Below are 57,671 nucleotides of genomic sequence, written 5' to 3' on the forward strand. Positions count from 1 at the left end.
TTGTTCAGCCTGGCTTATTAATTTTATAATAAAGCACTCATTGCATTTAAAAGGACCATTCATCATTTTGATGAATGGTCCTCTTTTGTAATTAAAGGGCTATATAAAGAGATTAAACCTTAACTTGGTTGATGCTGAATCGAAGGAAAAATCCCTCTGGTAACTTTGTATTGGTCAATACCCGGGTTTCTTTTAAGCGTTTATCATTATAAGAAGAGACTTCCATCAATTCTTCATCCATATAAGCAGGATGTGTCATTATCTCCACGCTCGCCCCATCCATTACCCTCCCTTTCAAGTTTTGAAAGTAAGTTTCAACCACCATTTCTCCATAAAAATCATCCAGGAATACATCTGTAACGGTCTGAATCCCAGCAAGGTGCCTTCCGGCATTACGCACTGGCAATCCATATTTATCAGATAGCTTTTTAATAACAGGTAGAAATGCCGCGATCCCGTGTACATGATGATGGCTGTCGAAATGAGTAGGAAATAGACCAAATTCCAAGAACCTTTCGATTTGTGCCGACCACTCCCTCTCCAATTCGCTCAAGGAAATACCGGTAGGATCCCGATATACCTCCCCTTGCTTCTTAAAGAATCCATTTTCGTCTACTAAACTCGGTACATCACTCAATAAAGGTTTACCACTTGTCAGCACTAAGTGTATACCTACCTTCAACGAAGGGGTCTTCTTTGCGATTTCAATCGCATGCTCCGTTGCTATCGCATTCATCATGATTGTTGCCGAATTGACAATTCCATATTTGTGGCTATCCAAAATCCCATAATTCACCGCTTTAGTTAACCCGAAATCATCTGCATTTACAAGGACTTCAATCATGATAAATTATCCTGCAACTCCTTTTTTTCAAAAAACTGCGGCAGATAATCTTTATGTGCCTCAAGCATTTCGTCTAATATAAGTTTGGCAATCCGGTCACTTGGAACGAGTGGATTGATCGTCATGGCAAGCAACGCCGTATCATAGTCCCCTGAAATTGCAGCTTCGATGGCCACCCTTTCAAAGGATTTAATTTGCTGAATTAATCCGCGGACAGCGACAGGAAGCTCACCTACATTGATCGGCTTAGGACCATCCTTAGTTATCACGCAACTGGTTTCAATCGCCGAGCCGTATGGGATGCCTTCAATCGCACCATGGTTTACGGTATTTACCGCTTGAATATCCCGCTTATCCCTATGCATCGAACAGATCAGCCGCACAGCCGCATCACTGTAGTATGCACCTCCGCGCTCTTCAAGCTGCGGCGGTTTGATAGCCAGATCCTGGTCTTTGTATAGCTCGAATAACCCTGCTTCAAGTCTTTGAACGACCTCTGCACGTGTTTCCCCTTTTTCTGCATCCTTCAATTCTTGGGCCAGTACATCTCCCGTTTTATAATAGTAGTTGTGGTATGGACACGGGAACAGGTCTAACGCCCTAAGGAATTCCGGTTCCCATCCCATCGCATGGATATTCTTCATCGTCACAGCTTTAGCTGGATCTGTAATCAAATGGATGATTTGATCTTTGACACTCTCGCCATCAACGAATACATTTAAGCCGTAAACCATATGGTTCAGGCCAGCAAAGTCGATCCGGACTCTTGATGGTTCTACATCCATCAAATCCGCAACACCTCGTTCCATACCAATCGGTACATTGCAAAGGCCAATGATTTTGGAAATATTACTGTGACGCAGAACTGCTTCCGTTACCATTCCTGCAGGATTCGTGAAGTTAATCAGCCATGCTTCCGGACATAATTCCTCCATTTCATGAGCAATATCCAGAATGACGGGAATCGTTCTAAAAGCCTTGAAAAGCCCGCCTGGTCCATTCGTCTCCTGTCCGATCACTCCGTGTTTCAATGGAATCTTTTCATCGAGCGCCCTTGCTGCGAGCTGGCCAACGCGCAGCTGGGTTGTTACATAATCAGCGTCTTTAAGCGCTTTCTTTCTGTCTAACGTGAGATGGACTTCAATATTCACACCGGCCTTTTCAATCATCCTTCTTGCCAAATTCCCGACAATTTCAAGCTTTTCCTTTCCCGCTTCGATGTCCACTAGCCATATTTCACTCACAGGGAGTTCTTCATGATATTTGATGAAACCTTCGATCAGTTCAGGTGTATAGCTCGAACCTCCGCCAATCGTGACAATCTTCAGCCCCTTGCTCATTCAGCAGTCCTCTCCTTCACAGCATCTGTATATAAAAATTCTTCGCGTACATCAATCATTTCAATTGCAAGATCCTTTATAGTCATCGCTGTCATTAAATGATCTTGTGCATGCACGAGGATAATGGGAAGATCAAAATGATCCCCTCCTGCCTCCGCATGGATTAATTGAGTTTGGTATTTATGGGCTAGCAGTAATTCCGTTTCCGCCTCGGCTATTTTCACGCGAGCAGATTCAAAATTCCTTTTCTTTGCTTCCTGCATCGCTTCCATTGCAAAGCTTCTCGCATTCCCGCTATATAAAATCAATTGAAAAGATAGTTGGTATAATTCATCCTTTTCCATTTTCATCACTACTTTCTTAGACGCTTAGCGTTTCTGAATCTTTTGTAAGCTCTGTTTTATTTTTGGTGTCTATCTTCACTTGAGCATAAACGAATGGTAAATAAATCGCTGTTGAAATGACTAAGTTGATTGCAGCCAAGACCGCTCCAGACACATGCCCGCCTGTGGCCAGGAAACCACCCACAATCGGAGGGGTAACCCATGGAATCTTGGCAACGATCGGGAAAACCATTCCGCTGCTTACCGCGATATAAGAGATCACCGTTGTAATTACCGGACCCAGAACAAATGGGATGAACCACATTGGATTCAGAACGATAGGCAATCCGAAAAGAATCGGTTCGTTAATCTGGAACACTCCTGGTGCCCCTCCGAGTGCAATCATCTGTTTATACCGTTTCCGACCGGCAATGATCATTGCAATGATAAGGCCCAGTGTTGCACCAGATCCTCCTAAATAAACAAATGCATCCAGGAAAGAACCCGCCAAGACCCCGTATTGGTCCATGTCTTTGACGCCTTTTGCATATAAATCGATATTTTTCACTCCCGAACTTTCAAAAAGCGGTGTCGTTATCCCCCCAAGGATATTGGGTCCATGCAAACCGATCATCCATAATAAATGAACAAGAAATACTAGTAAAATAGCGAATGGCAATGAATCTACTGCACTTTGTAATGGAGATACAATCACTTTACTCAGCCAGTCATTCAGTATCTGCCCATCCGTAACTTTACGGAATAGCAGTCCAAATACACCAGCGATAAAGATCGTTGCCATACCCGGCACTAACTTTGCAAATGAACGGGCTACCGCTGGAGGCACTCCATCAGGAAGCTTGATGACTAAATATTTCACTCGGGAAAGTCTCACAAAGATTTCAGTGGCTATTAAGGCAACGACAATTCCTGTAAATAGGGCTGTAGCATTAAAATAGTTCACGCTTACAAAACCCCATGCCCCACCTGTAACATCCTTATCATCGATAGTTAAAGTGACATTTCCGATTTGAGGTAATAATAAAAAGAAACAGGCTGCGGAAACCAGCATCGCTTCAAAACCATCGTCACCGTATGATCGTGCCAATTTATAAGAAATGCCGAATACAGCGAATACCGTCATGAATGCAAAGGTTCCAAACCAAATATCACCGCCCAGCGTATTCCATGAAGGCCCGAAGATGGCTTCCATCATTCTTCCGTAAGGCTTGATGACTTGCCCAAGATTATTAAACAGGACGGCGAATGACCCAATCATTGTAATCGCTATCATTCCAATCAATGCGTCACGAATCGCAAGCAAATGCCGGTTATTCCCTACCTTTACCGCCCCAGGCATAATATACTTATCAATAAAAGTCATCATATCCTTATTCTCCTTTTATTAAAGTAGTGGCTTGTTTCAGTACTTCTTCACCATTACATAGTCCATAGAACATTGGATTGATGGTAGCGACTGGAATTCCCTTTTCTTTCCCTGCTTCCTGTAACTTAGAAAGAAGATATCTAACCTGCGGACCTAATAAAATCACATCAGCCTTATCTATTTCATTATTCACTTCTGTAGAACCCACAGCCCATATATGGCATTCTATCCCTTGATTTTTAGCACTTTCCTCCATCTTGGTAACTAATAAACTAGTAGACATCCCTGCAGAACAACATAATAAGATATTCATTGAAATTACCCCCCTTTTAATGATTGATTATTCAGTATTTTAAAGTGAGACAAAACTGCATTTTTATACGAATCGATGTTACTTTATTTTATCACTTCCCTTGAAAGGATATATGAAATGGGTATTATTACCTCCACAAATATATTGTAGTTACAAATCTTTAAAATATCAACACAAATTTTAATTTGTTACTACAAATTTTCGAATTAAGGTTGATTATTAAACTTATCCGAGATAATCTATATGTATATATTGGGAATGAGCATAGGAGGAATCTCTGTGGAGACCATCAATAAAGAAGCAGCATTGCATTCCATAGTTAAGGAATCGATAATCGATCTCATAAAAAGTGGCGAATACCAGACAAATACAAAATTACCGACTGAGGCAGAATTTTGTAAAATATACGGAGTAAGTAGGACAACAGTTCGCACGGCCTTACAGCAATTGAACGTCGAAGGTTATATCTACCGTGTTCAAGGCAAAGGGACTTTCGTTTCGGAAAATAAAGTGAAGCAATTTCTTACAAGCACGGTTGAAAAGTTCTCTGAGCAAGTCACGATGCAAGGAAAAAACCCTTCCACAAAGGTCATTAGCTTAAAAGTGATTGAAGCAAATGCTACCCTTGCCAAGCTTTTTAAACAAAATATTGGAGACCCCGTAAACAAACTGGAACGGATACGTTACGTAAACGACATCCCCCTTCAATATGAAACTGCCTTTCTCCCTTGGTATAAAACACCCGGGCTTAATATTGAAGCCTGTGAAAAATCACTCTTTAAAGTACTTGAAACACAATTCAATTTAAAAGTAAAAAAAACGGTTGAACACTTGGAGTTTTCACTAGCCGACGATTCCATTTCTGACAAATTGGATGTACCTAACGGTTCACCTTGTTTTTCCTTAGAAACTTACACATATGAAAATGATGGCTCGGTCATTGAATTCTCAAAAACACTCTTTAGGGGCGATCGTGCACACTTTGTCATTGAACGAAACTATTAAATATTTAAACACTAAAAAGGACGGATACTTGCTTCTATAAGGCAATTCGTTTTTTTATATGTAATTCCCTTAATCTAAGGAATATAATGTTCCCTAGATTGTGCCTTATGAATTTTTCTCATTTTTAATTCATTTAAAAAGGTTAATTCAATATTTAATTAATCATGGTTTTTCAAATACAAAAACACAGCAATCATTAAAAAGATTGCTGTGGCTAATAATATAGACTTTACCAAGATTATTCTATAAGGCTTTAATATATAAAGGTGTTTATTGCTGAACTCCAATTTGTTCATACTTATTTACGATTACTCAATCCTTCGGAGATGTTTACATTCAATTAATAGACTTGTCAGGATATGATCAAACACCGATTTGTTTAATTTCTTTAGTCCTGTTATTTTTCAAGCGCTTTATATCCAGGCGAATCAATATAGAGATGATCAAAGCAACCACGAAAAAACCTGTGAAAACGATTAAGCTTTGGGAATAGCTACCTGTTTTTTCTCTAATCCATGAAGCGAACATGGGTCCAACAAGACCTGCTGCTGCCCATGCCGTTAAAATATACCCATGAATAGCACCTAACTGCTTTGTTCCGAACAAATCACCGATATACGCCGGAATCGAAGCAAACCCTCCTCCATAGCAGGTATAAATAATCGCTAATAAAATTTGGAAAACTACTGGATTATCCGTAAATGTCAAGAGTGGGAATGCGATGACTTGTATGGAGAAAAATACGGTATAGGTATTCGGGCGACCAATGAAATCTGACACGGATGCCCAACCTATACGTCCAAGGCCATTAAAAGCACCAAGAACCCCAACTAGGGCAGCTGCTGCAACGGCACTCAAACCAATACTTTCCTGAGCAAGTGGAGATGCTGCTGAAATGATAGCAATCCCACAGGTAATATTAATAAACAGCATGAGCCAGAGATAATAAAAACGTTTTGTCTTTACTGCCTCGTTTGCCGTTAGTTGCGAAAGATCCTGCAATGGCTTCACTTTTCCCATTTTAATTTTTTCTTTATACCCAGCAGGTAGCCAATCTTTCTCCGGGGGCTCCAAGTAAAGAGATGAAGCTATCATTATAATAAAGTAAGCGGTTCCAAGAGTGAAAAAGGTATTAGCAATTCCAATAGAACCAATCAAACTTTGAATGATTGGTGAGTTAATCAGTGCCGCAAACCCAAAGCCCATAATGGCTAGACCAGTCGCTAGCCCCCTACGATCTGGAAACCACTTCACTAAGGTCGATACAGGGGCGATATACCCTACGCCAAGTCCGATTCCACCGAAAACTCCATATGCAATATAAAGTAAAGGCAATGATTCCATGTTGATCGCTACACCAGCACCCGAAATACCTAAGCCAAAAAAAACAGCTGAGAGTATACCAGCTTTTCTAGGACCATACTTTTCAACAAAATGTCCAAGAAATGCCGCTGATAAACCAAGAAACAAAATTGCAATACTAAATGTTAAGCTAATATCAGTCAAATCCCATCCGAATTCACTTGCAAGTGGCTTCGTAAATACGCTCCAAGCATACACAGAACCAATCGACAGGTGAATCCCAACTGCCGAAGCAGCAATCAGCCATCGATTCTTTGTTTTTCCCATTTCTCCATCATCCCCTTTACAAAATAAACCGCACATGATTATCTACCAGTGACAGAATCTGCGGTTAGCTACCAGCAGGATCACCGCTGTTTACATCCTCATATCAATGAAATGCACTTTTACTGGTAAAATAACAGATTTCTGTCCTAGATATAAAATATCACAATTAAGTGAACTTTCTACAAAAATAGTAATAAATTGATAAATTTCACAAGTTATTGGAGTTTGGATAAGGAGAAACTACCTTTCCTTCCATGCAAAATATCCGTTTCGATTTGAAACTTTTTTATGAATAGTTTACCTTCCAAAAAGAGTTTTATTTACTATAACAATTGATATATGACAAATTTCTCATAAGGATTATGCTCAGATAAATCTGGTAACATTACTTCTTCTTTCATTTCAAAAGCGGTTTGATTTTCTAAGAAAAAGATATAATCTTTTGATCCATAAAATAAAACCAATTCGATTTCCCGTGGTTCCTTTTCGAATGAAAGCAATATATTATTAATGATTTTCATGAAAATTTGCACGGAAAACGGATTAAAGAAATAAAAACGATTGTCTCGCAAATCAATCTCGTAATTTTCTGCCAAACAACAATGAAATTCTATATTATCTTTGTTTTTATTCGTTTTTTTCATATACCTACTTCGGTTTTCAATAGCTTCTATATAGAAAGTTCTATTCATTTCTACTCCAACAACAGAAGCTTGAAATAAGTAATGAATAAAGAAATTCAATCGCCCTTTACCACAACCAAAATCCACAATGCGATCACTACTTTTTAATTGATACTTCTTGAATAATTGTTCTAGTGCGCCATATGGCGTTGGCTCATAACGATGATAATGCAAAGACTTATTAAATTCCTTTTGTTCTCCTGCTGTTTTGATGTTTAGCAATTCATCATAATATGTTTCTTTCATTAATACACACCTGCTTAAAAGTAATAGTGATTTTTCATGGATTATTAGATAAAAGAATTAATTTAATCGTTAGCCCTGGTTTATGTCGAGGATTGTATTTTTTCATTATCATTTTCATGAGATGCCTTCTAGCTAATGTTAAAAACCATCCGCTTCACCGGGGTATGGCAATGCATTATATTTGGACAAAATATCGAGTACGGCCGGAGGCATATTTTTTTGCAGGAGTTACAATAAGTCCTGGTGCCACTCCATTACAACGAATACGATCTTTACATGCTGTGCAGTGATATACCGGATCAAATACACTCCCCCCAGCTTTGGAGGCACCATATACTGAACGTACGGAGTCACCTGTCGCTCCAGCCATGGAGGGCCGTATTGATTATCGATCCTCCTCCCGCTTTAATCATGTGAGGAATTACAAACCTGCTTCCCAATAGGACACTTATTACACATTCACACCATAAACCGGTCCCATTCTTCCAAATCTAAATTCATGACATCCAGTTCTTTATGTAGGCTAGTTAAACCCACATTATGAACAAGTGCCATACTCGTTCCAGATTGTTCGGTTGTATAGTCGACTGTTGCCTGGATGGAATCTGATTGTCCAGCATCCAAGAATACTCCTGCGCTTCCCCACTTTTTTTATTGTTTTCGGCTGCCCCTGCTTCGATAAAATCAGCAATCACGCCTTTTGCGCCTCTTTAGCACTTAGCGTGGATATGGAAAACCCCATACCTGAAGCTCCAACTGTCACTAATTCTACTTATACTCTTCCATAATAACACGCCTGCTCTTCAAAATTGAATATCACTGCTTTATTAAGCATGACTAACAGTACAAGAACAACATATATAAATTTATTATAAATAATTATACCTTTAGTCCACTTTCATAAAACGAAGATTATTAGAATGTCGTAAACCTAATGAAAAATTTTCACATCCAAAACAGAAAAAAGCTGAAGCATCAAAAAGAGCTTCAGCTTTTTCTCATTTTTTTTCTTCATCATCCCAAATGATCCAATCATGAACCTCGAGTATTTCCAGAAATTTCATCAACCGCGGTAAGACTGGTTCTGCTTCCTCACCAAAATGTTCACTCATCGCTTCTGAAATCTGATTTACACTGCTTTGGAACTCCATCTGTTTAATGGCATATGCCCCAAACTTATCAAGCTTGATTTTACGGACTGATGGTTGTTTAAAGAAACGAATTGTAATTCGTTCCACAAAATTGATCCTTTGAATGACTAAAAAAGTTGCTTCCGAAGATTCTTGTACCATAGTGACGCGTCTTTCCAAAAGGGGAACCATAGTCAACAAGTTCCTCTTTTTTGATTGGCGTTTACGAAGCATCTTCTTTTTTCCCTTTGCTGGATACGAACCATAGCAATCCAGCTAGTGCAAGGAATAGTAGGAAAGGTAGCATATCGCTGGCTAATTTAGCCGAAGCCGGAACTTGGACACCTGCTGCGATCAATATGGCAATAAGCACACCAATCAACGATTCACCCGCTATTAAACCAGAGGCAAATAATACGCCTCTATCAACCCGTGCTTTAAGCGCTTCTTTTGTTTTCGAGAAGAACTCAACGAAGAATCGAATAAATCCACCGATCATGATTGGGGCACTGGTATGAACCGGCAAGTAAATGCCGACTGCAACAACAAGTGAATTCAGACCGAAAAACTCTAATGTGATGGAAATAGCCGCACCGATAAAGATGAGAGTCCAAGGCAAATCTCCCCCAAGGACACCTTCAGCAAGTATTTTCATTAGTGCCGCTTTAGGTGCAGGTAGTTCTGCAGATCCCATCGTATATGCGTTATCCATTAGAACCAGGATAAAACCAATGACAGAAGCGGACGCAACAACACCGATCATCATGGCAACTTGTTGTTTCCAAGGTGTTCCGCCGACGATATACCCTGTTTTTAAATCTTGAGAAACATCTCCTGAAACCGCAAGTGCTGTACAAATGATCGCAGCGACAGTTAAAGCGGCTACCATTCCAGCCGTACCAGTGAAACCAGTAGCTTTATAGACAATCGCTACAATTAATAGTGTAGCGATCGTCATTCCAGAAACAGGGGATGACGAACTTCCGACGATCCCAACAACCCTCGAAGCCACTGTCACGAATAAAAATCCAAAAATCGCAATGGCAATCGCACCGATGATTCCCACATCTGTTATTGGTGTGAAAGCAATAATTAAAATAACGATGGTCGTTCCCAACCAAACGTATTTAGCGGGTATGTCTTGTTCTGTACGGATCGAACCTGATTTTAGTTGTCCTTTATTGGCTTTTACGCCTTTAAGAGTATCAAAAACTGAACTGAAAAGTATTGGTAATGTTTTGATCAATGTGATCAATCCGCCAGTTGCAACGGCACCAGCTCCAATATAGCGTATATAATTATCCCAAATTCCCCATGCATCCAATTCACCGATCGGTACATCAGAAGGGAAAATGGCTGTTCCATTGCTTCCGCCAAAAAAGCTAATGGCCGGTATTAGAACGACCCAGGCTAATAATCCTCCACCTAGCATTTGTCCTGCAACACGCGGTCCAATAATATAACCTACACCCAAAAGGGAAGGAAAGGCATCAAGACCAACCACTGCATTTTTAAAATTCGTAATTCCAGTTTCAACCTCTGTCTTGAAAAGCTTAAACCCATCACCAAGCCCTTTTACCACTCCGCCGATAACCAAACCGGCTCCGATTAGCTTGGCGCTTGTACCACCCTTTTCTCCTGACTTCAGGACCTCAGCACATGCCGTACCTTCTGGATAAGGTAATGTTTCATGTTCCCTTACAATCAAAAGCTGGCGAAGGGGCACCATCATGAAGACCCCTAAAAATCCACCAGTTAATACAACGAAAATGATGAATGCTTGACTCACGTCCATGTCCCACATGAATAATGCTGGAATGGTAAATACAGCACCGGCACCAATAGCCTCACCTGCCGTGGTCATCGTTTGCACAATATTGTTTTCTAATATGGAATCCCTGCGAAAAACCCCTCTTAAAATAGCCATTGAAATTACCGCTGCGGGTATTGAAGCAGAGACAGTTAAACCAATAAGTAGGCCTAAGTATGCGTTTGCCGCCCCGAATACGATTGCAAGAATGATCCCTAGAATGATTGCAGTTGCAGTTAATTCCGGTAGAGATTTAGATGCAGAGACGTACGGAACGAATTTACTCTCTTTTGAATTGTTCGACAATTTAGCCACTTCCTATGTTAAACTTTAAAATCATAGAGAACATTATATCACTGTAATTTAAAGTCACGCAATGGGAAAAATCTGCTTATTAAAAGTTTAATTACATCGAATGTTCAGATTAGTAGGTTAGTTTTAAAATATATAAAAATAATATTCACCTAATAACATGGCTTATACTTACACGAAATCCATGCATCTCATTCCATTCATTAGCTCCATAAGCAAATAACCCACTGGGTTATTGCACATTAAAATGAAATCTGACATATCCTGAAAAATCAAGTCTCACAAAAAAGGAATGATAAACTCATGGTCTCCTATATGGACTATACTTCACCATCAACACAATACTTTTTTGATGTTAATAAAAGCAATTTAATGAAAAAAGATAACCATAACTATATAAATGTATTAGGTATCAAACAATTGAACACACTCGAAAATGTTTCTTTATTAGATATTTACCTTAGTGTAAACAATGTCATAGAACCGCATTATCACCAAAATGCTGCAGAGCTAGTGTATTGCATTTCTGGGGCGGCAACCGTTTCATTACTGAATCCTTTTACTAAGCAAATACAAAATTATCCCATTACACCTGGCCAAGTAGCCAACGTTCCACAAGGTTGGTGGCATTATGAAGTGGCTACTACTGATAATACTCATCTGCTAGCCATTTTTAATGCACCAACACCTGAGGTGATCCTGGGTTCGGATATCTTGAAATTGACACCTGCAAATATTATGGCACATACGTATTGCATGGATGAAAACCAATGGAAAGAAGCAATTGCACCGGTTCAACCCTCAACATTCATCGGTCCTCCAGCCAACTGCCATCGAGCGCCCGAAGAAGACATTCAGCAATATCAACAATATAATAATCACTATGATAACCCGATGTATACTGCCCCGGCATACAACTATCACTTCCAGCCCAATCCCCCCTATTATTATTATTGAAGATAAGTATTGGGAACCCGTTTACCTCTTTTAAAGGCCTATACTCATAGTTGAAGCCTAAAATATCGGAAGCGAAAATGGAGAACACTATTACATAAGGGTTCTCCATTTCTTTTAATTAGATGATCGGTTAAAAAGTCGAATTCATTACTTCGCTGCATCTTACATTATGGCGGTCACCTTACGGGGTTTATGGGAATTATAAAATCCATAACACGCTTGTAAACAATTATTATACAATATATATTCTATCGATCTTCTTCTTATAATATGAGAGATTCTCATAATGCCCCCACTATAGAAACAGATCATCCACTTCAACTTTGCGGTCGGCTCAGAATATCTCTTATCTTTAAAGGAACCCAGCCATATCAAAGTGCTCAAAAACACTTTATCATAGGTAAAATGAAAAATTGTCCGTCTTCCCCATTAAAACCATACAATAAGAGAAGAAATAAAAATACATAAATACCTACACCTAAAATCAAATTTCATTTCATAAAATAACACTGGAGATCCCTTGTAAATTAAGGGTTCTCCAGTGTTTATAATTACATGATCCGCTTGAACATTTTCTCCATTTCATAAATGGAATAAGAGATGATGATAGGTCTTCCATGAGGGCATGTGAAGGGATCCGTTGTCCGCCTTAGTTCATCCAATAGTGCTTGGATTTCATCATTGCGCAAATGACGGTTTGCCTTTATGGAGGCTTTACAGCTCATCATGATGGCTGCTTCTTCGCGCAATTTTTTGATGTCTACCTTTTTCATCGATAGCAATTGTTCTATCATTTCTTCAAGGATTTCCTGTTCAATTCCTTTAGGGAACCATTGTGGATGCGATCGGACAATATAGGCATTATAGCCAAACTCCTCTAAATAGACGCCGACTTTTTCCAACTCATGCCGATATTCATTTATCCGGATACATTGGTCCGTTGAAAATTCAAGGGTGATGGGAACCAGCATATCCTGTAGCTCTTTTTCAACACGACCGACCTTTTCTTTAAAATATTCGTATTTGATCCGTTCCTGGGCAGCATGCTGGTCAATGATATACAAGCCTTTTTCGTTTTGGGCAAAAATATATGTTCCATGCATTTGCCCAATCGGATACATTGGAGGAATGCGGCTATCCGGTTCATTCGCCTCGATTTCTTCCTCTTTTTCAACAGTGTAGGTTGTATACTTTTCAGCTGAATCGAAATATGCTTTGCTTTCATCATTTTGTAATACCGGTATATAGACATCTTCCATTTGCTGCTTTTCATTGCTATAGATTATTTCCTTTATTGGTTCAAGTTTGAAATCTTCACTTTGATTCACATTACTCTTTTGTTCCTGCTTTTCCCGAATCAAGGTATCCTTCAAGAGTGAAGCTTCTTTCTTGGCTTCTTCAAGGACCCGCTTGCCGCTTTCCACAACATGGTCCAATTCCAGCGTAGTTTGTTCACTTTTCACCTGTTCCGGCTTTGCTGTCGGTGTATATCCACTTGGTATTAGTGACATCTGTTTAAACGCAGACTTAATCGTTTCCGATACAAGACTGTACAATTCCTGTTCCTTGCTGAGCCTTACTTCCATTTTGGATGGATGTACATTGACATCGACAAGAATCGGATCCATTTCAATATTCAACAAAGCAATTGGGAAACGCCCAATTGGAAGAAGTGTATGATACCCATCCAGGATGGCTTTCACGAGTGCATAGTTTTTTATGAAGCGGCCGTTTATCATGGTTGAAATATAATTCCTTGAAGCCCGGGTGACCTCAGGCATAACGATATATCCGGATAATTTGAAGTCCAAGGAGCTTGCCTGAACCGGAATCATCTTTTTAGCAATATTCGTTCCATAAATTGCCGCTAGCACCTGCCTGACATCACCGTTACCATTCGTATGCAGAATACGCTTCTCGTTGTGAGATAGCCGGATAGAAACATCCGGATGCGAAAGTGCGAGCCTGTTAGCGACATCTGTAATATTTCCTAGTTCTGTATGAATGGTTTTCATATATTTCAACCTTGCAGGAGTATTGTAAAACAAGTCGGAAACGAGGATATCCGTTCCTTTACGGCTGGATGAAGCCTCGAGTTCCTTAACCATGCCGCCTTCAAGAAGGATACGCGTTCCTACACCTTCGCCAGTGCTGCTTTTCATTTCAAAACGGGAAACTGAAGCAATACTGGGCATTGCTTCACCCCGGAAGCCAAGTGTTCGAATTCGGAAAAGATCATTTTCATCTTTTATTTTACTTGTGGCGTGGCGTTTAAATGCCGCTTCTATGTCATCAGCCAAAATCCCATCGCCATTATCCACGATCCGAATGGAACCAAGTCCAGCCTCCACCAATTCAATCTCTATAATGGTACTGTTTGCATCTATTGCATTTTCCACAAGTTCCTTAACGACTGAGGCTGGGCGTTCAACAACTTCGCCAGCTGCGATTTTATTAGATAAAGCCTCATCAAGCTGTATGATTTTCCCCATTTTTATCGCCTCACTTTATTACTCATTTAAGTTTCTTTTGTAATTTATAAAGGGTATTCATTGCCTCGAGCGGCGTCATTTCAAGGATATCCAGTGTTTTTATGTCATCCAGCACCTTTTTTTCCTTAGGCGAGGAATTTACTCTTCCTTTAGGGGACTCATCCCCAAAGAAGGAAAGCTGTGCCTCATTGACGGATGTTAACGGTGCGGCTTCGACAATAGGTGCTTTTACAGCAGCAGCCTGCTGTTCAGACATCGGCTTTGCCTGTCCATTTTCATTCTCTAGCTGCGCTAAAATAGCGGCCGCCCGATCTATTAACTGCTCCGGTAAATCTGCTAGCTTAGCCACATGAATTCCATAGCTTTTATCTGCTGGCCCTTCTTTAATTTTATGAAGGAAAACGACATTTCCATTTTGCTCAATGGCACTGACATGTATATTATTCAATTTTGGCAGTTCCGCTGCCAATACAGTCAATTCGTGATAATGAGTCGAAAAGAGAGTCTTTGCCCCAATTTCCTCATGAATATATTCAATGATGGCCTGAGCAAGCGCCATCCCATCATAAGTGGATGTTCCCCGCCCTATTTCATCAAATAAAATCAAACTGTTTTCTGTCGCATTCATGATGGCATTTCTTGCTTCTAGCATCTCGACCATGAATGTACTTTGACCGGAAATCAAATCATCTGCTGCGCCAATCCTGGTAAATACCTTATCAAAAATTGGCAATTCAGCTTTACTTGCAGATACGAAGCATCCAATTTGCGCTAGGATCGATGTTAGCGCAATTTGACGCATATACGTACTTTTACCCGACATATTTGGCCCTGTGATCAAGAGTAACTCCCGGTCTCCATCCATAAAGCAGTCATTGGGAACATATTCCTGTGATTGAAGGACTTTCTCGACAACTGGATGCCGGCCTTCCTTCAGTACGATTCTTCGATCATCGGAAAAGACTGGCTTCACATAATGGCGTTCTTCGCTAATCGTGGCAAAGCATTGCAGGACATCCAGTTCACTGACGCCTTTCGCTAAATCCTGTAAGCGCGGAATATAGCTTTTGACCTCTTCACGAAGATTGAGGAATAAATCATACTCCAAACTGATGCTTTTTTCTTCTGCTTGTAAAATCAACGCTTCCTTCTCTTTCAATTCAGGTGTGATGTAACGTTCGGCATTCGTTAAAGTTTGCTTCCGTTCATAACGCCCTTCTTCAAGCAGATGCAAATTGGCTCGTGTGACTTCAATGTAATAGCCAAATACACGATTATATCCGATTTTCAATGATTTGATCCCGGTGCGTTCCCTCTCTTCTCGTTCAAGCTGTGCAATCCAAGTTTTCCCGTTTCTGCTGGCATCCCTGTATGTATCCAGCTCCTTATGGAAACCGTCCTGAATGATATTCCCTTCCTTCACGGACAATGGCGGGTTTTCTACAAGCGCCGTTTCAAGCAAATCCGTCACTTCTTCGCAAGGATCCAATTTATCGGCCAGAATTGAAATATCCTGATTGGAAGCCATTGACTTCACGATTTCACGAATGATCGGCACCTGTTGTAATGAACGTTTTAGTTGAATCAAGTCCCGAGCGTTTACATTCCCGAAGGCAACCCTTCCGGCAAGCCTCTCCAAGTCGTACACTTCCTTCAGGCGTTCGCGTAAGTCCTGCCGTTCGAAGTATTGATTTTTCAGGGTTTCAACAAGGATTTGTCTCCGTTCGATCTGTTTTTTATTAATGAGCGGTCTATCAATCCATTGTTTCAGCAACCTTCCGCCCATGGCTGTTTTTGTTTCATCAAGCAGCCATAATAATGAACCTTTTTTACCTTTGGAACGAATGGTTTCAGTTAATTCCAAATTGCGTTTGCTATAATAATCAATTTTCATATATTGTGATGTTTCATATGCAAGCACAGGTTGTAAATGATCCAGGCTGCGTTTTTGGGTACGATATAGATAATTCAATAAACGCGAAGTGGTTGTTGCCAGTTTTTGGTCTTTTATCAGATGAAGCAATGCAGCGAATGACTCGCTTTGAACCAAATTACTCTCTAGTGATAGAGCGGCAGCTCCCCGTTCTTGCAGCTTTTTCTTCCATTCTTCATTGAAATCCTCGGCAATGACCACTTCGCTCGCACCAAGGATGGCAAATTCATTCAGGACTTCCTCAAAACTCTCAATCAAAGTGACCTTATTTTCCCCTGTCGATAAATCATTATATCCAAAGCCAAACTGACCATCCGTGAAATAAGTGACGGTGGCAATATAATTATTTTCCTTTTCACGAAGGCCCTTACTATCCATCTTCGTTCCTGGAGTAATCAGCTGGACAACTTCCCTGCGTACCACTCCTTTGGCTTGCTTCGGATCTTCGGTTTGCTCACAAATAGCTACTTTAAAACCTTTTTCTATCAATATATCAATATAATTAGCTGCCGAGTGATACGGAATGCCGCACATCGGAATTCGCTCTTCACTACCGCCTTCTCGGCTCGTTAATGTAATTTCGAGCTCTTGTGATGCATTCAGTGCATCGTCAAAAAACATTTCATAAAAATCGCCTAAACGAAAAAATAAAAAGGCATCCTGATACTCTGCCTTAATTTTTAAATATTGCTGTATCATCGGAGTATATCCAGCCATTCCTTCAAAACCTTTCCAAACTAAAATCTATTACACATTTATGTCTTTCATTATAACATACGGGAAAGCAACATGGCCTGTATTCGAAATTGCATGGTAAATCAATCATTCTTTAAATTGTGAGCAATCTGTATCTGAAAAGCCATACGCACGGAGATAGTAACAGTACATTCCTATTTTTTTCCATTGCCATCTGTAAGGGACTTGTCCCGCTTCAAATTAAATAAAACCGGATGAAGGGAATGTCATCCGGTATTAATTTCTATATCCTATTCGTCTTCGAATTCATCAAGGAAATCCGGATCTAAATCTTCGAAATCCTCATCATCGAAATCAGAGCCCCAGTCATCCTCACAGCGGCCATCTGGACTTACAGCGACACAAATTTTCGTTTCGCCGACGACTTCCACAAAGAATTCCCTTTCCACATGGACAATGATTTTTTGTCCACATGGGGAGATGCAAGCTTCTAAACAATTCGGCTGTTGGACAGCTTTTGCAACGATTTCATGGTCATCAAGACAATCGGGATCACGGTATTTCAGCGAAATAACGTCGGTATATTGCACCTTTTCAGTTACAACTTCCGTCTTCGAATTATGGTTATAAGAATACCAGACGTTGATTTCGTAGCTGCCGTGAATTTCTACCTTTTTGCCGACTTTCTTTGCATCGTATTTATGGTTGATGATCCAACAACCTAGAATGCTAGAAGGATGATGAGCCGGGCAAATGGTGTGAGAGGACTTTGTGAATTTACGTCCTTTTGCCACCACCGCTTTAGTAATTATCTCTCTATATTGTGACATGCTAGCGAACCCTCCTCATACAGTTTCCATTCATCCTATGCGTGGTAAAAGTCTATTGTGCGTAGAATTTTAATTGTTTGAAAACTGCTGTAATGTTTTAAACCTAGGTTATTTTATGCGCATGTTTTGGGATATGTGTCACGAATGGGCACTGTATAAGGATTTCCGCATATTAAAAAGCCCTTCTGAAATCAGAAGGGCTTTTTAATATTCATGAACAGCTTCCGCCGCCTGCTTGTACCTGTGAACCTGTTTCACCGCGAAGGACGTCTCCCTCGGTCGATTCAATAATCAGGTCCGTCACCTTATTCGATACCTGTGATGAGACCATTTGTAAAAGATCATTTACATCCACTTGGGATTGTTTGAATTCTTGCACGATCGGAAGTTCATCCAATTGTTTTTCCAGTGAATCAATTTTGGCCTGAACTTGGCTGTATGCTTTCTCTTTGCCGTAATGCTGGAAGTTTACAGCCTGTTTTTGCAAGCTCTTGATGCTGGCGATCATTTCACGGATCTTTTGGTTTTCATTGATGTGAGCTTCTGCCCGCTTAAAGAAATCTACTTCTTCCGTGCTGGCGATCATTTCAGCAAGCTCAGCCGCTTTGTTCAGAATGTCATCTTTAGTATATTTAGTCATATTATTCCACCTCAATCGCCGTTGCTTCTTCAACCATATCCCCATTTAATGACCATGTTTTCGTTCCGGTGATTTTCACTTTTACGATTTGGCCAATAGCGGATTTTGGGCCTATGAAGTTCACGAGCTTATTTTTCGTTGTATAACCTGCTAATACTTCCGCATTCTTCTTGCTTTCGCCTTCAACGAGCACTTCAACGATCTGTCCATCATACTCCTTCATTTTCAATGCGCACGTTTCATTGACAAGGGCATTCAAGCGTTGCAGACGTTCCTTTTTCACTTCCATCGGTACATTATCCTGCATTTTCGCAGCAGGTGTTCCCTCACGTGGGGAATAGATGTAAGTATATGCTGCATCGAAACCAACTTCGCGGTATAAAGACATCGTTTCTTCAAAGTGCTCTTCCGTTTCATTCGGATAACCTACAATGATGTCAGTGGTTAGCGATGCACTTGGGATAGCTTCCTTGATCTTTTTTACCAGCTCTAAATATTGTTCGCGTGTATATTTACGGGCCATGATTTTAAGTGTGTCCGTACTTCCCGATTGAACTGGAAGATGGATATGGTCAACGAGATTTCCGCCTTTAGCCAGTACTTCAATCAAGTGATCATCAAAATCACGGGGATGGCTTGTCGTAAATCGAATACGCGGAATGTCGATTTTGCGGATTTCATCCATCAAATCGCCGAAACGATATTCTATATCCGTAAAATCTTTGCCGTAAGCATTCACATTCTGTCCAAGCAAGGTAATTTCCTTGTAACCCTGTGCCGCTAAATGACGGACTTCTTGGATGATATCTTCAGGCCTGCGGCTTCTTTCTTTCCCTCTTGTGTAAGGTACGATGCAGTATGTACAAAACTTATCGCATCCATACATGATATTGACCCATGCCTTCGTTTTTCCTTTACGCACTTTCGGAAGGTTCTCGATTACATCACCTTCTTTAGACCAAACCTCAATGACCATTTCCTTGGAAAGATAAGCTTCATTAAGAATTTGAGGCAACCGGTGGATATTATGCGTTCCAAAAATCATATCTACAAAATGGTGCTTCTCTAGAATCCGCTTTACAACTGATTCCTCTTGTGACATACAACCGCAAACCCCAAGCAATAGATCCGGCTTTTCCAATTTCAATGATTTTAAATGTCCCAATTCACCGAACACTTTATTCTCTGCGTTTTCCCGAATCGCACAAGTGTTAAGTAAAATGACGTTAGCATCATCCACCGTGTCTGTCGGCCGATAACCAAGTGCCATAAAGATGCCCGCCATGACTTCCGTATCATGTTCATTCATTTGACAGCCGTAAGTACGAATGTAAAACTTTTTACCTTCTCCCATTCCACGGAAACCTTCAGGAATTGCAAAGTCATCATGATATTCTACTTCTTCTTTCCCTCGCTTTTTCGCATCTTTTAAGGAAGGCGGAATATAAACGGCTTGAAAATACTTACTGAAGTCCTTCTCGGATTTTTTGTCCGCTGGATTCTCAGCCTGTACTTGTTGTGATTCTAATCGTTGTTTCTCGTTCATAGTTATTCTCCTTTCAAAATAGTTAGTTTATTTCTTTCACCAACTATTTCAAGACCTATCTTCAAATGGATTTATACGGATTCCTTTTTAAGAATTACCAGTAAATATTTGCTATTAAGTGTGATATATCCACATTATCATAGTATAAAGCTTTTAACAGCAAGAAACAATCATTCTGTCGTGGCTTCCTCAATTGTAAGAAATTTTTCACAAATACAGAAAATAAGTACATGATAAGCAGAGGCTACGACGAAATTAGCCTCTCCTTATCATATTTGGATGATGCCTTCCCCTTTCCAGGTTTTTCGAAATGCAGACAAAGCAATTCCACCTTTTCAGATGTTACGGTATAAGGAGAACCTTACCACACTGACCTTTAATCATCAGTTCAAATCCCTTTTCAAAATCGCTAAGTGAAAACCGGTGGGTAATCATTGGTTTTACATCAACCTTGCCACTGTCAAGCAGACTTGAAACCTGTTGCCAGGTCGAAAACATCTTCCTACCAGTTATCCCTTGGACAGTAAGGCCCTTGAATACAATATCCTCTGTTATATTAAGCGTGACGGGCTTAGAAGGCAGGCTTAGAATTGATATTCTTCCACCATTCGTCGCCATCTTAAACCCTTGTTGGATAGCTGCAGGATTACCGCTCATTTCGCAAACAACATCCATTCCATCCGCATTTGTGAGGCTCTTCGTGATTTCCAATGGATTCTGTTTAATTGAATGAATGAGGTCTGTAGCACCCATCTTTTTGGCAAGCTGAAGTCGGTAATCATTAATATCAAGAGCGATTACTTTATCAGCACCCGCGGCCTTTGCTACAGCAATCGCCATAAGCCCAATTGGACCACAACCGATTATCGCCACCTTTTTCCCCACTACCTCCCCAGCTAATACTGAATGGACTGCATTACCCATCGGTTCTTGAATGGTAGCTATATCGAGTGGCATATCACTTGGATTTTTCCATAAATTTTTGGCTGGCAGAGCTATATACTCTGCAAAGCACCCTTGTTTATCCACACCGATAATGTTTGTTTTTTTACAAATATGGAATTGCCCGTTTAAGCACTGCCTGCATGTACCGCAAACTATATGTGTTTCTGCAGATACGCAATCACCCACCGAAACATTGCTTACACTTGCTCCTATCTCGATTACTTCCCCAGCAAATTCATGACCAAATACGTATGGTGGATTCACTCTTACCTGTGACCATTCATCCCAGGTGAAAATATGAATATCCGTTCCGCAGATCGAGGTCATTTTCACTCGAATCAAGACCTCGTCATCACGAATTTCAGGTATATCGACAACTTGTAATTGTGCCCCATAACCTCGGTGGTGTTTGACGACTGCTTTCATTTTACCTTTCAACATGTACATTCCCCCTGAAATAGGGCTGTTCTTTTTTGTCTACCTTAATATGTAAAGATATGAAAAATGAATCACAAAAATACCATAATCGCTTTTGTACGGCCTTTTCACATGATGATTTTTAGGGAATTCGTACATTTTTGTTAAATAGGGCATGTTTCTATAACATCTTGTCCGCTCTCGAATAAGATATCTTGTAAAACAAAATTATGAAGGAGTGACTTATATGTCATGTGGATGCAATAATCATGATCGGGATCGGGATCGGGACCGCGATCGGAACAGAGATAACGACAGAATCGCAGACGATTTTTGTCGTGCTGTGAAAGGCTGTAATAGGCGCGACCGCGATCGGGATCGGGACCGCGACCGGGATCGGGACCACGACCGCGATCGGGACCGCCATCACAATTGTGGTTGCAGAAGAAGGAATCGTTGCAATTTCTTCTCATTCGGCTGTGGATGCAATAACGGTTTTTGGTAAGCTAATTTAGAGAGTATAGTAATTCTCTCTACTTGAGCTTTCCTATTAATTACAAAAAAGGTTCACCCCGTCTTAAGGGGTGAACCTTTTAATTTTTTACATAAATTCAGCAACAAGCTTATCAAAGTGCGCTTGATCCAGTGTCAAATCTGATTTATTTAACGCTTTTTCAGCATACCCTGGCACTAATTCCTGGTATGAAGGGCGTGAAGAGTCTTGATAAATAATTCCTGTCACAAGGCTGTCATGTTGCATCAAAGTCTGCATGGCCTGTTCTTTATTTGATGAATCATAGCCTTCAATCGTGTTCAATTTAGTTAAGTTTTGTTTAAACCAATCATACGTATTGATCTTATTGTATGTTACGCAAGGAGAGAAAACATTGATAAAGGAGAACCCTTTATGGTTTATCCCTGCTTCAATGATCGCCGTCAGGTCTTTCAAGTCAGTGGAAAAGCTTTGGGCAACAAACGTAGCGCCAGCTGACAATGCTAATTCCATAGGTGATACAGCCTGTTCTATTGAACCCTCTGGAGTGGATTTCGTTTTAAATCCAGCAGCAGATCTAGGAGAAGTCTGGCCTTTTGTCAATCCATAAATTTGGTTATCCATTACAATGTACGTAATGTCGATATTACGGCGGATTGCATGGATAGTGTGTCCCATCCCGATTGCAAAACCATCTCCGTCACCGCCTGAAGCTATAACGGTCAATTCACGGTTGGCCATTTTAACTCCTTGGGCAATCGGCAGTGAGCGGCCATGGATGCCGTGGAAACCATATGACTTGATGTAACCGGATATACGCCCTGAACAGCCAATACCGGAAACAACAGCCAAATTCTCCGGCTCCAATCCTACATTGGCTGCCGCACGCTGCATCGCAGCCTGAACGGAGAAATCTCCGCAGCCAGGACACCAGTTAGGTTTTACATCATTCCGAAACTCTTTAAACGTTGCCATATTCGAACATCTCCTTGCATTGTGTGTGAATTTCATGCGGGAGGAATGGGTTGCCATCATATTTTAGGATGCTTTTAATTTTATTAACATGTCCGACATTCATCTTGATAATATTAGCCAATTGTCCAGTCGCATTATTTTCAATAACTACTACTTTCTTAGCACTTTGCACCAATGATAGGACTTCATCAGCTGGGAAAGGATGAATCAAACGGATTTGCGCATGATTCACTTTCATTCCATCCGTTTCTAACCGGCCGATTGCCTCATCAATCGTCCCGCGTGTTGAGTTAAAGCCAAGAATTAATAAATCCGCTTCTTCATGCGGAGTGTTTTTGTATACTGGTGTTTGGAATGTATTAGTTAAATTATTCAGCTTACGCATCCGTTTATCCATCTGCAATTTACGATTCAAAGCCGTCTCAGAAGGTCTGCCCGTTTCATCATGTTCTACACCTGTAACATGGTGAATTCCATTTTTCATACCAGGCACTACTCGTGGTGAGACTCCGTCTTCCGTTACTTCATAACGCTTGAAGTAAGATTTGTTTTCAGCCTCTTCAATTTCAAAGTCAACCAATTTCCCGCGTCTTATCTCCACTTTGCCGTAATCAAGCGGCTGAACCGTTTGTTTACCTAATGATAGCTGTAAGTCGGATAAAACGATAACAGGACATTGATATTCCTCTGCAAGGTTGAATGCTTCTGCTGTATCATAAAAAGCTTCCTCAACAGTACTCGGAGCCATGACGATTTTAGGTATTTCACCATGTGTACCATAAATCATGGCCATTAAATCGGATTGCTCCTGTTTGGTAGGAAGTCCCGTAGATGGACCGCCACGTTGAGTATCGACGATGACAATAGGCGTTTCGGTAATGCCCGCTAAACCAATCGCTTCCATTTTCAAGGAAAGTCCAGGTCCAGCTGAAGCTGTTATGGCACGTACACCGCCATAGTTTGCACCGATTGCCATTGTAGCCGCCGCGATTTCATCTTCAGTCTGTATGACCGTCCCACCAAATTGAGGAAGTTTTTTAATTAGGTATTCCATAATTTCCGAGGCCGGAGTAATCGGGTAAGCTGCCATGAAGCGGCAACCGCCTGCAACTGCTCCCAAAGCGATGGCATCGTTACCGATCATGAACATTCGTTTTTGGCCGTCTGCCTTTTCCAGCTCCATTGCACCCAGTTTTTCTCCAAGCATCACTTCCATTGCCTTATAGCCAGCAGTAATGGCATCCATATTTTTCTTAACGATTTCTTCACCTTTACGGCCAAATATTTCATCAACCACATCATTGAATACGGAAATTTCCATTCCTAGAACAGCACATGTCGCACCGATGGCGACCATATTTTTCATTAATGATGTTCCTAATTCGGCTGCTATTTCCGTAAATGGAACAATATATAATTCCGCCTTTGTATCTTCCGGGCAGACAGGTTTGAATTTTGCATCTGCGATTATGATGCCGCCTTCATGTAATTCTTTATAATTGACGTCAATTGTTTCTTGGTCAAAAGCAACTAAGATGTCTAAATCATCAGAGATAGCACGAGTTTCTGTAGTACTTACACGAATTTTGTTATTCGTGTGTCCACCCTTGATTCGGGATGAGAAATGACGGTAGCCATACAAGTAATAACCTAAGCGATTGAGGGCAATACAGAATATCTCTCCTGTACTTTCAATACCTTCACCTTGTTGTCCGCCAACTTTCCATGAAAGTTGATTGATCATGTCTTACACTCCTTTAGGACGTTCGTATATAAATGCATTTAACCGCACCTCTCTTGAGAACATTAAACTATGTATAATTAATGGTTCTAATTTAGGAAAGGTGTACTAAACGCTTTCAATTCTATCGGTTAAATCATTAAATTGCAACCTTTTTGCTTTTATTTTTTATATTTTCAGAATATTTATTCATATCTATATAGTAAGAATTAAAAATCACTTAAGATATTTCCTTTTCAATCGGAAAATTACGAGTGAAATTATCAAAAAGGAGACCTTTTACAAACTCATTTGAATACAGCTTGTTCAGTTCATTGATTAAATTATGATAATCCTTAAATGACATTAAATTTTTTACCATATGATCGATTCCATCGAAGTCAGACCCTAATCCAATTTGTCTTTCCCCACCCAAACTGCATATATGCTCTATATGTTTCAAGATATCCTTTATCGTAGCCGAATCACCATTTGCTAGAAATTGAGGGACAAAGGTTACGCCGATTACCCCATTCTTCTGCAAAAGGGCTTTTATCTGGGTGTCTTTTAAATTTCGCGGATTCGGACAAAGATGATAAGCATTCGAATGAGAGGCAATTGGGAATTTCGCCAACTTTATGGTGTCCCAAAATCCAGCTTCGGACAAATGGGATAAATCACACCAAATCGACTTCTCATTCAATAACGTAACCACCTCGGCTCCAAATTCTGTCAATCCACCCCCTCTTGTTTCTAATGCCCCATCCGCTACAAAGTTAGCGTAATTCCAAGTTAGACCTACGGAGGACACTCCAAGCTGAATAAGGGTTTTCAATTTCAACAAATCATTGCCAATGCAATCGCACCCCTCTAAAGTTAGCATTGCACCGATTTCCTTTTCTTTTAAAGATTCGATGTCTGCCTTGGTCTTTATAAATTTCATTTCCGGCTCTGATAAAATCTTTTCATGAAAAATATCCACCATCGCCAAAGCAGCTTGAAATCTCATATCAGGGTGGACTTTTTCAGGAATATATATTGCAAAACATTGGACTTTTCCCCCTTCTCCCAATAACCCCCGCTTTGTTATATGTAATTTGTCACTATTCGTAAAAGAAATATCCGGATCGATGAACATCTTCATCAGCACATCACAATGTGCATCAAAAATCTTCAAAGTAATCCCCCTTCCTGTACCTTTTTTGTGATTATATTCCTTAATATCGGGACTCGGGTCTTTCGTCATTTGGATTTCACGACAAAAAAGAGCCTGCTCGCCATCCGACAAACAGGACACCCAAACATGGAATTATCTTGGTTCAATGATTAGTTTTATTGCCGTTCTCTCTTCGCCATCAATAAGTATATCTGTAAAGGCAGGAATACAAATCAAGTCAACTCCACTAGGTGCGACAAACCCTCTTGCGATTGCTACTGCCTTGACGGCTTGATTTAACGCACCTGCACCGATTGCTTGAATTTCGGCTGCCCCTCTTTCCCTGAGCACTCCCGCTAGTGCGCCTGCTACAGAATTAGGATTAGATTTTGCTGAAACTTTTAATATTTCCATTCCTAGTCCTCCTTGTTTTCCCTGCCGATTCTAACTTGGCTCAATAGTTATAACACTTTCCACTGCTACTATATTCATCAAGTAAAACTTGTATGACAAAGAAAACCGGGATTGTACACCATTTATTCATGAAAGGGAAAACGAATGGCCAGTTTGACTGTCCATCCGTTCGACTCAATGATAAAAGGGATGATCTTCGTTAATCAGTATTCTTTCAATTTTTTTTGCCTTGCCCGTTTTATCATCAATTTCAAGGAGAACCCCACTTAATAGGGTTCGTCCCTCTTTTGGCACTTCGAAACGAACAGGAAGGCTTGTTAGGAACCGATGGATAACTGCCTCTCTCTCCATACCAAGAATGCCATCATACGGTCCTGTCATGCCTACATCTGATATGTAAGCGGTGCCTGCAGGTAATATACGGTTATCGGCTGTCTGGACGTGTGTGTGTGTACCGACAACAGCTGTAACCTTCCCATCCAGGAACCACCCCATGGCTTGCTTTTCACTTGTAGCTTCTCCATGAAAATCGACAAAGATGATTGGTGTCTTTTTTTGAGCCTCCGCTACGAGTTCTTCCGCCTTTTTGAACGGACAATCCAAATCCGGCATGAACGTTCTCGCTTGCAAATTGATGACCGCTATTTCATACTGGTTAAATTTCAAAAATTTCATTCCTTCTCCAGGTGCCCCGTCTGGAAAGTTTGCCGGACGGACGAGATATTTCGCTTCTTCAATAAAATTGAAAATATCACGATTATCCCATGTATGGTTTCCCATTGTCACCGCCTGCGCTCCCCACTCTAAAAAACTGCGGTAAATCTTTTCTGTGATTCCCCGGCCACTTGCTGCATTCTCGCCGTTGATGACCGTGATATGCGGATGATACTTTTCTTTTAGCTTAGGAAGGTATTCTTGGATCATGTCACGACCAAGAGACCCCACTACATCTCCAATAAATAGCAATTTCATTGTAAAACCCTTTCTAGATTCACCTAATTATATGAATTATTCAAGTATGTATTGTAACATAATTTGGGGTAATTATATGAATTACCCTTAACGTTCAATATCGGAAAAGGAAAAGACGAAGTGGTATGCACCACTTCGTCTTTCATCAACAATTATTTGGCGTATTCGACTGCTCTTGTTTCACGGATGACCGTGACTTTTATATGACCTGGGTAATCGAGCTCTTCTTCAATCCTTTTCCGGATATCACGTGCGAGTCGATGGGCCGAAAGATCATCGATTTGTTCTGGTTTCACTAGAATCCGCACTTCTCGTCCGGCTTGAATCGCAAAGGATTTTTCCACTCCATCATAGGATTCGGAAATTTCCTCAAGTTTTTCAAGTCTTCTAATGTAATTTTCAAGCGTTTCACTTCTAGCTCCCGGTCTTGCAGCTGATAATGCATCAGCAGCAGCCACAAGCACTGAAATGATGGAAGTTGGTTCCGTATCGCCATGATGTGAAGCGATGCTGTTAATGACAGTTGGATGCTCTTTATATTTGGTTGCTAATTCAACGCCAATTTCAACGTGACTGCCTTCCACTTCATGATCAATCGCTTTCCCAATATCATGCAATAAACCTGCACGGCGGGCAAGAACTTCATCCTCACCAAGCTCAGCGGCCAATAAACCTGAAAGCTGGGCCACTTCAATTGAATGTTTAAGTACGTTTTGCCCATAACTGGTACGGAACTTCAAACGTCCTAGTATTTTGATGAGATCTGGATGGAGACCGTGAACTCCAACTTCAAAAGTTGTTTGTTCACCAATTTCACGAATATGTTCATCTACCTCACGTCTTGCTTTGTCTACCATTTCTTCAATGCGGGCCGGATGGATCCGTCCGTCCTGAACAAGTTTCTCAAGAGCCAAGCGTGCCGTTTCCCGTCTAATTGGATCGAATCCAGATAAAATGACAGCTTCAGGAGTATCATCAATAATAAGGTCAATACCTGTTAGCGTTTCTAACGTCCGGATATTTCGTCCTTCACGTCCGATTATCCGTCCTTTCATTTCATCGTTTGGAAGATTTACTACAGAAACGGTGGTTTCTGCAACATGATCAGCCGCACAACGCTGAATGGCAAGTGAAAGGACTTCTTTCGCTTTTTTATCAGCTTCTTCTTTGGCACGGGTATCACTTTCTTTAATCATAAGCGCTACATCATGAGCCAGCTCGTTTTCCATTCGGTCTATAATGATTGCTTTAGCTTCTTCACGAGTCAAACCGGAAACACGTTCAAGCTCTGTTTGCTGCTTACGAACCGTCTCGTCCACTTTGCTTTCCATCTCTTCAATATGCTGTTGTCTTTGGTTTAGAGAATCTTCTTTTTTCTCCAAAAGGCTTTCACGTTTATCTAACGTTTCATCCTTGCGGTCCAGATTCTCTTCTCTTTGCAATAACCGATTTTCTTGTTTTTGTAATTCGTTCCTTCTTTCACGGGCTTCCCGATCAGAATCGGCACGAACTTTATGAATTTCATCTTTTGCTTCCAACAAGGCTTCTTTCTTAAGTGCTTCCGCTTCACGTTTTGCATCCTCAAGGATGTGTTCCGCAGAGCCCTTTGCCCCTGCTATTTTACTCTCAAATTTTGATTTGTGAATAAAATAACCAACAACTGCACCGACGATTAGGCCAAGCAAAGTGAAGATGATTGTCATGGGTTCCATCGTTTCACCTCCCCTTGCTATGAACTTTTTACATAAAATGTTGAACTGTCGGCAAGTACATTGCACATAAATTCAATATACAGCACTTAATTTTCAAAATTTTAGTTTGAAAAATTGTAAAATATACATATTAATTGTATAGTTGAGAATTTTTATTGTCAAGCGTTTGTCCCTTATGTATCAATGATTATTCAAGTTTTCTTAATATCAACCATCATAATGTACATCATTCATTATGGAAGAAGTCTGTAAATCTGATTTCAATGCCATTTAATCCTCTGAAAATTTGGCCCTTTTCTGAAATTATAAAAAAAAGGCCTAAGCGAACAAGCTTAGGCCTTTTCCATATACATTAATCAAGCAATTCAAAATGCTCTTCTGGTTCATTTTCTTCAGGTGGTAATTCATGCTCTCCATCGAGATTATAGTGGTCTCTGATTTTCTGAGAAATTTCCTGAGCGATATCCTGATTTTCTTTCAAGAACAGCTTCGCATTTTCACGGCCTTGTCCGACACGCTCTTCATTGTATGAATACCACGAGCCGCTTTTAAGGACGATATCAAGATCTGCACCCATATCGATGATTTCACCTTCCTGGGAAATCCCTTGACCATACATGATGTCAACTTCCGCTTGACGGAATGGTGGAGCGACCTTGTTTTTTACAACTTTGATTTTGGTTTTATTACCGACAATTTCATTTCCTTGTTTTAGTTGTTCCGCACGGCGCACTTCCAGACGAACAGTTGAATAGAACTTCAATGCCCGGCCTCCCGGAGTCGTTTCAGGATTCCCAAACATAACACCGATTTTTTCACGGACTTGGTTAATGAAAATGGCAATTGTATTTGATTTATTAATGGCACCAGATAGTTTTCTTAGTGCCTGAGACATCATCCGGGCTTGAAGACCCATATGGGAATCTCCCATTTCGCCTTCGATCTCAGCTTTAGGAACAAGCGCTGCCACCGAGTCAATGACAATGATATCCACCGCTCCACTTCGAACTAAAGCTTCAGCGATCTCTAAGGCTTGTTCACCCGTATCTGGCTGTGAAAGCAGTAACTCATCGATATTCACACCAAGTTTTTCTGAATATGCTGGATCTAAGGCATGCTCGGCATCAATGAATGCAGCCGTGCCACCAGTCTTTTGTACTTCTGCGATAGCATGTAATGCAACAGTCGTTTTACCAGAGCTTTCGGGTCCATATATCTCAATGACCCGGCCTCTTGGATATCCGCCCACTCCCAATGCTACGTCCAATGCTAAAGAACCGCTTGAAATCGTTGAAATCCTACGATCAGACTGTTCTCCCAGTTTCATAATGGAACCTTTACCAAATTGTTTTTCAATTTGTTTTAACGCCATATCTAAAGCCGCTTGACGATCACTCACTCAATTTCCTCCTCTATATTCAAATAACCGGCTGTCCGATTAAAGGTGTACTTACGTTAGCAATTATTTGAGATCAAGGTTTGTATCCTGTCTCAAAACCTATCTTTACTATATACTCTTTTTACTATTTTGCCAAGCAAAAAGTCGAACATTCATTCGTTTTTTCTTTCGGGATATCCTTTGTGAAAAAACGTTTTATCTTAAGGTAATCTCCATTTCCTTTCACTTACTCCCTTTAAAAAAACATTTTCATTGAATTAACTTTTTTCTTTTTTCCCTATTTCTCAAAAAACAAACTTCTCAAGCTAAATAAAAGCAGAGCTGTAAAAAAGCTCTGCTTTTAGCGCTTATAAATCCCTTAACAGGTAATGACAGCCGTATTTCACACTTCGAATACGGTTTTGCGCCCTGCTTCCGGAAAGATTCAGCTCCTTGAAATGAGTGTTCCCATCACGATAGGAAATGCCGATAAATACTGTACCTACAGGCTTGCCTTCTTGTTCATCAGGCCCTGCAACACCCGTAAAGCTTATGCCTACATCCGCATCGAGCTTGCTCCGGACATTAGAGGCCATTTCCATTGCACACTCACCGCTGACCACCCCATGCTTAGATATCGTATCATCAGTGACGCCAAGGACATTCGCCTTCGCATCATTCGTATAGCAGACCATTCCGCCTTTGAATACTTTACCGGCACCCGGGATGGTTGTCAGCTGTTCTTGGAACATCCCTCCGGTCAAGCTTTCAGCTGCCGCGATTGAAAGCTTGCGGACCGTTAATTCTTTTACAAGTTCCTTTATTAGCGAAGTATTATCACTTCCGTAATGGAACTTACCGACCCTGCTGAGAATTTCTTTTTCCGCTTCTAAAATAAGCTCTTCGCATTTTTCTTTAGAAGAGTCTTTAGCGGTGATCCTTAAGGTCACTTCCCCTTCAGCTGCCAGCGGAGCAATTGTCGGATTCGTTTGATTGACAAGGAGATCTTCAATCACCGTTTCCAGTTCGGCTTCACCTATACCGTAGAACCGAAGAACCTTGGAATCGATCCGTTCATGCTTTTCCAATTTATTCATGATCTTTTCATAGCCATAACTTAAAAACATTGGCTCCATTTCACTTGGTGGACCAGGTAGGAGCATATAGGTAATTCCAGATTTGGACAAGACCATTCCAGGTGCCATGCCATGATCGTTCGCCAGCACTTCACTGCCTTCTAAGACAAGGGCCTGCTTTTTGTTGTTTTCCGTCATAGGTCGTTCCCGTTTTTGGAAGTAAGCCTCAATGGATTGCAAAGCTTCATCATTGAAAACGAGCTTTTTCCCTATATGGCGAGCAATCGTTTCTTTCGTTAAATCATCTTTGGTAGGACCAAGTCCACCGGTAAAGACAATCAAGTTCGCCCTCGATTCAGCGATTTCTATAGCTTGTTGTAAACGGCGGTCATTATCCCCGACCACCGTATGGTAAAAAACGTTGATCCCCATTTCCGCAAACTGCTGCGATAAGAACCTTCCATTAGTGTTATTGATTTGTCCTAAAAGAAGCTCTGAGCCCACTGCAATGATTTCCGCATCCATCTTTTCAAAACCACCATTCGTTTTACTTTGAATTAACAAATACTTCCTTGTTTTTTATAAAATAATCCAAACCTGACCAGATTGTAAAGATTAATGCAATCCATAATGCGATATTGGCAAATGGAAGTGAAATGAGGGCAAAAGGAAGGTTATGCAGCAATAATGCCGAAATAGAAACAATTTGTGCCCATGTTTTAATTTTACCAAGCTGGTTCGCTGCAACCACTTCCCCTGTACCCGCTAACACCAGACGCAATCCGGTGACTGCAAACTCTCGACTTATGATTACGATGGCAATCCAAGATTGACCGTACATTAAATCTAGATCAACCAAAACGATTAGGGCAGCCGAAACCAGAAGTTTATCAGCCAATGGATCTAAAAATTTCCCTAAATCAGTAATCATATTATATTTTCTGGCAAAATGGCCATCGATCCAATCCGTAGTGGAAGCTATAATAAAGAGGATGGCTCCAGCTAAGTGAGCCACTGGCAAACTGTATTCTCCCCAAGTCAACGTCCCCCATGAAAAAGGAACGAGCATGATGATTAAAAATACGGGTATTAAACAGATTCTTGCTACTGTAATCTTATTAGGCAGATTCAAAACTTTTACCTCCAAAATTTACGCCTGCCATTTGGGCAATGCGTCTTAAATCTAAAACAATGCTTATATGTATAATTTAACTCAAAATCCAATCTTATATGCCGGGTAAACCATTTCCCGACGCTTTACTATTATATAGAGCAAAAATAGTCATCTATAAGATGACTATTCGGCTTTCGTAAATTGTATCGTAACCAATTGCGTATTCACTTCAGTCGGTGAAATGGAATACTCCAGCTTCTCATCATTCACATAAATCTCAGTTTCATATGCTCTGCCTATATTGATGACAGCTTCTTTTTCATTGGTGAAATCAATTACCTGGCTTTTGTCCTTGTCGATAGTGCCCTGGAAAAGCAATTTACCTTCACCATTTTTTATGCCGACCCATGGTGAGCCCTTGGAGGTCACCTTTAATTTAAAGGTATCGATATTTTTTAATTCATACGTACTATTTTTACCGCTGGTACTGGTAACGGCAAGTTCTTGCTCTTTCTTTTCATCTTTGACATCATCTTCATTCTTCTCATCAGATGAGTCTGATTTTTTTTCATTCTGTTTTTGGTCTGCATTATCTTCTTCTTTGTTAAACTCTTCACTTTTATTGTAACCCACGGAATCGCTCTGTTTTGCGTCCTTTTTGTCATCGTTATCCGGATTACTCATATAGTTCAATACCAGTACCCAAATCAATACGGCCGCACCAATGACTAAAACGGCAGCCAAGATCTTCGGTAACATTTCTACAACTTTTGAATCTCCTGCCGGTATGGTTTTTCGGGATTGGACCCTTGAAAGCTGCTCTGGCAATTCCTCGCTATAGACCGATGGTATTTCACTCTTATATTGTTCGAAAATCTCTTCTGAATCCAGTCCGACCGCTTCACAATATTGCTTTATGAATGCACGTACATAGAACTTTCCAGGCATCATACTGTAATTTCCCTCTTCAATGCCAATGAGGTAACGCTTTTGAATCTTTGTTAATTCCTGCAAACCTTCTAAGCTAAGACCTTTGGCTTCCCTAGCTTCCTTTAATCGAATACCTAACTCAGTCAAATAAAACACCTGCCATTTTAAAAGTCAAAGGAACCAAAATCCGACCCTGAAAACTGGTCTTTTTGGTCGACAACTTCATATGTTATTTCTTCTTCAGGATTGTTTCGCAATTCAATAATATAATCAAAGTCTTCGAGGGTATACTCCGTATTTTGGACAAAAACATCCGGATGTTCGATTACTTTGACAGCATCAAGCCTCATTATTTCACGGATCAACTGCCAGTGACGCTCATTTGCACGGCGAGTGGAAACAATTCCATCTAAAATGAACAAATTATCATTATTATATTCATCCTCAATAAGCTGACTGCGGATAGTCTGCTTTAAAAGGGTCGATGACACAAACAACCATCTCTTATTAGCACATACACTCGAGGCTACGATAGATTCAGTTTTCCCGACACGAGGCATCCCTCGTATCCCAATTAATTTATGACCTTCCTGTTTAAATAGCTCGGCCAGGAAATCGACAAGCAAGCCTAGTTCATCACGAACAAACCTAAAGGTGTTTTTCTCATCGGCATCGCGCTGAATATAACGTCCATGTCTGACTGCGAGGCGGTCACGCAATTTAGGTTCCCTAAGTTTAATGACCTTAATCGTATCCATCGTACGGAGGATTGACTCGAATCTTTCTATATTACGGCTGTCTTTCGCCAACAAAAGTAAACCACGCCTGCCTTCATCGACCCCGTTAATGGTGATGATATTAATGGAAAGCATACCCAGAAGGGATGAAATATCCCCTAATAAACCAGGACGGTTGACTTGAATTTCATATTCAAAATACCATTCTTTATTCTCCACGATAACACTCCTTAAGCCTAAAAGCTTTTACCCTACTCAAGGGCAAAAAACTTATCCATCGTAAATTTCAAGGTCTGAACACTTTTATATTAATTGTCTAGCTTCTATAATATAGCATTTCGCGAGAAGTTAAAAGGAAAAACCCTAGAAAAATATTCATTTTTATATAAGATGATAAATAGTCATCCACTTCAATCCAAAAGGCCCTGTTAATTAATAACAGGGCCTTTTGGATTGATATTTTACTTCGTTCCATTGTTCTCGACTAACTTGACCATGACATTTGCCATGGCATGTTTTTCTTCATCGCTTGCGACCGACCAAAGATCGGAAAGCACTTTCTCTTGATCATTCTGGGGCTCAACCTGTTTAGCCAGGTAATCACCGATTTCGAAAGCCAAGTTGTTAACAGCACTTTCTGACAAACCTTGTTGTTCACCTTGATTTAATCTGTCGCCTAAGAAATTTTTCCATTGATCCCAATTGTCCAGTACAGACATGAATGGTCACCCTTTCCTTCAAAATAGTACATAGATATTTTGTGAAGGAACCGAGAAAATTATACCTATCTAAAAAAAATCAAGTGTACCATCCGCCATTTACTCCTAAGATTTGCCCGGTTATATAAGACGACTTGTCGGAAAGCAAATAATATACGGCTTCGGCGACTTCTTTGGAATGCCCCATCCTGCCCATCGGGATATCGCCTTTGATGATCTCCAGATCTTCTGCACTGAATGATTCGAGCATGGAAGTGGAAATCGCACCGGGGGCAACGGCATTCACCCGGATTCCATTAAGCGATACTTCTTTGCTAAGCGCCTTGATAAAAGCATTTTGACTGCCCTTGACCATAGAATATAATACTTCACAAGATGCACCTGTCTGCCCCCAAATCGATGTGACCGCAACGATGGCAGCCTGTTCTTGGTACATAAGCTTTGGAAGCAGTTCCTTTGTTAATTGGAAAGGGCTCGTTACATGCAGCTGGACCATTTCATTAACGATTGTCTCATCCATGTCCGATATAAGCCCATAATAGCTATTGCCACTATTAAGGACGATTGCATGGAGGGCAAAAATACTTTCAGCCAATTTCTTGTAGCCGTTCGATGCGGCCAAATCCGCTTGAACCGGAATAAGTTCGACTTGATGAGGCTTCAGTTCTTCAATCAGTTCAAGTATCGCTTCTTCATTGCTGTTATAATGTAAATAAAGTGAATAATTCTCCTCGGCGAGCTTTATAGCGATTTCCCTGCCGATTCCTCCACTGGCTCCAGTAATAAGGGCAAAACGTTTCCCCACATTCCCGCCCCCTTTATATTATTTAGGAAGTACCTGGCAGACAGTCATCCGTTGACCGGATATTAAGTCCTTGGCGACCTCCCTGATATCTTCGATCGTTAGTTTTTCCAATACCGATACAACATCGAACAAGTTCATGTCATTGAATGCATATCTGGTGAATTGATTCGCTATATATTCCGGCGAATTCAGGGAACGAAGGAAAGAACCGATTTTTTTCTTGATCGTCCTTTGCAAGCTTTCTTCATTCAGGCCGGTTCCGGCTTTTGATTTTTGCAGGATACCAAATAAAGACTCCGTCAACTCATCAGGTTTGGCACTGTCCCCTCCAATTAACGCAAACCCAAAACCTTGTTCCTGTGTATAATCATAAGAGAAGCTTTGATCGATCAACCCTTCCTCATATAGCTCCTCATGTAAAGGTGAACTCTTGCCAAACAGCATTTCCAAATAAATATTGGTCGCCAATTCCCTTTTCAAAAGCTGTAAACCGGATTGGTGCACATTTATGGCCTTGATGCCAAGCATCACTTTTGGTGTCTGGACATTCATCCTTAAGACTTCCTTATCCTTGGCAACGTTTTCCGGCTCTTCGTCAAATTTACGTTCCACTTCAGGTTGTTCGTTATACCCTTTATTATTTTGATTATCCCGAATCAGTTTCATGGTACTTTCGACATCTACCGGTCCTACAACGAATAAGAGCATGTTGCTAGGATGATAAAACGTATTATAACATTCATAAAGCATATCCTTCGTAATATCTGCAATGGACTCCACAGTACCGGCAATATCGATTTTCACTGGATGCTGATGATACATATTGGCTATCGTCCCGAAATATAATCGCCAGTCTGAATTATCATCATACATATTGATTTCCTGCCCAATGATCCCTTTTTCCTTTTCTACTGTCTTTTCCGAAAAGTAAGGATCCTGGACAAAGTCAATTAAGGTAGTTAGGTTCTTATCGAAATCGGATGTGCTGGAAAATAAATAAGCTGTACGGGTGAAAGAAGTAAAGGCATTTGCAGATGCTCCCTGCTTTGAAAATTGCTGAAAAACATCACCATCTTCCTTTTCAAATAGTTTATGTTCAAGAAAATGGGCAATCCCATCGGGTACTTTAGAGAATTCCGTTTCATCCAATGGTTTGAAATGGTTGTCGATTGAACCATAATTCGTCGTGAAAGTAGCAAATGATTTATTGAACCCACTTTTCGGAAGAATATATACTTCGAGACCATTATCCATTTTTTCATGGAAAAGTTCTTCTTTCAATTGAGTGAATGCTATTTTTTCCATTATCCTTGCACCTCCGCTTCCGTTAGGAAATAAATCGTATCAAGCTGAATCTTTTGACCAACTGCAATGATTTCTTCCTTTGTCGTCCGCTCTGTTTTTGCAAACCAATCGTCGAGTGATATATCTTTCCCGGAAACCACATTATGATATAAAATTTCCACAAGTCCTCTCGAAACGTCAATGGTTTCAAGGAGTTGATTCTTAACGACCGCTTTTGTCTGTGCCAGTTCTTCTTCCGAAAAGTTCCCTTGCTTCATTTCCTTCATTTGTGCATGAATGATATCCAATGCCTGCTTGTAGTTGGCATTTTCAATGCCCGCCATGACCATTAAAAGTCCTTTATGACTTTCGAGCCTTGAAGCTGCATAATAAGCAAGACTGGCTTTCTCCCGGACATTAATGAAAAGTTTCGAATGTGAAAAGCCACCAAAAATCCCATTGAATAGCTGAAGAGCATAATAATCAGGATCACCGTATGCAACTTGGGTTCGATAACCGATATTCAATTTCCCTTGTTTCACATCCGAATTCTCAATGATTTCTTTTTCCTTCTCCATTACCTTGCCTGTCTTCCTTGGAAGTATCACAGGCACTCGGTCTTGCAACGACATATACCTGTCAGCTAGAACCTCCACTTCCGATTCATCGATGTCACCGATTACATATAAATCGATTTCATCCTCCGTCAGCATTTTTTTATAATAGGCGAAAAGAGACTCTGGAGTTATCGTTTCCAAGTCTTGAAGATTACCGCTCGCTTCTAAACCATATGGTTCGTTTTTACACATTTCCTCTACAAGGCGTGTAGCTGAATATCGCATTTTGTCATCGGAAATGGATTGAATCCGCTGTTTTAAAGAACGGATTTCATTGGAAACCGTTTTAGAGTCAAAGGCTTCGCCGTTCTTCTTCGGATTAAAGATCACCTCTGATAATAGCCCAAAAGCCTTTTCGAGAAGCGGGGTTGAATCACTAAGGAATTTTTCATTTACGATATCGATCGTGAAACTTATGATTTGATATTCTCCTTTTTTAGCTACATCGACATAAAACCCTGCTCCATATAAATCATCAAGATAAGATCGAAGCTCGGGTGTTGTAGGGTATTTACTTGTATTGCTTTGTAACACATATGGCAGCAATGCACGATATGTAACGTCATCTTTAGTCAACGGGGCTTTCATCTTCAGCACGATAGTATTCGTTTTATATTTATCCGTCCGGACCACATGAAGCTTGTAGCCGCTTTTTTCCGTAATTGTATCGGAAGCAATTGACATGAATAATCCTCCTCATTATATAAATCACCTTTATTAGCTTATTGTTTGTAGATTGGAAGCCTTTTAAACATCTACTTAAAATATACATGTGAAAGGAAAAATCATGCAAGTTACAGCTACTTTTTTTGGTTTTTCACCAACTCATCATCACATACTGCTCCATCTCAAAAAAAAACCGGCCAGCGCAATTGCTGTCCGGTTGAATACTTATCTTTTCCCTTTGATATATGGCTGTCCGGATGCTTTTGGAGCATCTGCACGTCCAATGAAACCTGTCAGGGCAATGATCGTCAGAACATAAGGGGCGATCAAAAGGTAAACCGATGGAATATCCTTGAAGAAGGGAAGGCTCGAGCCAACGATACTTAAACTTTGAGCCAAACCAAAGAATAACGCAGCTCCCATTGCCCCGATCGGGTGCCACTTCCCAAAAATCATGGCGGCAATGGCCATGAAACCTTGACCATTGATTGTCGCATGATTGAATTCGTTCGAAAAGATGGTAGCATAAATCGCTCCGCCGATACCTCCAAAAGCGCCAGATAATAAAACGGCGGCATAGCGGATTTTCGTAACATTGACACCCATCGTGTCAGCAGCCATGGGATGCTCTCCCACTGCCCGGATCCTTAACCCGAATGGTGTTTTATAAAGTACATACCAAACGACAAAAGATATTAGAATTGCTATATATACGATATAATAACCATTCGCAAAAAAGATGGGTCCTATAAATGGAATATCACTTAGAAACGGAACATCAATCCTTGGGAATGTTTCTGTGATTCTATCAGTTTGGCCTTTGTCAAAAATCAGCTTCACCAAAAACATGGTCAGACCTACTGCCAACAAGTTGATGGCTACCCCGCTTACCGTTTGGTCCGCCCTGAACGTAATGCATGCCACGGCATGCAAAATGGAAAACAGCAAGCCGGCAATCATTGCCGCTAAGACTGCGAGCCAAGGAGTCCATTCCCCAAATACATCAGAAAACATTAAGTTAAAAACAATCCCTGTAAAGGCACCAATGACCATCAATCCTTCTAAACCGATGTTTATGACACCTGCCCGTTCAGAAAACACTCCTCCGAGTGAAGTAAAAATAAGTGGAGCAGCTAGAGCAATCATAGATGGAATAATAATTTGTAATACTTGGTAAAAATCCACTTATTTCACCCCTTTCTTAAATCGAGCGGCAATCCAACGAATAAAATAACTGGATGCGACGAAGAAAATGATCAATGCTATGACAATATCTACAATTTCACTAGGTATTCCGGTTTCTAGCGGCATATTTAAGGCCCCGGCTTTCAGCCCCCCAAATAATAAGGCTGCCAGCACAACACCAATAGCCGTATTCGCTCCTAGTAAGGCTACTGCAATCCCATCAAAGCCCATACCTGTGAACCCGCCTTTGACTGCGGCATAACCGAAAGTTCCTAGGCCTTCCATCGCGCCTGCAAGCCCTGCAAACGCACCTGAAATAACCATGGAAAGGATGATGTTCTTATTTACACTCATCCCTGCATATTCGGACGCGTGCTGATTGAAACCTACCGCTTTCAGTTCAAAGCCAGTTTTTGTCCTTTCAAGAAGGAACCACATGATGATAACGCAAATAATCGCTACCACTATCCCCCAATGCATCCGGGAAAAATCCGTAATGCTTTCAAAAAAAGGAGACCTCAGTGATGCTGTATCAGCAATTCTTTCTGTTTTATCCAGCTTGTCAGTCAGTACATTCCGAATTAAATAATTCGTCACATATAAAGCTGTATAATTCAACATGATCGAAACGATTACTTCATGTACACGGAACTTTGCTTTTAAATAACCAGGGATAAATGCCCACAAGGCGCCAGCAGCTGCACCAGCTAAGATGGCAAACGGCAAATGGATGATCCTTGGAAGATCAAAAGCGATTCCGACCCAAACCGCCGCCAGCCAGCCGACAATTAATTGCCCTTCTACACCGATATTGAATAGGCCCGTACGAAAAGTAAAAGCCACTGCCAGACCAGCAAGGATATAAGGGATGATTGTCCTGACAGATTCCCCTACATAATAAGAATCGCCAATAATTCCATTTATCATGGAGCCATAGCCGGCAACTGGGTCATAGCCGCTTACTAACATGATTATGGCCCCAACGACCAAGCCTAGGATAACTGCTATTAACGGACTCGTTAATTTAGATAAATACTTAGACATTTTGTTTTCCACCTGCTTCCGTCCGTTTACTGCCGGCCATAAGAAGGCCAAGCTCCTGTTCAGTCGTTTCTTTCGGATCGACAATTGCGACGATTTCTCCTTCGTATATAACGGCGATTCTATCGCTCACATTCATGATTTCTTCCAATTCAAATGATAGGAGGAGTACCGCTTTTCCTGCATCACGTTGTTCAATTAGACGTTTATGGATAAATTCGATCGCTCCTACATCAAGCCCGCGTGTTGGCTGTGCGGCAATCAATAAATCCGGGTTCCTATCAACTTCCCGACCGATGATCGCTTTTTGCTGATTCCCGCCAGAAAGCGCCCTCGCCGGGGTATATTCACTCGGAGTTCGAACATCGTAACTTTTGATCAATGAACGGGCTTTTTCAAATATTTTCTTTGAGTTCAAGATACCTGCTTTTGAAAATGGCTTTTGATAGTAGGTTTGCAAGACAATATTTTCCCCAATGCTGTAATCGAGAACCAAACCATGCTTATGCCTGTCTTCTGGAATATGGCCGACACCTGCTTCAGTGATTTTACGCGGCTTAAGATTCCTGATTTCTTTTCCATTTAGCCTTATCGAACCTGCTGTTGTCTTCCTAAGGCCGGCCAATGCTTCAATTAATTCGGATTGTCCATTTCCATCTACACCAGCGATTCCGACAATTTCTCCTGCCCGGACAGTTAAATCTAAGTTCCGAACAGCTGAAACGCCCCGGGAATCCTTGACTTCCAGTTCCCGAACCTCGAGAACTACATCAGAAGGAGTAGCTGACGTTTTTTCCGTCTTAAATAGAACTTCCCTACCGACCATTAAGCTGGCCAATTCGCTAGGATTCGTTTCGTTGACATTCACTGTACCAATTCCTTGCCCTTTCCGTATAACCGTTACCCTGTCACAAACCTCCATGATTTCCTTAAGTTTGTGTGTAATTAAAATGATAGATTTCCCCTCATTGATAAGGGCTTTCATAATATAAATCAATTCCTTGATTTCTTGAGGAGTCAATACAGCGGTCGGTTCATCAAAAATCAATAGCTCCGCACCACGGTAAAGTGTTTTAAGAATCTCGACACGCTGCTGCATCCCTATTGAAATATCGGCAATTTTTGCATAGGGGTCAACTCGAAGCTGATATTGTTCTGATAGTTTCCTAACTTCCTCGCTCGCTTCTTTTAAATCGATCTTACCCGCTTTTGATGGTTCTTTTCCTAAAATGATATTTTCTGTTACTGTAAAAGGGTCAACGAGCATAAAATGCTGATGGACCATGCCAATCCCTAAATCATTGGCAATGTTAGGACTGGTAATCTTGACTGGCTTGCCATTCACACGGATTTCTCCCTGCTCAGGCTGATATAAGCCGAATAAAACATTCATCAAAGTGGATTTACCCGCGCCATTTTCACCTAATAATGCGTGAATCTCCCCTTTTTTAACCTGAAGGGTAACGTTATCATTTGCGACGATGCCGGGGAATTCCTTACGGATATTAAGCATCTCAATTACATATTCCACGTATTATCAACTCCTAAAATGAGTATACATATTCTTAAATCATTTAATTGCTTCTACATAGCTTATTGATTTTTTTAAAAAACCAAATGAAAAACTACGATTCTATCATAGTTTTTCATTCGATATTTTTCAGTTGCTAAAGAGGCAATGGGAAAAGAAAGAATAGAGGGCACTTCTGCCTCCCTATTCTTTCTGGTATTACAGCTTATAAATCAAGTTTTTCAAATTCTTCATCCGTACCCGGAACCACGAATTCACCCGATTTAATTTTTTCTGTCCACTCTTCGACAGCTTTTAAAGATTCTTCTGTTACGTTTTCTTTTGTATCGGAAATTCCTACACCATTTTCTTCGATACCGTACTCAATTACTTTTCCGCCTGGGAAGTTCCCTTCTTTCGCTTTCTCGGAAAGGTCTTTAACTGCTACGTCCACACGTTTTAGCATGGAAGTCAGTGTGATGTTGTCGTCAGTTCCAGGAACAGCCCCTAATTTAGCTTGGTCGCTATCTACACCGATAACATAGATTTCTCTCTTTGGATCTTTTTGCTTTTGCTCGACAGCTTCAGTGAATACACCTTTTCCAGTTCCGCCAGCAGCATGATAAATAATATCGATACCTGAAGAGTACATGGAGCCTGCAGTGGATTTTCCGATATCAGCTTTATTGAAATCTCCAGCATATTTGACTTCAACTTTCGCATCCGGATTTACAGATAAAACCCCAGCCTTAAAGCCAACTTCGAATTTCTTGATTAATTCAGATTCAACTCCGCCGATAAAACCGACCTTGTTTGTTTTCGTTTGCAGCCCGGCAATTACACCAACAAGGAATGAACCTTGCTGCTCTTTAAAATTAATGCTGGCTACATTCTTTTTATCAACAACTGTATCCACGATAGCAAAGTTTGAATCCGGACGTTGGTCAGCCACTTCACCAACAGCTTCGGCTAAAAGAAAACCGATACCATAGATTAGTTGGTAATCTTCACGTACAAGCGTATTCAGGTTTTTAGCGTAATCGGCATCAGATTTAGATTGCAGGTAGTTATATCCGTCTTTACCTTTTTCCAGATCGTTATCCTTACCGAATTCCTGAATGCCCTTCCAAGCGGATTGGTTGAACGATTCGTCATCCACGCCTCCAGTATCAGTTACCATTGCAACCGTGAAGTTACCTTTTTTGTCTTTCCCATTTGAAGATTCTTTATCATCATTCTCTGAATTACCACATGCACCTAGTAGCGTACCGGCTGCAAGAACAAGTGAAAGAGCTAGACCTAATTTGCGCTTTTTCAATTTTTATCCCCCTAATATACATAGTTTTTAGAGCAGGAATGTTCTGAAAAGTCATTTATGTTTGCGTTTTCACTTCTCGTTAATTTTTTTTGCATACGTTTGATCGACTTTTACGGAATTGAAACAAACGCTTGCATTCATCCGTATGCAGTGTCAAGGCCTACACACGTTTACGAAGAACATGAAAGCTGAACATATTGGCTTTAAAGTAGTTAACAGAATACAGGATAGGCTGGTCCCAATCATCCAGATGCATCTGCTTTAGAACGAGTAGTGCGGCTTCTGGCGAGCATTTAAGGATAGGAGAAACCTTTTCATGATATCCTATAGGCTCAATCTCTGCTACGGCATGCGTAATTTTTCGATGCGCATCTCTTTCCAAAATATCAAATAGAGACTCATCATTACGGTCAAAATTTTCTGATAGTATAGATTCAGGAATTTTGTCAATACAGTAGATAACAGGCTCCCCATTCGCTGTCCTTACTCGTTCGATGATGACGATGCGTTCATCTGTTGAACAAGAAAACCTGCGTATATCCTCTTCTGTAGGTTCTTGGGCCGTCGAGCTTAAGAAAATCGTACCCGGCTTCATTCCTGCCTCTTCAATCATGTTCGTGACACTTTTTAATTGCTCGATACCTGAAGTGAACCGAGGTTTCGGATTGACGAAAGTCCCAACTCCATGACGGCGAATGATGATGTTTTCTTCTTCTAATATTCGCAGCGCTTCTCGAAGTGTCGCCCTACTCACTCCTAATTTTTTGGCAAGATCGAATTCTGAAGGGAATTTTTCATTTTCCTGATAGACTCCTGCTTCAATATCCTGCTTCAGGTAATCAATGACCTGCAAATATAAATGTCGACTATCTGATTTTATTGACATACAGTTTCCCCCAGCTAATTTCTTAAGACATCAGACCTCTGATGTTGAATCATTCCTACTAATCGAAAATAATATAACATTTTTTTTGATATAAATAAATAGTGTTTTACTATTTACTTTTAAAAAATTTAGGAAAAAATACCCTCGCCTGTGTCTTTCAATCTAGAGAAGGCCGCGAATTTTGTGCGATTATTCTCCTAAATCAGATAAATATTTTTTGCAAATGCAAAATGAATGCAGCTATGTTCAAGAAGATGTTTTCCTGTATAATAGGATTTATCTTCTTTGAAGGGATGTACACAAGATGTTAAAGATTACAGAATACACGATCGAAAAATTGAATGATCCATTTGGTATTTTGTCCGGTGAACGTTACGAGTTGTTCTTGGATATTGAAGTGCCTGAAGATGATGAGCTCTTTTCAGAAAGTGGTTTATATATCCGGGTGCTTTTTGCTGTGGAGGAACAAATGGGCAAATTGATTAAATATGATATTTTTGAAAAAGGGAACGAAGGCGCACTCGAATTCGATTTAGAAGAAGATGAAGAGGCGATGATTACCGACTTCTTCCATAAACATTTAGACGAGGCGATGAATAATTAAAAAAACCGGGCTGCAGCCCGGTTTTTTTAAAACTATGATGAATGCGCTTCATCCTGTTCATCTTTAGTTACCAATACATTTCGTGGTTTACTGCCTTCATATGGACCGACAATCCCCCTCGCTTCCATTTCATCAATCAATCTTGCTGCCCGGGTATAACCAATCCGGAAACGGCGCTGCAGCATGGAAACAGATGCAGTCTGCATTTCTACGATCAAGGACACCGCATCCCCGTATAAACTATCTTCGACTTCACCATTTGAAGTTTCTGCTATTTCATCCGGTATCATTTCTTCGTTATATTGTGCTTTTTGCTGTGAAATGACATATGTGACAACTTCCTCGACTTCATTGTCGGATAAAAAGGCCCCTTGGACGCGAACCGGTTTTGAAGCTCCTGCAGGCAGGAAGAGCATGTCACCCCGGCCTAACAGTTTTTCGGCTCCGCCCATGTCGAGTATCGTTCTCGAATCGGTCATTGACGAGACACTAAAAGCAATCCGAGATGGGATGTTCGCTTTAATGACCCCTGTAATTACATCTACGGATGGCCGCTGAGTGGCAATTATCAAATGGATGCCTGCGGCACGTGCCATTTGCGCAAGTCGTGTGATGGCATCCTCTACATCATTTGAGGCGACCATCATCAAATCTGCCAGCTCATCGACAATGACTACGATATAAGGCAATAGTGGTTGTTTTGCATCTTCTTCTATGTTATACCGATTAATATAATCGTTGTAGCCTTCAATATTACGTGTACCGGAATGGGAAAATAGCTCATAGCGCCTTTCCATTTCACTGACCACTTTTTGTAAAGCCTGTGCAGCTTTCTTTGGATTTGTCACTACAGGTGCGAGTAAGTGGGGAATTCCATTATAGACATTCAACTCCACCATTTTTGGATCAATCATCATCATTTTCACTTCATGTGGTTTTGCCCGCATCAGAATACTCGTGATAATCCCGTTGATACAAACGGATTTCCCGCTGCCAGTAGCACCAGCCACTAGTAAATGCGGCATTTTATTGAGCTCCGCTTTAACCGCTTCACCAGAAATATTCCGCCCTAAGCCTATTTGCAGCTTTGCGTCAGGCTTATCAACTTCCTTTGCCTCTAAAACTTCCCTTAATGACACCATTGCCACTTCGGAGTTAGGCACTTCTATTCCAATAGCCGATTTTCCGGGAATCGGAGCTTCGATCCTAATATCCTTTGCGGCCAGTGCAAGGGCCAAGTCATCGGATAGGCTGACAATTTTACTTACCTTCACCCCTACATCCGGATGAACTTCATATTTGGTTACGGCTGGGCCTAAATGAACTTGCGTGACCCTCGCTTTCACTCCAAAGCTATGAAAGGTGCGCTCAAGTTTTGCCGCATTTTCATGGATCAATTGGTATTCTCCGCTTTGGTCCGTTTTTTTGGGCTGCAATAATAACGAAAGAGGCGGTAAAAGATATTCTTTATTCTCCACTTCCGTAAAATTCATAGGTGGAACGGCATCATCCTGGTCCTCTGTACTTTCAGCTACAGATTCCGTAACTACCGGAATTATTTCATTTTCGTCGCTATAGGCTTTATCAGCAAAGCTGGAAATGATCCGTTCCGTCGCCATTTGCTGTGTTTCCTCTTCTTGATGAAGGGGCTGATCCATTTCTTCATCCGGATCTTTTTCCCGTTTCTTCTTTTTCACGGGATTCTTTTTCTTTTCTTTTTTGTCTTCATTCCACGTTTTCATATCATCTCTGAATGCAGACCATTGCTTTTTGAAAAAGCCACCAAGCCCGATGAAAAACTTCCCGAGGGTTTCACCTAAAGTTTTCCCGGTCAATAGGACGGCACCAACAATGATAAAAAGTAATGAAACGATTTTCGATCCAGCTTCGTCGAATAAAAAGTATGAGGCTGCAAATAATATCGCTCCAATCATACCTCCCCCAAGGTCCTTTGTGCTGGCCTTGCCGGTCACTTCCATCCAGAATAGTTCCCATGTATTCGAAATGACGCTGGGCTTTGTAAACGGTCCTCCATCTGCAAGCATGTTAAACAGCGTAACATGACTTAGTAGGAGCATGCTCGCGACAAGGAAGTACATCCCGACGAATTGCCGTTTTAACAGGTAAGGGACCTCTCTCTTTATCATCAAATAGAACCCAGCTGCAATTGCCCCCAATAAAAAGAGGATATACCATTCCCCCATGAAGAAGCGGATTAAAAAGACCGTCCCATTTCCCACTGCACCAAGCTTGGCAATGGCGATAATGGCCAGACCTATTAAAGTGAGGCCGATCAATTCGAATTTAAGCGTTATTTTTAACTTCTCTGTACTATTCTTTTTTCTGCGTTTCTTCTTTGCCATAATATCACCTGATTCTTCATGAAACTATTCTAACTTTCCTATTCAACATCACTACATGATTTCCCTTCACGAAACAAACGTTCGCTCACTGATTATACCAAATAAATATGTCCCTGTCCTTGATATATATACCATTTATTCTTAAGGCGGACAATTTCCCCATATAATGAATAAAGCAGCCAAGCGGCTGCTGATTTTCATTCCAGTATATCATAATTTACCTCAGTTAGTCGTTTTCACTAAGGATTCATCTGTTCGAACACATTTATGACAGCGCCCGGCTGAATGTGTACATTCATATAATCTTCAGGATCCGTGCTTACAATTCGATCAATACGAAAAGTGCGGCCACCGTCATGTTCAACCATCACATGTACACCATTATAGATCATTTCTATTAGATTTGCCGTCTTCTCATGGTGATGAGGGAAAATTATTTCTTCAGGAACGATCGTATAAAGCGTCATTGCAGAAGCCCCTCCTCTTCCCCAGCAATTTTGGGCCTTCTTTCTTCCATGAAGCTATTTAGTTTTCTCATGGCCTGGCCTACTCCTCCTACATCATCGATCATACCGATTTCAACCGCTTCGGCCCCGATTACATTTGTGCCGATATCACGGGTTAAATTACCTTTAGCAAACATTAAATCCTTAAAACTTTCTTCTGTAACGTTAGAGTGCCTCGTAACAAATTTAATGACTCTTTCCTGCATTTTATCCAAGTATTCAAAGGTTTGTGGCACGCCAATGACTAGTCCTGTCAAACGAATGGGATGGATCGTCATCGTTGCTGTTTCCGCTATAAAGCTATGGTCACACGAGACCGCAATCGGCACACCGATCGAATGCCCCCCGCCAAGTACAATCGAGACGGATGGCTTTGAAAGGGAAGCCAGCATTTCCGCGATGGCTAGTCCCGCTTCGACATCTCCTCCCACTGTATTTAAAATGACAAGCAGCCCCTCTATATTGGGATTTTGTTCAATTGCCACAATTTGCGGAATAACATGTTCATATTTGGTCGTTTTATTTTGAGGCGGCAGCTGCATATGTCCTTCAATTTGTCCAATGATCGTCAAACAATGGATTTTTGAGTCCTGAGATAGTTGTGGAACATTAGTAGCCCCCAGCTGCTGGATCTTTTCGATTAAAGTTGAATTCTTACCTTCCTGCTTGCCTTCATTTTCATTTGGTAATGGTGCATTATCCACTATGCCAACCCCTTTCTCTTATGCCTATAGCTTTATTATGTCTCGAGTCTCGGACTTCATTCTTCAAGATAAAAAGAGGTTGGACACAGATAAAAGAACCCCTGACTGTTCAAATCAGGGGTCCCTTACTTAATATTCCATGATGATCGGTAAAATCATTGGGCGGCGTTTCGTTTTTTCATAGAAGAATTGGTTTAACGCATCACGCATTTCCTGCTTCAGCGTGGACCAATCAAAAGGTTGGCGCGACCCATTTTTCTTTACGATTTCACTTACTATTTCTGTTGCTTCCCCAATCATTTTTTCAGATTCGCGAACATATACGAAGCCCCTTGAAATGATTTCAGGTCCTGCTGCAATGCTTTTATCCTGACGGTTCAACGTGACTACTACAATCAAAATGCCATCCTGGGATAACAAGCGACGATCACGAAGAACGATATTACCCACATCTCCGACACCGCTGCCATCTATCAAGATATTTCCTGCAGAGACTTTGCCGGAAAGACCCATTTTATTGCCCTTTAGTTCAATGACATCACCTTTTTCGGCAATTATGATGTTTTCTCGTTTAATCCCCGCGGCTATCCCCACTTTTTGATGGGCATATAAATGGCGGTATTCCCCATGTACAGGGATGAAGAATTTAGGATTCATCAAATTGATCATCATTTTAAGTTCTTCCTGGCTGCCATGGCCTGTTACGTGCACTTTATATTTATTTGCAGATACCACTTCCGCACCTACCCTGTATAGCAAATCGACGGTTTTTGATAAAATAAGTTCGCCGCCTTGTAGAGGTGATGCACTGATCAAAACTGTGTCTCCCTTTTTGATCGTTACCTGCTTGTGTGTCTGTTTTGCCATTTTTTGAAGTGCGGCAATGGGCTCCCCCTGATGACCTGTCGATAACACGACGATTTCACGGTCGTCATACTTGCTAATTTCATTAATTGGGATTATCAGCTCTTCTTCGACCTTTAAGTAGCCAAGGTTCAAAGCTGTTTCGTAAACGCGTTGCAGGCTTTTTCCTACAACGGCCACTTTTCTGCGACTTGCTGCCGCTGCATTGAAAACATGTTGAATCCGGTTGATGTTCGAAGCGAAGCACGCAACGATGATCCTTCCGGAGGCAGCATGAAAAGCATCTGTAATATCTTTGGCCACAACTGCTTCTGATGTCGTATAACCTGGCCTCTCGGCACCGGTACTATCCGAAAGCAAGCAGAGGACACCTTCTTCACCGATACTAGCCATTTTACCGATTTCCGGTTTATATAGATCTGTTGCCGCTTGGTCGAATTTGAAATCCCCCGTATAAACGATTGCACCTTCACGAGTGTGGATCACGACTCCGACGGAATCGGGAATACTATGGTTAGTCCGGAAAAAAGACACGGCTGCTTGAGGAAAACTTAAAAGAGAATCCGAATCGATTTCAGTGAATGTTGCCCTGCCGTTAAAGCCATCTTCCTTTAATTTCGTTTTGATTAAGGCAAGCGTAAGCTTTGTTCCATAAATAGGGACCGGCAAATATTTCAAGACATAGGCAAGCGCTCCCATATGGTCTTCATGACCATGAGTAATGAATATCCCCTGCACCCGTTCCTTATTATCCATCAAATAAGAAATATCAGGGATAACCGCATCGATTCCGAGCATTTCATCTTCTGGCAGCATTAACCCTGCATCAAGAAGATAGATGTCCTCATTCACCTCGACGACGTACATATTTTTACCAAGTTCCCCTTGTCCTCCAAGAGAAATCACTTTTATTCCATTATTTTTATCTTTACCCAATCGAATATCCTCCTTAAAAAATCCCGTTCATAATTTCCCAATGGTTTCATTATAACCGATGTTCAAAAAACATGACAACACTTACCATTTTCAGAGGGATTTTTTCATTTAATTCAAAAAACAACCTATTATGTAAAAGATCCTTTGTACTTTTATCCAGTTTCGATTCATCATCAAAAATAATTTCAAATATTCTCATGAAATCGGAAAGGCTACCCCATTCATATACATCATTATGTAAAAACAAGCCAATCTTCACCGATCAGCTTGTTCCGTGTCTTTTTATTTTTTTAATACCTTGGTTAATGCAAGGCGTTCTTGCTCCGTCAATGGCACGATCGGGAGTCTCACCGATCCAACGTCAATTCCAAATAACTGAAGCGCTGTTTTGACAGGTGCAGGGCTTGGCGCCGCAAATAAACCTTTGATAATCGGTAACAGTTCCTGATGCAGGCGGGCTGCCTCTTTCAAATTTCCACTGATGAAGGCCTCCACTATTTTCTGCAACTCATTACCGGCAATATGTGAAGCAACCGAAACTACACCCACACCACCAATCGCCAATACTGGGAGTGTTAAAGCGTCGTCCCCACTATATAATGCAAAATCTTCGTCCGTGCCGGCTATGATTTGGGTCATAGCGTTTAAATCCCCGCTCGCTTCCTTAACGGCTACGATATTAGGAATTTTTGAAAGGCGGATGATCGTTTCCGGTTCAACGTTAACCGAAGCTCTCCCAGGGATATTATATACCATAACAGGGAGAGTCGTACTAGCTGCAATAGCCTTAAAATGCTGGTACAGACCTTCTTGATTCGTTTTACTATAATACGGAGCCACGAGCATTATCGCATCGGCACCATTTTGTTCCGCTTTTTTTGTCAACTCGATGGAAGCATACGTATTGTAGCTTCCTGTACCCATGATGATGGGTACACGTTTTTCAACAACCTTAGAAACATGACGCAATAACGCGATTTTCTCCTCCGAAGATAAAGTCGGGGATTCACCTGTCGTTCCCGAAAGCACAAGAGAATCCGTTCCATTCGTTAATAAGTAATTAACCAATGAAGTCGTCTTTTGAAAATCAACATTTCCCTTGCTGTCGAAAGGGGTGACCATTGCGGTTGATACTCTACCAAATATCATTATTTAACACCTCTTTAATTTTTAAAACCTTTATTTATTTAACCCTATGATTAATGTACTTCACTTTCATGCAATTGAAATGCATAGTGCAGGGAATTAACAGCTTCTATTAAATCTTCTTCTTTTACAAGTACCCAAATTGTCGTATGACTGTCCGCTGACTGGAGAATGGCAATTTCCTTTTCGGACAGCGCTGTGACAATCTTCGCTGCAACGCCCGGCACTCCGTTGATGCCTGCACCAACTACTGAAACCTTGGCACAATTCCGCTCAATGACCGGTTCATGACCAAGCTCGGCCAAAATCGAGAGGGCGAGTTCTGTCATCTCTTCCGAAACGGTATAAACTACGCCACTTGGATATATATTTATAAAGTCCACTGAAATGGAGGCATTGGCCATTGCTTTGAAAACTTCTGCCTGTAGATTATATTGATCTTTTTTCGCACGGACCTTGATTTGAGTAATCTTTGGAACATGGGCAATCCCGGTTACGAGCCTTTCACGTATATCACTGCCCTGGCTTCCCTTGGTCATGCTTGTAACAAGTGTCCCCAAACCTTCGCTGTATGTTGACCTTATCCGAATCGGGACTTTTGCCTGCATCGCAATTTCAACCGCTCTAGGGTGAATGACCTTCGCCCCTTGATAAGCCATGTTACAAACTTCCGTATATGAAACGATTGATAATGGACGAGCTTGATCGGCAATACGTGGATCTGCCGTCATGATTCCTTCCACATCCGTAAAGATATCGACCCGTTCAGCTTGCAATGCGGCACCTAATGCAGCTGCTGAAGTGTCACTTCCACCACGGCCGATGGTGGTGATGTCCCCGTTTTTAGCAGCTCCCTGGAAACCTGCTACAACAACTACATCCTTCACTTCAAGTTCTTTCATGAGACGATCGCATTTCATTTCGATTATTTTCGCACTTGAATAGTCGGTATTCGTCAAGAATCCCGCCTGAGCTCCCGTATAAGCGACCGCATCAATGCCATTTTCCAAGAGCATGTTCGTAAATACGACAGATGAAATCGTTTCTCCTACTGACATAAGTAAATCCTGTTCTCGTTTTGAAAGGCTGGCTTTCGCTCCATTTACTAGGGAAAGTAAGGTATCCGTTGCATAAGGATCGCCTTTTCTTCCCATTGCTGAAACCACAACCACCACTTTATAGCCTTCTTTAATCGCATTTTCAATATGTCCCTTGGCAAATGAACGGCTTGCCTCATCTCGTACGGATGTCCCTCCGTATTTCTGGACGATAATTTTCATAATATGCACCCCAAATATAAGCCAGCTTCCCGATCCGGGAAGCTGACAAAAACTCTCTATCCTATTGGAAATTAATTTTCTGTCGAGTTCATTAGAATAAATTATTACTTAACGGTGACCAAACCTAATTTCAAAAGGCTTTCAGCAATTTGAACGGAATTCCAAGCTGCTCCTTTTAATAAATTATCGGAAACCACCCATAAGTGGAAGCCTTTATCTTCATCCAAATCTTTGCGAATTCGACCGACGAATACATCATTCTTGCCTACGGATGAAGCAGGAGTTGGGTAAACCTGTTGTTCCGGTTCGTCTTCTAACACAATTCCAGGTGCCGTTCTCATTAAATCTTTGATTTGAGAAGCAGCTATGCCTTCTTTTTCAACTTCAATGTAGACAGATTCAGAATGACCTGTTACAACTGGAAGCCTTACGCAAGTCGCAGCAACTGGAAGGTCTTGCATATGCATGATTTTCTTTGTTTCATTAATCATTTTCATCTCTTCGAATGTGTACCCGTTATCTTGGAATTTATCGATTTGGGGAATGACGTTAAATGCGATTTGATAATGCTTTTCATCCCCTTTTACCGGTAAAATCTTCGGTTCTATTTCTTTTTCATCAAGCAAGTCGCGAGCTTGTTCCTTTAATTCATTTATCGCTGCAGCACCTGCACCAGAAACAGCCTGGTAGGTAGAAACAACGATTTTTGATAAGCCATAGGTCTGGCGGATAGGCTCTAATGCCACAACCATTTGGATAGTTGAACAATTCGGGTTTGCAATGATCCCATTATGCTGTTTCAAGTCTTCTTCATTTACTTCAGGAACGACTAGCGGCACATTTTCATCCATGCGGAAAGCGCTCGTATTATCCACTACTATCGCACCGCGTTTCACTGCTTCTGGAGCCAATTCCTTAGACACGCTTCCTCCAGCACTGAATAAAGCGATATCTATGCCTTCAAAGCTTTCAGGTCTTGCTTCCTGCACTTCGATTTCTTCGCCCTTAAACGTAAGTTTGATTCCTGCGGAACGAGCCGATGATAAAAAGATGATTTTCTTAATCGGTAAGTCCCTTTGTTCGAGAGTTGAAATCATTTGTTGTCCTACTGCTCCAGTTGCTCCCACAACTGCAATACGCAATCCCTGTGTCTCAGTCATTTATACATACTCCTTTTCTATCTCTTAAATTAGTTATTTGTTGGATTTATTACTTCTTGTTCAGAATATCATTTATTTTATCACATTAACATTCCAAAGGGTCGCACTTTAACAAAATATTCTGGTAGTGGAGTGGTTTTTTATAACTTCAACCTACAAATTCATGCATATATGTCAGTCGTTAGAAAGCTAGATCTGTGCAGAAACTTGTTCAGGCTAAATCATCCTTGAACCTTTCGACGATGACAGGTTGAATCTGTTCCCTTTCAAGTGCCGATATGATCGTATCCCTTATCATGCTCATCCTTGCAACCATGGAGCTTGGTTTGCCTGTGGGATTATCCTGGCCATATGGAACAAAATAAATATCTTTTGCTGCCATCAGCCTCATTAGATTGACACCATTTAACCCAAGTGCATCATTTGTTGATATCGCGACCACGACTGGACGATGATTTCTCATCGTCGCTTTTGCAGCCATAAGTACAGGCGAATCGGTAAGAGCATTTGCCATCTTACTCATTGAGTTACCCGTTAAAGGAGCGATCACCATACAATCAAGTGGCAATTTAGGTCCTAATGGCTCTGCTTTGACGATTGTATCAACGACATGATTCCCCGTCAATTTTTCTATTCTTTCGACCCAGTCCTCACCCTTTCCAAAACGGGTTTCCGTGTTTTGTACGGTCGATGTTACGATGGGAATGACTTCTGCCCCTTCATTTACAAGTTTTTCTATTTCTGGAAACACTTCATCATATGTGCAATGTGATCCTGTTAATCCGAAACCAATCCGTTTCCCTTTGAGACTCATATTCTTTTCCCCTTCCTTTTCAAGAACTCGTCTTGAATCAATAGTCCCAGTGCATTCGCTAATATCTGACCTGCTGTTTTCGGGGCAACTATACCCGGCAGGCTCGGTGCCAACAGCGCCTTAATTCCCCTTTTTTCAGCGTAACGAAAATCCGTCCCCCCCGGTTTTGAAGCAAGGTCGATGATTAATGTATGAACGGGCATATTAGCTATAACTTTTGCGGTAATTATCGGAAAAGGAATCGTATTGATACATATATCGACATTTTTCATTTCTGCAGCAAGATCATTTAAATGAAATGGGGTTATTGCCATTTCACTGATCCTCGCAATATCTTCACTTTTTCTTGCCCCTACCTTTACTTTTGCTCCAAGTGCCTGGAATGACCGGGCTACACTCATACCGACCCTCCCCAGCCCGAGAACGGCTACATTCGATCCATGGATAGTAAAATCCGTATGTTGAATGGCCATCATGATCGCACCTTCAACAGTAGGAATCGAATTATAAATAGCCACATCATCACGTTCGAACAATAGAACGAGTTTGCGATCCACTTTCTTGAATATTTCATCGAGGTAATCGTTACTGATTCCTGCATAAAAAATGCAATGTGCCGGGGTATTTTTTATCATTTCTTCAGTCAAAACAACCTCTTCACTGGAAAAGATCGTTTCTACTTTCCCATCTGAATCCGTGCCCCGGACAGGTAAAATAACTGAATCTAATTCCATGAAATTTAAATCTTCCATTTTTTCCTTAACCGCGCCGGTAAAAGCATGGTCGAGCTGTTCAAAACCTACCAATAATAGCTTTGCATCAAGCTCCGTCAGTTTACGGACAACTTCAAGCTGACGCGCATCTCCACCAATTACAGCGATTTGCATGCCTGTGAGCATTAAAACCGTCACCTTCTTTATATTAAAGATCCTAAACATTCCTTGCCTCATGATCCAATTCCTTCAGGAAGCAATTCGGTTTTTGCTACATTCTCTAGTTACCCTGCCATATTATGTTTTCACTTAAAAAACGGTGATAAGAAATGAGAAAACGCCCTAGCTATTGCCAGCTAAGGCGTTTTCGAGAGTGCATTTCAAGTAGTTCCAATGAGTATGGCGCGAGTGTCATTAACCGTCCATATGCTCTCCGTCTTTAAGTGAAAGTCCTTCCTGAAAATCAATGATGACCATATCCGCACCGATTTTTTTAATATGTTCCCACGGCACTCTTATTTCACTGCCATTCCTTATAAAGCCGAACCATTTAACAGATGGGATGATCAACGAGGTAATTCGTCCATTTCCATCTATTTCCAAATCGGTCTGACCAAGGATTCCTAATCTTTCCGCCCTATTCACATCGACTATTTCCTTACCGCTCAATTCGCTCAACCTCAATTTTGGTTCCCCCTTTTTTCGCCTTCTATTCAATCTATATCCGAAAAAAGTAAACTTAGAAGGAATTTATCCAAATATTGTCCATTACACTGGACCCACCACATTCAAAGAAAAAAAGCCTGACCTCCCATTAATAAAAGGAAGGTGCAGACTTGTTCGTTATTATTTGTCCCAGTTTTCCAACGGGCTCACCAATGACAAGGAATGTTCCGTAAAGATCTGGTTTGCCAATTCATTGACGGTATCCTCTGTCACCGCGTCAATCTTGATGATGATATCATCAAGAGAACGGTGCTCACCTAACATCAGCTCATTTTTTCCGTTCCGGCTCATGCGGCTATTCGTGCTTTCAAGGCTGAGCATCAAGCTTCCTTTAAGTTGCTCTTTACTATTTCTTAATTCCTTTTCCGTAATGCCATCCCTTTTTAAAGTATCCAGTGTTTCCTGAATGGTTTCATACAGGCTGTCAAGCTGATTTGTGCCTGTCCCCCCATACACTGTCACCATACCGCTATCTTGATAGCTGGAATGATAGGAATAAACGGAATAGGCAAGACCGCGTTGCTCCCTAACGTCCTGGAATAGGCGGCTACTCATGCTTCCTCCAAGAATATTATTCAAGGTAATCAGGCTGTATGTTTTATCATTACCGATTTCCAACCCTTTGTAACCAAGGCATAAGTGGGCTTGTTCCGTATCTTTTTTACGGGTGATCCTATTTTCATGGAAGGAAGGTTTGACCAATTCAAGACGATCTTCCCCTCCTTGATACGAGCCAAAGTAGTCTTCGACTTCCTGAATCAATTTTTCATCCACATTCCCAGCAATGGACACTACTACCTTATCGGGTGTATACATGTCATGGACGTATTTTTTTAATGTATCACTATTGAACGTTTCAAGTGTATTTTCCGTCCCGAGTATAGGATAGCCAAGGGGGTGATTTTCATATACCGCCTTGCTTAAGAGGTCATGGACAATGTCATCTGGTGTGTCTTCATACATTTTGATTTCTTCGTAGACGACATTTTTTTCTTTTTTCAATTCTTCCCCATCAAATGTTGAATTGAAGAACATATCGGCAAGGATTTCAAGTGCATAGCTTGCATGGTTATCCATTACTTTAGCATAATAGCATGTATATTCTTTTGAAGTGAATGCATTCACCTGTCCCCCAATACTATCGAACGACTCGGCAATTTCACGCGCATTTCGCGTAGTTGTCCCTTTGAAGAACATATGCTCCAGGAAATGTGAAACCCCATTCAATTCTGGTGTTTCATTTCTTGAACCTGTTTTGATCCATACCCCTATTGCTGCTGATCGTACAGTTGGGATATTTTCCAATACAATTCTTACTCCATTTTGACACGTGTATTTCTTAATCAACTAACATTCCTCCCAATCATTCTATGCTGCTATCGTTACCAATACATTATGGATTCGATCGCTCTTCATCTACTGCTTCCGAAACGGTAACAACATCTAAGTCTTTCTTTTTTATTTCAATTATTAACGTTTCCAATGATTTTGCAGCTGATTCCGTCGGATGCATCAATATAAATGCTCCTGGGTGTACCTTAGAAAGCACTCTTTGCTGAAGGGCCTCAGGGCTTGGCTTTTGCCAGTCGATCGTATCCACACTCCACATGGCTGTCTCCATACCGAATGAATCTGCAATTTTCACCGTTTCGTCCCGGTAGCTTCCACT

52 protein-coding genes (1 of these 52 running past the window's edge) are annotated in these 57,671 nt (G+C 41.0%); 3 read left to right on the forward strand and 49 right to left on the reverse strand.

What is annotated here, in order from left to right; all coding sequences use genetic code 11:
- Nucleotides 1-112: 112 nt before the first annotated feature.
- From chbG to IOC57_RS03315, 5 genes are read right to left on the reverse strand one after another with little or no spacing between them, the layout of a single operon-like run.
- Nucleotides 113-844 (reverse strand): chitin disaccharide deacetylase, encoded by a 732-nt coding sequence (gene chbG / locus IOC57_RS03295; RefSeq protein ID WP_207437408.1) that lies wholly within the window; start codon nt 842-844, stop codon nt 113-115.
- Nucleotides 841-2,184 carry a 6-phospho-beta-glucosidase gene (locus IOC57_RS03300; RefSeq protein ID WP_207437409.1) on the reverse strand — a complete coding sequence of 448 codons (1,344 nt, stop codon included), beginning with the start codon at nt 2,182-2,184 and terminating at the stop codon, nt 841-843. The genes chbG and IOC57_RS03300 overlap by 4 nt, the downstream gene beginning before the upstream one ends.
- Nucleotides 2,181-2,528, reverse strand: a complete 348-nt coding sequence (locus IOC57_RS03305) for a PTS sugar transporter subunit IIA (RefSeq protein ID WP_207437581.1) — start codon at nt 2,526-2,528, stop codon at nt 2,181-2,183. The genes IOC57_RS03300 and IOC57_RS03305 overlap by 4 nt, the downstream gene beginning before the upstream one ends.
- 16 nt (nt 2,529-2,544) lie before the next feature.
- On the reverse strand, nt 2,545-3,894 hold the full coding sequence (locus IOC57_RS03310) for a PTS sugar transporter subunit IIC (RefSeq protein ID WP_207437410.1): 1,350 nt from the start codon (nt 3,892-3,894) through the stop codon (nt 2,545-2,547).
- 4 nt (nt 3,895-3,898) lie between these two features.
- Complete coding sequence (locus tag IOC57_RS03315; protein WP_207437411.1) at nt 3,899-4,207, reverse strand: PTS sugar transporter subunit IIB; 309 nt, start codon at nt 4,205-4,207, stop codon at nt 3,899-3,901.
- A gap of 279 nt (nt 4,208-4,486) precedes the next feature.
- On the opposite strand from IOC57_RS03315, the gene IOC57_RS03320 reads away from it, so the two are divergent.
- The gene (locus tag IOC57_RS03320; RefSeq protein ID WP_309487658.1) at nt 4,487-5,212 is read left to right on the forward strand and encodes a GntR family transcriptional regulator; all 726 of its coding nucleotides are present in this window, start codon (nt 4,487-4,489) and stop codon (nt 5,210-5,212) included.
- Nucleotides 5,213-5,575: 363 nt separating this feature from the next.
- Here the strand turns inward: IOC57_RS03320 and IOC57_RS03325 are convergent, their stop codons facing one another.
- From IOC57_RS03325 to IOC57_RS03345, 6 genes are all read right to left on the reverse strand, one after another.
- The gene (locus tag IOC57_RS03325) at nt 5,576-6,841 is read right to left on the reverse strand and encodes an L-lactate MFS transporter (RefSeq protein WP_207437412.1); all 1,266 of its coding nucleotides are present in this window, start codon (nt 6,839-6,841) and stop codon (nt 5,576-5,578) included.
- A 323-nt stretch (nt 6,842-7,164) separates the two neighbouring features.
- Nucleotides 7,165-7,770 (reverse strand): methyltransferase, encoded by a 606-nt coding sequence (locus IOC57_RS03330; RefSeq protein ID WP_207437413.1) that lies wholly within the window; start codon nt 7,768-7,770, stop codon nt 7,165-7,167.
- 175 nt (nt 7,771-7,945) lie between these two features.
- Nucleotides 7,946-8,140 carry an SDR family NAD(P)-dependent oxidoreductase gene (locus IOC57_RS25685; RefSeq protein ID WP_286184494.1) on the reverse strand — a complete coding sequence of 65 codons (195 nt, stop codon included), beginning with the start codon at nt 8,138-8,140 and terminating at the stop codon, nt 7,946-7,948.
- Between the two features lie 89 nt (nt 8,141-8,229).
- Nucleotides 8,230-8,394, reverse strand: coding sequence for a hypothetical protein (locus tag IOC57_RS25690; RefSeq protein ID WP_286184495.1), 165 nt, complete (start codon nt 8,392-8,394; stop codon nt 8,230-8,232).
- Between the two features lie 374 nt (nt 8,395-8,768).
- Nucleotides 8,769-9,134 (reverse strand): PqqD family protein, encoded by a 366-nt coding sequence (locus IOC57_RS03340; protein ID WP_207437414.1) that lies wholly within the window; start codon nt 9,132-9,134, stop codon nt 8,769-8,771.
- Complete coding sequence (locus IOC57_RS03345; protein WP_207437415.1) at nt 9,124-11,016, reverse strand: OPT family oligopeptide transporter; 1,893 nt, start codon at nt 11,014-11,016, stop codon at nt 9,124-9,126. Before IOC57_RS03345 ends, IOC57_RS03340 begins: the two co-directional genes overlap by 11 nt.
- A gap of 309 nt (nt 11,017-11,325) precedes the next feature.
- On the opposite strand from IOC57_RS03345, the gene IOC57_RS03350 reads away from it, so the two are divergent.
- Nucleotides 11,326-11,979, forward strand: a complete 654-nt coding sequence (locus tag IOC57_RS03350; RefSeq protein ID WP_207437416.1) for a cupin domain-containing protein — start codon at nt 11,326-11,328, stop codon at nt 11,977-11,979.
- Between the two features lie 551 nt (nt 11,980-12,530).
- Here the strand turns inward: IOC57_RS03350 and mutL are convergent.
- From mutL to IOC57_RS03480, 26 genes are all read right to left on the reverse strand, one after another.
- Nucleotides 12,531-14,471, reverse strand: coding sequence for a DNA mismatch repair endonuclease MutL (gene mutL, locus IOC57_RS03355; protein ID WP_207437417.1), 1,941 nt, complete (start codon nt 14,469-14,471; stop codon nt 12,531-12,533).
- 22 nt (nt 14,472-14,493) lie between these two features.
- Nucleotides 14,494-17,121: a DNA mismatch repair protein MutS gene (gene mutS / locus IOC57_RS03360; protein WP_207437418.1), complete on the reverse strand. Its 2,628-nt coding sequence runs from the start codon at nt 17,119-17,121 to the stop codon at nt 14,494-14,496.
- A 269-nt stretch (nt 17,122-17,390) separates the two neighbouring features.
- The gene (locus IOC57_RS03365; RefSeq protein ID WP_192204090.1) at nt 17,391-17,930 is read right to left on the reverse strand and encodes an outer spore coat protein CotE; all 540 of its coding nucleotides are present in this window, start codon (nt 17,928-17,930) and stop codon (nt 17,391-17,393) included.
- 211 nt (nt 17,931-18,141) lie between these two features.
- Nucleotides 18,142-18,570 carry a YlbF/YmcA family competence regulator gene (locus IOC57_RS03370; RefSeq protein ID WP_207437419.1) on the reverse strand — a complete coding sequence of 143 codons (429 nt, stop codon included), beginning with the start codon at nt 18,568-18,570 and terminating at the stop codon, nt 18,142-18,144.
- 1 nt (nt 18,571) lies between these two features.
- Nucleotides 18,572-20,116 (reverse strand): tRNA (N6-isopentenyl adenosine(37)-C2)-methylthiotransferase MiaB, encoded by a 1,545-nt coding sequence (miaB, locus tag IOC57_RS03375; protein ID WP_207437420.1) that lies wholly within the window; start codon nt 20,114-20,116, stop codon nt 18,572-18,574.
- 342 nt (nt 20,117-20,458) lie between these two features.
- The gene (gene tdh / locus IOC57_RS03380) at nt 20,459-21,499 is read right to left on the reverse strand and encodes an L-threonine 3-dehydrogenase (RefSeq protein WP_207437583.1); all 1,041 of its coding nucleotides are present in this window, start codon (nt 21,497-21,499) and stop codon (nt 20,459-20,461) included.
- A 580-nt stretch (nt 21,500-22,079) separates the two neighbouring features.
- Nucleotides 22,080-22,946: a 2-oxoacid:ferredoxin oxidoreductase subunit beta gene (locus IOC57_RS03385; protein WP_057278380.1), complete on the reverse strand. Its 867-nt coding sequence runs from the start codon at nt 22,944-22,946 to the stop codon at nt 22,080-22,082.
- Nucleotides 22,933-24,690, reverse strand: a complete 1,758-nt coding sequence (locus IOC57_RS03390) for a 2-oxoacid:acceptor oxidoreductase subunit alpha (RefSeq protein WP_063231804.1) — start codon at nt 24,688-24,690, stop codon at nt 22,933-22,935. The genes IOC57_RS03385 and IOC57_RS03390 overlap by 14 nt, the downstream gene beginning before the upstream one ends.
- Nucleotides 24,691-24,907: 217 nt before the next feature.
- Nucleotides 24,908-25,843, reverse strand: a complete 936-nt coding sequence (locus IOC57_RS03395; RefSeq protein WP_286184496.1) for a dipeptidase — start codon at nt 25,841-25,843, stop codon at nt 24,908-24,910.
- 132 nt (nt 25,844-25,975) lie between these two features.
- A complete protein-coding gene (gene spoVS, locus IOC57_RS03400; RefSeq protein WP_029281188.1) occupies nt 25,976-26,236 on the reverse strand; it encodes a stage V sporulation protein SpoVS in 261 nt (86 codons plus the stop codon).
- Between the two features lie 174 nt (nt 26,237-26,410).
- Entirely contained in the window at nt 26,411-27,208 is a 798-nt protein-coding gene (locus IOC57_RS03405) for a TIGR00282 family metallophosphoesterase (protein WP_207437421.1), read from the reverse strand.
- Nucleotides 27,209-27,360: 152 nt separating this feature from the next.
- Entirely contained in the window at nt 27,361-28,920 is a 1,560-nt protein-coding gene (gene rny, locus IOC57_RS03410; RefSeq protein ID WP_063231807.1) for a ribonuclease Y, read from the reverse strand.
- Between the two features lie 352 nt (nt 28,921-29,272).
- A complete protein-coding gene (recA, locus tag IOC57_RS03415; protein WP_207437422.1) occupies nt 29,273-30,319 on the reverse strand; it encodes a recombinase RecA in 1,047 nt (348 codons plus the stop codon).
- Between the two features lie 347 nt (nt 30,320-30,666).
- Nucleotides 30,667-31,899, reverse strand: coding sequence for a competence/damage-inducible protein A (locus tag IOC57_RS03420; protein WP_207437585.1), 1,233 nt, complete (start codon nt 31,897-31,899; stop codon nt 30,667-30,669).
- A gap of 22 nt (nt 31,900-31,921) precedes the next feature.
- Complete coding sequence (gene pgsA, locus IOC57_RS03425) at nt 31,922-32,506, reverse strand: CDP-diacylglycerol--glycerol-3-phosphate 3-phosphatidyltransferase (protein WP_034313524.1); 585 nt, start codon at nt 32,504-32,506, stop codon at nt 31,922-31,924.
- A 165-nt stretch (nt 32,507-32,671) separates the two neighbouring features.
- Nucleotides 32,672-33,574, reverse strand: a complete 903-nt coding sequence (locus tag IOC57_RS03430; RefSeq protein ID WP_309487659.1) for a helix-turn-helix domain-containing protein — start codon at nt 33,572-33,574, stop codon at nt 32,672-32,674.
- 8 nt (nt 33,575-33,582) lie between these two features.
- Nucleotides 33,583-34,374, reverse strand: a complete 792-nt coding sequence (locus tag IOC57_RS03435; RefSeq protein ID WP_063231810.1) for a DUF3388 domain-containing protein — start codon at nt 34,372-34,374, stop codon at nt 33,583-33,585.
- Nucleotides 34,375-34,616: 242 nt separating this feature from the next.
- Nucleotides 34,617-34,874 (reverse strand): DUF3243 domain-containing protein, encoded by a 258-nt coding sequence (locus tag IOC57_RS03440; protein WP_207437424.1) that lies wholly within the window; start codon nt 34,872-34,874, stop codon nt 34,617-34,619.
- A gap of 79 nt (nt 34,875-34,953) precedes the next feature.
- Complete coding sequence (ymfI, locus tag IOC57_RS03445; protein WP_207437425.1) at nt 34,954-35,679, reverse strand: elongation factor P 5-aminopentanone reductase; 726 nt, start codon at nt 35,677-35,679, stop codon at nt 34,954-34,956.
- Nucleotides 35,680-35,697: 18 nt separating this feature from the next.
- Entirely contained in the window at nt 35,698-36,984 is a 1,287-nt protein-coding gene (gene yfmH / locus IOC57_RS03450; RefSeq protein ID WP_207437426.1) for an EF-P 5-aminopentanol modification-associated protein YfmH, read from the reverse strand.
- A complete protein-coding gene (gene yfmF / locus IOC57_RS03455) occupies nt 36,984-38,264 on the reverse strand; it encodes an EF-P 5-aminopentanol modification-associated protein YfmF (protein ID WP_207437427.1) in 1,281 nt (426 codons plus the stop codon). Before yfmF ends, yfmH begins: the two co-directional genes overlap by 1 nt.
- Before the next feature lie 207 nt (nt 38,265-38,471).
- Complete coding sequence (locus IOC57_RS03460; protein WP_207437428.1) at nt 38,472-39,431, reverse strand: ABC transporter permease; 960 nt, start codon at nt 39,429-39,431, stop codon at nt 38,472-38,474.
- The gene (locus IOC57_RS03465) at nt 39,432-40,475 is read right to left on the reverse strand and encodes an ABC transporter permease (protein ID WP_207437429.1); all 1,044 of its coding nucleotides are present in this window, start codon (nt 40,473-40,475) and stop codon (nt 39,432-39,434) included. It abuts the gene before it with no gap.
- Nucleotides 40,468-42,003 carry an ABC transporter ATP-binding protein gene (locus tag IOC57_RS03470; RefSeq protein ID WP_207437430.1) on the reverse strand — a complete coding sequence of 512 codons (1,536 nt, stop codon included), beginning with the start codon at nt 42,001-42,003 and terminating at the stop codon, nt 40,468-40,470. Before IOC57_RS03470 ends, IOC57_RS03465 begins: the two co-directional genes overlap by 8 nt.
- 205 nt (nt 42,004-42,208) lie before the next feature.
- Complete coding sequence (locus IOC57_RS03475) at nt 42,209-43,300, reverse strand: BMP family lipoprotein (protein ID WP_207437431.1); 1,092 nt, start codon at nt 43,298-43,300, stop codon at nt 42,209-42,211.
- A gap of 160 nt (nt 43,301-43,460) precedes the next feature.
- A complete protein-coding gene (locus IOC57_RS03480) occupies nt 43,461-44,186 on the reverse strand; it encodes a GntR family transcriptional regulator (RefSeq protein WP_207437432.1) in 726 nt (241 codons plus the stop codon).
- A 304-nt stretch (nt 44,187-44,490) separates the two neighbouring features.
- Between IOC57_RS03480 and IOC57_RS03485 the strand changes: the two genes are divergently transcribed.
- Entirely contained in the window at nt 44,491-44,790 is a 300-nt protein-coding gene (locus IOC57_RS03485) for a DUF6509 family protein (RefSeq protein WP_207437433.1), read from the forward strand.
- A gap of 32 nt (nt 44,791-44,822) precedes the next feature.
- Here the strand turns inward: IOC57_RS03485 and IOC57_RS03490 are convergent, their stop codons facing one another.
- The 12 genes from IOC57_RS03490 to IOC57_RS03545 form a co-directional block, all read right to left on the reverse strand.
- On the reverse strand, nt 44,823-47,153 hold the full coding sequence (locus tag IOC57_RS03490) for a DNA translocase FtsK (protein ID WP_207437434.1): 2,331 nt from the start codon (nt 47,151-47,153) through the stop codon (nt 44,823-44,825).
- A 239-nt stretch (nt 47,154-47,392) separates the two neighbouring features.
- Nucleotides 47,393-47,620 carry a YlzJ-like family protein gene (locus tag IOC57_RS03495; protein ID WP_063231821.1) on the reverse strand — a complete coding sequence of 76 codons (228 nt, stop codon included), beginning with the start codon at nt 47,618-47,620 and terminating at the stop codon, nt 47,393-47,395.
- Entirely contained in the window at nt 47,617-48,300 is a 684-nt protein-coding gene (locus tag IOC57_RS03500) for a ClpP family protease (protein ID WP_396020763.1), read from the reverse strand. The genes IOC57_RS03495 and IOC57_RS03500 overlap by 4 nt, the downstream gene beginning before the upstream one ends.
- 192 nt (nt 48,301-48,492) lie before the next feature.
- Nucleotides 48,493-50,163 (reverse strand): ribonuclease J, encoded by a 1,671-nt coding sequence (locus IOC57_RS03505; protein WP_207437435.1) that lies wholly within the window; start codon nt 50,161-50,163, stop codon nt 48,493-48,495.
- Between the two features lie 282 nt (nt 50,164-50,445).
- Complete coding sequence (gene dapA, locus IOC57_RS03510; protein ID WP_286184497.1) at nt 50,446-51,312, reverse strand: 4-hydroxy-tetrahydrodipicolinate synthase; 867 nt, start codon at nt 51,310-51,312, stop codon at nt 50,446-50,448.
- A gap of 50 nt (nt 51,313-51,362) precedes the next feature.
- Nucleotides 51,363-52,589, reverse strand: a complete 1,227-nt coding sequence (gene dapG / locus IOC57_RS03515; protein ID WP_207437436.1) for an aspartate kinase — start codon at nt 52,587-52,589, stop codon at nt 51,363-51,365.
- 104 nt (nt 52,590-52,693) lie between these two features.
- Nucleotides 52,694-53,749 carry an aspartate-semialdehyde dehydrogenase gene (gene asd, locus IOC57_RS03520; RefSeq protein WP_207437437.1) on the reverse strand — a complete coding sequence of 352 codons (1,056 nt, stop codon included), beginning with the start codon at nt 53,747-53,749 and terminating at the stop codon, nt 52,694-52,696.
- 211 nt (nt 53,750-53,960) lie between these two features.
- Nucleotides 53,961-54,563: a dipicolinate synthase subunit B gene (locus IOC57_RS03525; protein ID WP_034313581.1), complete on the reverse strand. Its 603-nt coding sequence runs from the start codon at nt 54,561-54,563 to the stop codon at nt 53,961-53,963.
- Nucleotides 54,560-55,462: a dipicolinic acid synthetase subunit A gene (gene dpaA / locus IOC57_RS03530; RefSeq protein WP_207437587.1), complete on the reverse strand. Its 903-nt coding sequence runs from the start codon at nt 55,460-55,462 to the stop codon at nt 54,560-54,562. The genes IOC57_RS03525 and dpaA overlap by 4 nt, the downstream gene beginning before the upstream one ends.
- 228 nt (nt 55,463-55,690) lie before the next feature.
- The gene (locus tag IOC57_RS03535) at nt 55,691-55,960 is read right to left on the reverse strand and encodes a YlmC/YmxH family sporulation protein (protein WP_207437438.1); all 270 of its coding nucleotides are present in this window, start codon (nt 55,958-55,960) and stop codon (nt 55,691-55,693) included.
- A gap of 162 nt (nt 55,961-56,122) precedes the next feature.
- Nucleotides 56,123-57,349 (reverse strand): M16 family metallopeptidase, encoded by a 1,227-nt coding sequence (locus IOC57_RS03540; protein ID WP_207437439.1) that lies wholly within the window; start codon nt 57,347-57,349, stop codon nt 56,123-56,125.
- Nucleotides 57,350-57,395: 46 nt separating this feature from the next.
- On the reverse strand, nt 57,396-57,671 hold the 3' end of the coding sequence (locus IOC57_RS03545; RefSeq protein ID WP_207437440.1) for a polysaccharide deacetylase family protein. The gene runs 684 nt beyond the window's last position; only the last 276 of its 960 coding nucleotides appear in the window; its start codon lies beyond the right edge, outside the window — the gene reads right to left on this strand; the stop codon is at nt 57,396-57,398.

Source organism: Bacillus sp. SD075 (assembly GCF_017355165.1).
GTDB lineage: Bacteria > Bacillota > Bacilli > Bacillales > DSM-1321 > Peribacillus.

What these genes read in the sequence shown, in the direction of transcription:
- chbG (WP_207437408.1), bottom strand. Translation starts at nt 844, where the DNA reads ATGATTGAAGTCCTTGTAAATGCAGATGATTTCGGGTTAACTAAAGCG.
- IOC57_RS03300 (WP_207437409.1), bottom strand. Translation starts at nt 2,184, where the DNA reads ATGAGCAAGGGGCTGAAGATTGTCACGATTGGCGGAGGTTCGAGCTAT.
- IOC57_RS03305 (WP_207437581.1), bottom strand. Translation starts at nt 2,528, where the DNA reads ATGGAAAAGGATGAATTATACCAACTATCTTTTCAATTGATTTTATAT.
- IOC57_RS03310 (WP_207437410.1), bottom strand. Translation starts at nt 3,894, where the DNA reads ATGATGACTTTTATTGATAAGTATATTATGCCTGGGGCGGTAAAGGTA.
- IOC57_RS03315 (WP_207437411.1), bottom strand. Translation starts at nt 4,207, where the DNA reads ATGAATATCTTATTATGTTGTTCTGCAGGGATGTCTACTAGTTTATTA.
- IOC57_RS03325 (WP_207437412.1), bottom strand. Translation starts at nt 6,841, where the DNA reads ATGGGAAAAACAAAGAATCGATGGCTGATTGCTGCTTCGGCAGTTGGG.
- IOC57_RS03330 (WP_207437413.1), bottom strand. Translation starts at nt 7,770, where the DNA reads ATGAAAGAAACATATTATGATGAATTGCTAAACATCAAAACAGCAGGA.
- IOC57_RS25685 (WP_286184494.1), bottom strand. Translation starts at nt 8,140, where the DNA reads ATGGCTGGAGCGACAGGTGACTCCGTACGTTCAGTATATGGTGCCTCC.
- IOC57_RS03340 (WP_207437414.1), bottom strand. Translation starts at nt 9,134, where the DNA reads ATGCTTCGTAAACGCCAATCAAAAAAGAGGAACTTGTTGACTATGGTT.
- IOC57_RS03350 (WP_207437416.1), top strand. Translation starts at nt 11,326, where the DNA reads ATGGTCTCCTATATGGACTATACTTCACCATCAACACAATACTTTTTT.
- mutL (WP_207437417.1), bottom strand. Translation starts at nt 14,471, where the DNA reads ATGGGGAAAATCATACAGCTTGATGAGGCTTTATCTAATAAAATCGCA.
- mutS (WP_207437418.1), bottom strand. Translation starts at nt 17,121, where the DNA reads ATGGCTGGATATACTCCGATGATACAGCAATATTTAAAAATTAAGGCA.
- IOC57_RS03365 (WP_192204090.1), bottom strand. Translation starts at nt 17,930, where the DNA reads ATGTCACAATATAGAGAGATAATTACTAAAGCGGTGGTGGCAAAAGGA.
- IOC57_RS03370 (WP_207437419.1), bottom strand. Translation starts at nt 18,570, where the DNA reads ATGACTAAATATACTAAAGATGACATTCTGAACAAAGCGGCTGAGCTT.
- miaB (WP_207437420.1), bottom strand. Translation starts at nt 20,116, where the DNA reads ATGAACGAGAAACAACGATTAGAATCACAACAAGTACAGGCTGAGAAT.
- IOC57_RS03385 (WP_057278380.1), bottom strand. Translation starts at nt 22,946, where the DNA reads ATGGCAACGTTTAAAGAGTTTCGGAATGATGTAAAACCTAACTGGTGT.
- IOC57_RS03390 (WP_063231804.1), bottom strand. Translation starts at nt 24,690, where the DNA reads ATGATCAATCAACTTTCATGGAAAGTTGGCGGACAACAAGGTGAAGGT.
- spoVS (WP_029281188.1), bottom strand. Translation starts at nt 26,236, where the DNA reads ATGGAAATATTAAAAGTTTCAGCAAAATCTAATCCTAATTCTGTAGCA.
- IOC57_RS03405 (WP_207437421.1), bottom strand. Translation starts at nt 27,208, where the DNA reads ATGAAATTGCTATTTATTGGAGATGTAGTGGGGTCTCTTGGTCGTGAC.
- rny (WP_063231807.1), bottom strand. Translation starts at nt 28,920, where the DNA reads ATGGAACCCATGACAATCATCTTCACTTTGCTTGGCCTAATCGTCGGT.
- IOC57_RS03420 (WP_207437585.1), bottom strand. Translation starts at nt 31,899, where the DNA reads ATGGATGCGGAAATCATTGCAGTGGGCTCAGAGCTTCTTTTAGGACAA.
- IOC57_RS03440 (WP_207437424.1), bottom strand. Translation starts at nt 34,874, where the DNA reads ATGTCTGTACTGGACAATTGGGATCAATGGAAAAATTTCTTAGGCGAC.
- yfmH (WP_207437426.1), bottom strand. Translation starts at nt 36,984, where the DNA reads ATGGAAAAAATAGCATTCACTCAATTGAAAGAAGAACTTTTCCATGAA.
- yfmF (WP_207437427.1), bottom strand. Translation starts at nt 38,264, where the DNA reads ATGTCAATTGCTTCCGATACAATTACGGAAAAAAGCGGCTACAAGCTT.
- IOC57_RS03465 (WP_207437429.1), bottom strand. Translation starts at nt 40,475, where the DNA reads ATGTCTAAGTATTTATCTAAATTAACGAGTCCGTTAATAGCAGTTATC.
- IOC57_RS03480 (WP_207437432.1), bottom strand. Translation starts at nt 44,186, where the DNA reads ATGTCAATAAAATCAGATAGTCGACATTTATATTTGCAGGTCATTGAT.
- IOC57_RS03485 (WP_207437433.1), top strand. Translation starts at nt 44,491, where the DNA reads ATGTTAAAGATTACAGAATACACGATCGAAAAATTGAATGATCCATTT.
- IOC57_RS03490 (WP_207437434.1), bottom strand. Translation starts at nt 47,153, where the DNA reads ATGGCAAAGAAGAAACGCAGAAAAAAGAATAGTACAGAGAAGTTAAAA.
- IOC57_RS03495 (WP_063231821.1), bottom strand. Translation starts at nt 47,620, where the DNA reads ATGACGCTTTATACGATCGTTCCTGAAGAAATAATTTTCCCTCATCAC.
- dapA (WP_286184497.1), bottom strand. Translation starts at nt 51,312, where the DNA reads ATGATATTTGGTAGAGTATCAACCGCAATGGTCACCCCTTTCGACAGC.
- dapG (WP_207437436.1), bottom strand. Translation starts at nt 52,589, where the DNA reads ATGAAAATTATCGTCCAGAAATACGGAGGGACATCCGTACGAGATGAG.
- asd (WP_207437437.1), bottom strand. Translation starts at nt 53,749, where the DNA reads ATGACTGAGACACAGGGATTGCGTATTGCAGTTGTGGGAGCAACTGGA.
- IOC57_RS03525 (WP_034313581.1), bottom strand. Translation starts at nt 54,563, where the DNA reads ATGAGTCTCAAAGGGAAACGGATTGGTTTCGGATTAACAGGATCACAT.
- dpaA (WP_207437587.1), bottom strand. Translation starts at nt 55,462, where the DNA reads ATGCTCACAGGCATGCAAATCGCTGTAATTGGTGGAGATGCGCGTCAG.